The sequence below is a fragment of the Gordonia sp. NPDC058843 genome (genome assembly GCF_042743165.1).
GTDB lineage: Bacteria > Actinomycetota > Actinomycetes > Mycobacteriales > Mycobacteriaceae > Gordonia.
Genome location: NZ_JBHYNC010000027.1, coordinates 1 through 57,671, shown reverse-complemented (window position 1 = coordinate 57,671; position 57,671 = coordinate 1). Strand labels below are relative to the sequence as shown.

The following is a 57,671-nucleotide window of genomic DNA, read 5'->3' as shown; positions in this document are numbered from 1 at the left end:
ACTCCGCCGAGGCGTCGACGCCACCAGATACATTCTCGCCGAACCACTCCGCGAACACCGCGACGAAGCGGTCCATCATCTCCGCGCGGTTCTCGAAGGCGAACCGCTGAGCCCAGGACAGCTCCCGCAGGTACGCCGTCAGCTCCGGCGCCCCTTGCGGCAGGTAGGCGAGGTCGGCGTTCGGCAGCTTGATCCACCACTGGCGGCACAGCCGCTGAGCGATCTTGATGTGCTTCTGCGCGATCTTGTTGCCGACACCCCGCGAACCCGAATGCAGGAAGAGCCACACCACGTCGCGCTCGTCGAGGCACAGCTCGATGAAGTGGTTGCCACCACCGAGCGAGCCCAACTGCTCCCGCCATTTCGGGGAGTGTGACAGGTCCACACCGTCATTCGCGGCCTGTTCGGCGAGCGAGTCGATCCGTGCCCGCGTGAACTCGAAGCTGTCGAGCCCGCGGTTGTAGTTTCCGGGCGACAGCGGGATCGCATTCTCGATCGACGTCCGCAGTCGCCCGAGGCCCATCCCGTCGATGTCCTCGGCGCGCAGTCGCGTCTGCACCGCGATCATTCCGCAACCGATGTCGACGCCGACGGCCGCGGGGATCACCGCGCCGGTCGTCGGGATGACCGTGCCCACCGCAGAGCCCTTCCCGAAGTGTGCGTCGGGCATGAGGGCGATATGCGGGTGCACGAACGGCATCCGGGCGGTTTCGGCCGCTTGGGTCAGGGTGTTGTCGTCCACGTGCGATGCATAGTTCAGCACCTTGGGCGACGCCATGGTCGGCATGGGGGTTCCTTTCGTGAGCGCCCGGGTCACGGGCCCTCACATCACACCGTCGAATGGTCGCGGCGGCAACCGGATTTCCACTCCCACGATGCCACTCGACGCAGCCGGCCGACCCCCGCCGGCATCGATGAAACATCTCTCATGTGCGGCTCACGGACACCTCATCGGCGTCCGTGACAGTGAGAACCGTTCCGCTCGGGACCACCGGCGGATCGATCACGACACACGACGAAAGGTCCTCTCATGGCTCACTCCAACATCCTCTGCGCACTCGCCCCGGCGGTTCCCGGTGCGTGCCGTCCCCACAACACGTCCACGGACAATCGTCGCCGCGCGCCGCGTCGTCCGCGTCGTCGTCCGCCGGTCACCACCACTGATTAGGCGGCGCGGCCCGATCTGCTCCCCCGACGCAGATCGGGCCACCCGCCCCTCGTCGGCAACCACCCACCACCACCCGGATGGACGTCACCCGTCATGGCCTCGCCACCATCGCTCTCCGCTCTGCTGCGCCCCCGCACCGATGACCGACCGCTCGTGGAACACTCCGCGAGGTTGACTGTCCTGCAGATCTTTCGCATCTTCTGGCCGCGGCTCCGCACCCTCCGGTGGTGGCTTCTGCTCAGCCTGACGCTCTCGGTGATCCCCGCGCTGATCGCCGTCGCCGAGATCGCCCTCTTCGAGCGTCTCGTCGACGACGTGCTGGTGCCGGCCGACCTCGGCCCCTTCGCTCACATCGCCGCGATCTACCTCGCGCTCAACCTCCTGGCCGCGGCGATCGACGGGGCCGACGACTACCTGGGCACCTGGATCTCCCAGCGATTCCTCACCGCGTTACGGCGCGACGCGTTCGCGCACGTGCTGGCGCTGCCCGCCCACCGCCTCGACCATCTGCGACTCGGCGACGTGATGAGTCGCCTCACCTCCGACATCGGCACGGTCGAGTCGTTCATGGTCCGCCACCTGACCTGGGGTTTCCGACAGCTGGCGACCCTCATCGTCTATGTCGTCGCCCTGCTGTGGATGGATCTGTGGCTCGCCCTCGCCTCGATGGTCGTCGTACCGCTGTTCTTCTGGGCAGCAACCCGATTCGCCGACTACACCAAGTCCGCGTCGCGCGAACGACGGCGGCGGGCCGGGTCGCTCGGTGCCATCACCGAGGAGCACCTCGCCAATGCCGCCCTCGTTCAGGGATACAACCAGGAGTCCACCGCGATCGAGCGGTACGAACAGCAGAATGCCGCGATCATGGACGCCGAACTGGTCGCCAGCCGGGTCCGCGCGGTGTTCCTGCCGCTGGTGGGCCTGTTCGAACTCGTCGGAGTGCTCGTGGTCATCGGCCTGGGCGTGTGGGCGCTCGCCACGCAGCGCATGTCCCTGGGTGAGGTGCTGGCGTTCCTCGCCCTCCTGGGTAGTTGCTATCGACCGGTGCGCGACCTCGGCAATCTGCTGCCCTCGTTGTTCGCCGCCACCGGAGGCATCGAGCGGGTGCAGGAACTGCTCGACGAACCCACCATGACCGATCCGCCGCATGCGCTCGACATCCCGGCCCAGGCCGGGGGCGCCTCCTTCCGTCACGTCCTCGCGCGCTATCCCGGCCGCGACACCGACGCCCTGCGCGATCTCGACCTGACGATCGCACCCGGCGAACGCGTCGCGGTGATCGGCGGCAGCGGCGCAGGCAAGACGACGCTCACACGTCTGCTGGACGGTTCACTGCAACCGCACTCGGGAACCGTCCTGTTGGGCGACAACGACATTGCTGCGGCCACGCGCCGTTCCATCCGCGCCTCCGTCGCCGTGGTCGCCCAGGAGATGCTGCTGGCCGACGCGACCGTCGCCGAGAACATCGCGTTCGCCAAACCCGACGCCACCGAGGCCGAGATCACCGAGGCCGCCCGACGCGCCGACGCCCACGACTTCATCAGCCGGCTCCCCGACGGCTACGGCACACGGATCGGACAGCGCGGCCGCACCCTGTCCGGAGGACAACGGCAACGGCTCAACGTGGCGCGCGGACTCCTCCACGGTGGCGGGTTCCTTGTCCTCGACGAGCCGACCACGGGCCTCGACCCGGCGGGCGCCGACCGCCTCATGCGCTCGTTGACCGCGCAACGGGATCGCAGTGTCCTGATCCTCACCCACGACCCCGTCGTCCTCGACCACGTCGACCGGGTGATCGAGCTGCCGACCCCGGATCTCGTCGGTATCCGGCCGATGACGTCGGCGGGCGAAATCCGATGAGACGACCACCAGCACTCCTGCGACGCACCGACACCGCTGATCCGACACCGTGTTTCGCGGGTGTCGAACCGCTCGCCCCGCTGGCGTTCGGCAAGCGAACCGTGACGTGGGACGCCTTCGACACCGACCGTCGGACCCGGTGCATCCTCAAGGTCATCCGTCACCATCGACGTCACGACGAGGAGATCGCGGAATCCGTCCGCCGGGAAGGACATACGCTTGCCGACCTCGACCATCCCCATCTCGTTCGCGGGTACGGGATGCTGCCGCGGGACGAGTCGGGTCTGGTGGGCTTCACGATGCAGACGATCCCCGGCGCCACCCTGGACGCCGTGATCGAGAACGACCCGCTGACCGTCGGCGATGCGATGCAGCTCGGTGTCCAGCTGTCGTCTGCACTCCACTACCTGCACTGCCACAACTGGATTCACCTGGATGTGAAACCGTCGAATGTCATCATCCACGGTGGGCAGGCGATCCTCATCGACCTCGGACTGCTCGGCCGTCCCGGCGAGCGACGGGACGGCTCCGGCACGCGCGGATACCTGCCGCCCGAGCAGGCTGCGGATGTCGCTCTCACTCCCGCAGCGGATGTCTTCGCCCTCGGGGTCACGCTCTACGAGGCGTTGACGTCTCGGCGACCGTACGGCGTCATCCCACCATGGTCCGAACGAGGAATCCGACGCGTCCGTCACCGTTTCGGTGCCGCCTCCCGCACGCCACGTCGGCACGGTTTCCCCGCGCACAGTGACCTACCCGGCGACCTGATCACACTGGTCGATCAGATGCTCGACCTCGAGCCCGACCGGCGACCGGACATGGGCAGCGTCTGGCAACGATTGAACTCGATGACCGGCGATCCGATTCAGCCGATGACGCCGAGCGCCTTGTCCCATACTGAGTTCTCGCGTACCTCGCCGGGACCGACCATGTCGGCGAAGACGATCACGCCGTCTCGATCGACGAGGAAGGTGCCGCGATTCGCGTAACCGCGGTCCTCGTTGAACACGCCGTAGGCGCGGGCGGTGTCGCCATGCGGCCAGAAGTCCGACAGCAGCGGGAACAGGAAACCCTGTGCCGCCGACCACACCTTGTGTGTGGGTGAGGGACCGACCGAGACGGTCACCGTCGTCACGTCGTCGTTGTCGAAGCGGGGCTGCTGGTCGCGGATGTAGCCCAGCTCGCCCTGGCAGGTGCCGGTGAACGCGAGCGGAAAGAACACCACCAGCACGTTGCGATCGGTCCGCAGTGCCGAGAGCGACACGAGCTGGTTGTTCTGGTCGCGAAGGGCGAAGTCCGGTGCGCGGTCGCCGACGGTCAGAGGCGCAGTAGGCAGCGCATCGCTCATGCTTTCTTGCCCGCGCGGGCCTTGGGCTGAACGAGTCGGGCCGCCGACCAGTCCCCGAGGCTGATGGCCGAGGTCTGGGTGAGTCCTGCGGTCGGGGCCGCCTCGGCGATCTCACTCGGGTCGACATAGCCCGGCTGACCGGTCTTCGGCGAGAGCACCCACACGAATCCGTCTTCGGCGAGCGGACCGATCGCGTCCATCAGCGCATCGACGAGGTCACCGTCGCCGTCGCGCCACCAGAGGACCACGACGTCGACCACGTCATCGGCATCCTCGTCGACCATCTCGGCGTCGATCGCGTCCTCGATGTCAGCGCGCAGTTCGTCGTCGGTGTCCTCGTCCCAGCCGAGTTCCTGCACGACCAAGCCTGCGGTCAAGCCCAGTTTCTGGGCGTTGTTACCGTCTGTGGCGGCTACCACCGCGCGTGACCTCCTGAAGATTTGTGAATCGTTGTGTGCGTCGTCTGTGCCGAATCCGCGTACGCTTCCGCACGCTGTTCGCCTGTCAGCATAGGCAACAGCCTAAAGCCTCACATTGCAAGCTGAACGCCGTCATGGATTTCGGGCGTTTCGCGATCGGCTGTTCCGTACCGGTACCCCGATCGCGGCAGCGTCAACCGCGCGGTCGGTCCGGCGACGTCGTCGAGGGAACCGACGGGCGCGGGGTGGCCGACGACGCCGCCGGGAGCGGCGTGTAGGCGCCGCACACGTCGAGCAGCCGTTGCTTGTCCCGGGACCACTGGCCCGACACCGGATTGAGGCCGGCGCTCAGTTCGCGACGGATCGCGTTCTCGAGGCGTGCCGTCGAGGCGAGGAACGTCCGCGCCGGTGCCGAGACGTCCGGCGGTGCCGTCTCGGTGATCTTGGGACGGATCTGATCGGCTCCGGCGATCAGGCTGGCCCGTGCCTTTTCGTCGAGATCCCCGACCCCGGGATAGGACTGCGCCGTGTTCAGCCTGGCGACGAAGGCGTTGAACCCACGGACCATCACGACCATCGACGCCATCGACTCGCGGCACAGTTCGACGCCCTCGGCCCGCACCTCGGCGGCCGCCGAGGCCGACAGCTCGGAGCGGTAGATCGCGACGTCGCCCGGTGCCGGCGCACCGGCGCCACCGACCGTCGAGGCGCACGCACCCGACAGCGCGGCACCGAGCGCGATCGTGGCCGCGGTCACCGACCGGACGGCGCGGCCCCGGCGGCCACCGACGGCCGCCGCTCCTCGATCCGGCATCCACTCCCCCTACTGGTCAGTAACAGTTTCTGGACGCTACCGCATCGGAGCGATCGCGACACCCGACACGGATCCACCCGGTGCCAAGCCACCCCACATGGGGCACGATGAAGGGAGGCACCGCACAACATCGGAGCGCGGTGCCCGACGCCATGCAGTCGGACCACCACCCCGAGTCCGGCCTGTCAGAGGGAGTAGGCATCACCGTGACCAACCAGATGGACCATGCGACACAGGACGTCTCGCCGAGCGAACCCGCCGGGAACACCGGCCCCCGCTCGAACGGACGCGCCGCCGGACAGCGAGTCCGTGTCATCCGTGAAGGAGTCGCGTCCTATCTGCCCGACATCGACCCCGACGAGACCGATGAATGGCTCGACTCGTTCGACGCCCTTCTCGAGGCCGCGGGCCCCGGTCGCGCCCGGTACCTGATGCTGCGACTCCTCGAACGCGCCGGCGAGAAGCGCGTGTCGATCCCCGCGCTCACCTCCACCGACTACGTCAACACCATTCCCACCGAGGCCGAGCCCTGGTTCCCCGGTGACGAGGACGTCGAGCGCCGATTCCGCCAGATGATCCGCTGGAACGCCGCGATCATGGTGCACCGGGCGCAGCGCCCGGGCGTCGGCGTCGGCGGTCACATCTCCACCTACGCCTCGTCGGCATCGCTGTACGAGGTCGGTTTCAACCACTTCTTCCGCGGCAAGGATCACTCCGGCGGCGGCGACCACATCTTCATCCAGGGCCACGCCTCCCCGGGCATCTACGCCCGCGCCTACCTCGAAGGCCGGATCGACGAGGCCCGCATGGACGGCTTCCGGCAGGAACACAGCCACGCGGGTGAGGGCGGCGGCCTGCCGTCGTACCCCCACCCGCGCCTGATGCCCGACTTCTGGGAGTTCCCGACTGTCTCCATGGGCCTCGGCCCGATGAACGCGGTCTACCAGGCACGTTTCAACCATTACCTGCATGACCGCGGCATCAAGGACACGTCCGACCAGCACGTGTGGGCATTCCTCGGCGACGGCGAGATGGACGAGCCGGAATCGCGCGGCTTCGCCAGCTTCGCGGCCACCGAGGGCCTCGACAACCTGACCTTCGTCATCAACTGCAACCTGCAGCGTCTCGATGGTCCGGTGCGCGGCAACGGCAAGATCATCCAGGAACTCGAATCCTTCTTCCGCGGTGCCGGATGGAACGTCATCAAGGTCATCTGGGGACGTGAGTGGGACTCGCTGCTACACGCCGACCGCGACGGCGCACTGGTCAATCTGATGAACACCACCCCCGACGGCGACTTCCAGACCTACAAGGCCAACGACGGCGCGTTCGTCCGCGAGCACTTCTTCAACCGCGACCCGCGTACCAAGGAGCTCGTCAAGGACCTCTCCGACGCCGACATCTGGAATCTCAAGCGCGGCGGTCACGACTACCGCAAGATCCACGCCGCCTATGCCTCGGCGATGACCCACAAGGGACAGCCCACGGTCATCCTGGCCCACACCATCAAGGGCTACACGCTGGGCAAGCACTTCGAAGGCCGCAACGCGACGCACCAGATGAAGAAGCTGACCCTCGACGACCTGAAGGCCTTCCGCGACAGCACGCGAATCCCGATCACCGACGAGCAGCTCGAGAAGGACCCGTATCTGCCGCCGTACTACAACCCCGGCAAGGACTCGCCGGAGCTCCAGTACATGCTCGACCGGCGCAAGACCCTCGGCGGCTTCCTGCCGAGCCGGCGGACGAAGGCGAAAGTCCTGAAGGCCGACATGAGTTCGGCCCTGAAGGCCACCGCGAAGGGGTCGGGCAAGCAACAGGTCGCCACGACCATGGCGCTCGTGCGGGTCTTCAAGGATCTGTTGCGCGACAAGGAGATCGGCAAGCGCATCGTCCCGATCATCCCCGACGAAGCGCGTACGTTCGGTATGGACTCGTGGTTCCCGACCCTCAAGATCTACAACCGCAACGGTCAGCTCTACACCTCGGTCGACGCCGAATTGATGCTCGCCTACAAGGAGAGTTCGGAGGGACAGATCCTCCACGAGGGCATCAACGAGGCCGGCTCGGCGGCCAGCTTCGCCGCCGTCGGCACGTCGTACTCGACTCACGACGAGCCGATGATCCCGCTGTACATCTTCTATTCGATGTTCGGCTTCCAGCGCACCGGCGACAGCTTCTGGGCGGCCGCCGATCAGATGGCGCGCGGCTTCGTCATCGGCGCGACCGCGGGCCGCACGACGCTGACCGGCGAGGGACTCCAGCACGCCGACGGGCACTCGCCGCTGCTGGCCGCGACCAACCCCGCGGTCGTCGCCTACGATCCGGCCTTCGCCTACGAGCTCGGCCACATCGTCGAGAGCGGCATCGAGCGGATGTACGGGGACGACCCGGAGAACGTCTTCTACTACCTGACCGTCTACAACGAGCCGATCAGTCAGCCGGCCAAGCCCGAGGGACTCGACCCGACCGGCATCGTCAAGGGCGCCTACCGGTTCCAGAAGGCGCCGGAGGGCAAGGAACACCCGGCCAACATCCTCGTCTCCGGTGTGACCATGCCCGACGCACTGCGCGCCGCCGACTTGCTCGCGGAGGAATGGAACGTCGGCGCCGACGTCTACTCGGTCACCTCGTGGAGCGAGCTGGCCCGAGACGGCATCCGCGCCGATCGCGAGGCACTGCGCGACCCGGCGGCCGAGCCGGCCCCGGCGTATCTGACCGAGTTGCTCGCCGATGCCGCCGGCCCGTTCGTCGGGGTGAGCGACTACATGCGCGGCGTGCAGGAGCAGATCCGGGCGTATCTCCCGGGCTCGTATCTCACGCTGGGCACGGACGGTTTCGGTTTCTCCGACACGCGTCCGGCGGCACGGCGGTTCTTCAACGTCGACGCCGAGTCGATCGTGGTGGCGGTACTCGTCGCGCTCGCCCGGGACGGCAACATCGAGATGTCGGTGGCCAAGCAGGCCGCCGACAAGTACCGGATCGACGACGTCGCGGCCGCACCCGAGCAGACCAGCGATCCGGGCGTCGCCTGAGCGTCGCGCGTCGGACGCGACCTCGTCTCGCCCCACGGTCGGGTACTGCGCCCGGCAGAGGGTCTAGATTGAGGTCGTGTCCGATCCTCGCGTGAACAGGAAGCCACCACCGGCTGACGTGTTCGGTGAGCGGGGTGCCCACGTACCGGCCCCCGCCACCGTCCACGACGCACTCCCGGACACGCTGCTCCGCCGGGTCAAGCAGTACAGCGGTCGGCTCGCCACCGAAGCGGTCCACTCGATGCAGGACCAGTTGCCCTACTTCTCCGATCTCGACGCCGCGCAGCGCGCGAGTGTGCAGCTCGTCGTGCAGACCGCAGTGGTCAACTTCGTCGAGTGGATCCAGGACCCCGAGGGCAACGTGAAATTCACGGTCCAGGCCTTCCAGGTGGTTCCCCAGGACCTCGCCCGACGTATCACCCTCCTGCAGACCGTCGAGATGGTCCGCGTCGCCATGGAGTTCTTCGAGAAGTGGCTCCCGCTCCTGGCCCGCAACGACGCCCAGCTCCGCGCGCTCACCGAGTCGGTGCTGCGGTACGGGCGGGAGATCGGTTTCGCCGCGGCATCGATCTACGCCTCGGCCGCAGAGTCGCGGGGCGCGTGGGATTCCCGGCTCGAGGCCCTCGTCGTCGACGCGGTGGTCCGCGGCGACACCGGCCCCCAGTTGTTGTCTCGCGCAGCGGCACTCAACTGGGACTCGGATGCGACCGCCACCGTCATCGTCGGGACACCGCCACCGGAACAGAACGTGTCGGTACCGCTGGCCATCCACAACACGGCCAAGTCCTTCGACCGGTCGGCCCTGTCGGTGGTGCAGGGCGCGGTACTGGTGGCCATCGTGAGCGGGCCCGCCCGTCCGACCGAGAAGTTCGTCGCGGCCCTGCTCTCCCACTTCGCCGACGGTCCGGTGGTGATCGGCCCGACTATGCCGAACCTCGGTAGTGCGCACTCGAGCGCCACCGAGGCCATGGCCGGGATCGAGGCGGTGGCCGGTTGGCCGAGCGCTCCCCGGCCTGTCCACAGTCTCGAACTGTTGCCCGAGCGCGCCCTCAACGGCGACGAGTCAGCGATGACCGCTTTGATCGAATCCCTCGTCCATCCGCTCGCCGACGGCGGCGCGACGCTCACCATCACGCTCGACGCGTACCTCGACTCGGGCGGCTCGGTCGAATCGTGCGCCCGCGTTCTGTACATACATCCAAATACCGTTCGGTATCGACTGAAGAAAATTTCAGAAATCACAGGACGTGACCCAACTAACCCGCGAGATGCCTACGTTCTGAGGATCGCGTCGACGGTGGGTCGTCTGACACACTTCCGGCACAAATTGCCATCATCCGCCACATGAGTCACACCGGTTTCATGTCCGATTCACCGTTTCCCCTGATAGAAGCCTTAAGAACACGGTTCGATAACAAATCTCAGACTGGTGACGAACCAGGTGACCTCCAGGTCACCTTTGTGGGAACCCCACAAAAGGCGGCAACAAGGTTCATGCTTCTCCACACCCACATCCCCGGGGTAAAGGGTGTTCTCTGGTCACGTGCTTTCGATGCTTGCTCCCGGACAGGGTTCACAGACACCCGGCATGCTCGTGCCATGGCTCGAACTGCCGGGCACGCGTGACCAGATCGCCACGTGGTCCAAACAGACACAACTGGATCTCGAGCGTCTCGGCACCACCGCCACGGCGGAGGAGATCACCGACACCGCGGTGACGCAGCCGCTGGTCGTGGTCGCCGCTCTGCTGGCGTACGACGAGGTGCGCAAGAACGGCGAACTGCCCGCCGACGCCGTGGTCGCAGGTCACTCGGTGGGCGAACTCGCCGCCGCGGCGATCACCGGCGTGATCTCCGCCGACGAGGCAGTCACGCTGGCCGCGATCCGCGGTGCCGAGATGGCCAAGGCCTGCGCCCTGCAGCCCACGACCATGGCCGCAGTCCTCGGTGGCGACGAGGCGGCGGTCCTCGCCCGGCTCGAAGAACTGGAGCTCGTGCCCGCCAACCGCAATGCCGCCGGCCAGATCGTCGCCGCCGGCGCGGTGGAGCAGATCGACGAGCTCATCGCGTCACCGCCGGAGAAAGCACGCATCCGCAAGCTCGCGGTCGCCGGCGCGTTCCACACGCACTTCATGGCGTCGGCCCAGGACGCCGTCGCCGCCGCCGCCGCGCAGATCACGCCCGCCGATCCCGCCCGGACCCTGCTGTCGAACTCCGACGGTCAGCCTGTAACGAACGGCGCCGACGCACTGACAAAACTTGTGGGTCAGGTGACCAAGCCGGTTCGCTGGGATCTCTGCTCGGCGTACCTGCGTGATCACTCCGCCACCGCCGTGGTGGAACTGCCCCCGGCGGGCACGCTCGTGGGTATCGCCAAGCGCGAACTCAAGGGCACCCCGGCGCTGGCGCTCAAGGAGCCCGGCGACATCGCGAAGATCACCGAACTTGGATAGCGGTCGCGACTGGTTCGCGACCCCCGGAACGTCGGCCTGAGGCCGACGTGTCCAAGCGCGCGGACTCTTCGGTCCGTCCTGCGCTCCGGAAACCCACGTCCATGAAGCAAAACCGAAAGGGAACCACACAGTGGCTGCCACCCAGGAACAACTCATTGCCGGCATCGCCGAGATCATCGAGGAAGTCACCGGCATCGAGCCGTCCGAGGTGACTCTCGAGAAGTCGTTCGTCGACGACCTCGACATCGACTCGCTGTCCATGGTCGAGATCGCGGTCCAGACCGAGGACAAGTACGGCGTCAAGATCCCCGATGAGGATCTGGCCGGCCTGCGCACCGTCGGTGACGCCGTCGCCTACATCCAGAAGCTCGAGAACGAGAACCCCGAGGCCGCCGCAGCCATCAAGGCGCAGGTCGAGGCAGACGAGGCCTGATGACCCCCTCTTCCCTCCGCGAGTACAACACGCTGGGTGGGAACTTCCCGAGTGTGGTGGTCACCTCCATGGTGGCCACCACCTCGTTGGGTGGGGATCTCGACTCGACCTGGAAGAACCTGCTGGCCGGCGAATCGGGCATCCGTGAGCTGACCGACGACTTCATCACCAAGTACAACCTGCCGGTACGGATCGGCGGTCGTCTCCTCCAGGATCCTGCCGAGGAGGTCACGCGCGTCGAGTCCCGACGGATGGCCTACGTCGAACGCATCGCCCACGTGATGAGCAAGCGCCTCTGGGCGCAGGCCGGCGAACCCGACGTCGACAAGGACCGCCTCGCCGTCGTCATCGGCACCGGCCAGGGTGGCGCCGACGCGATGATCGACGCGGTCAAGGCCATGGAGGGCACCGGGAACTACCGCAAGGTGTCCCCGCTCGCCGTCTCGATGGCGATGCCCAACGGTCCGGCCGCCGTCGTCGGACTCAACGTCGGCGCACGAGCCGGCGTCATCACTCCGGTCTCGGCCTGTTCCTCTGGTGCCGAGGCCATCGCCCACGCATGGCGTCACATCGTCATGGGTGATGCCGACATGGTGGTCACCGGCGGTGTCGAAGGACACATCGACGCGGTGCCGATCGCAGCCTTCTCGATGATGCGCGCGATGAGCACGCGCAACGAGGATCCCGCCGCGGCTTCGCGTCCGTTCGACAAGGATCGCGACGGCTTCGTCTTCGGTGAGGGCTCGGCCATGCTGATCCTCGAGCGCGAAGATCACGCCAGAGCGCGCGGCGCGCACATCCACGCCCGCCTCCTGGGCTCCGGCATCACCTCCGACGGTTTCCACCTGGTGGCACCTGATCCCAGCGGTCAGGGCAACGCGCGGGCCATGGCACGCGCGCTGCAGACCGCCGGTCTCCAGAAGTCGGACATCAGCCACATCAACGCGCACGCCACGTCGACACCCATCGGCGACACCGCGGAGGCAGCGGGCATCCTCGCCGCCATCGGTCAGCACGCCGCGGTGTACGCGCCGAAGTCCGCGCTCGGACACTCCATCGGTGCCGTGGGGGCGCTCGAGTCGGTCCTGACCATCAAGAGCATCGAGGAAGGCGTCATCCCGCCGACCCTCAACCTCGAGAATCTGGACCCGGAGTGCGCGATCGATGTCGTCCACGGTGAACCCCGCTACGGGCAGATCGACTACGCGATCAACAACTCGTTCGGTTTCGGTGGGCACAACGTGGCGCTCGCCTTCGGTCGCTACTGAGCACTCCCGCCACACCCCCGACACCCAGGAGACATCGATGACGACCTTGGCTCCCGTTGCCGGCCGCGAAGAGGCTGCCGATCCCCGCGACCCCCTGTTGCGGCTGACGAACTTCTTCGACGAAGGCACGATGTCGCTGCTCCATCCGCGCGACAAATCGGGAGTCCAGGCCGCCATCGGTCTCGTCCACGGGGTTCGCACGGTCTCCTACTGCACCGACGGCACCGTCATGGGCGGCGCCATGGGTGTCGTGGGGTGTGCGCACATCGTCAACGCCATCGACACCGCCATCACCGAGCAGGCGCCGGTCATCGGCATCTGGCACTCGGGTGGCGCGCGCCTCGCCGAGGGTGTCGAGGCGTTGCACGCGGTGGGACAGGTCTTCGAGGCGATGGTGCGTGCCTCCGGCTACATCCCACAGATCTCGGTGGTCGTCGGCTTCGCCGCCGGCGGCGCCGCCTACGGCCCGGCGTTGACCGATGTCGTCATCATGGCGCCGGCCGGCCGGGTCTTCGTGACCGGCCCCGACGTCGTCAAGAGCGTCACCGGCGAAGAAGTGGACATGGAGTCGCTGGGCGGCCCCACCACCCACGGCAAGAAGTCCGGCGTCTGCCACATCGTCGCCGACTCCGAGCCCGACGCGCTCTGGCGCGCACGGCGTCTCGTCTCGACGTTCACCCAGCAGGGGCACTTCGACCGCGAACACGCCCGGGCCGGCGACACCGACCTCAAGGCTCTGCTGCCCGAGTCCAATCGCCGTGCCTACGACGTTCACCCCGTCGTCGAGCAGTTGCTCGATTCGGGCGTTGGCGCCGACGGGGAGACACCGATCTCCAGTTTCGAAGAGCTGCAAGCCAAGTGGGCACCGAACATCGTCGTCGGCTTTGGTCGGCTGTCCGGTCGCAGCGTCGGCATCATCGCGAACAACCCGCTGCGGATGGGCGGCTGCCTCAACTCCGAGAGCGCGGAGAAGGCATCACGGTTTGTCCGCCTCTGCGACGCCTTCGGCATCCCGCTCATCGTCATCACCGACGTGCCGGGCTACCTGCCCGGCGTCGGCCAGGAGTGGAACGGCGTCGTCCGACGGGGCGCGAAACTCCTGCACGCCTTCGCCGAGGCCTCGGTCCCCCGTGTCACCCTGGTGACCCGAAAGATATACGGCGGCGCCTACATCGCGATGAACTCGCGTGCCCTGGGCGCCACTGCGGTCTTCGCCTGGCCGGGTTCCGAAGTCGCCGTGATGGGCGCCAAGGCTGCGGTGGGCATCCTGCACAAGAAGGCTCTTGCGGCTGCGCCCGACGACGAGCGCGAGGCTCTGCACGATCGCCTCGCCGCCGAGCACGAGGCGATCGCCGGCGGTGTCGGCCGTGCGCAGTCCATCGGCGTGGTCGACGAGATCATCGACCCGGCACAGACACGCAGCATCATCGCCGAGGCCCTTGCCGCGGCACCCGCACGCCGCGGGCGCCACAAGAACATCCCGCTCTGACTCTTCTGCACAGATGACGAGTGCCCCGGTCCTCGAAGGACCGGGGCACTCTTCGTTGTCGTGTCTGCTTCCTGCTAGCCCACCCGCTGCTGCAACCAGGTGACCTCGGCGCCGGCGCCGCCCATGCGGTACTGCTCGAGCGCGTTGTCCCATGCGGTACCGAGCGCGCCTTCGAGTTCGCCGGCGAGACCGGCGCTGTCGGGCTGTGACTCGATCATCGAGCGCAACTGGTTCTCGCCGATGATGACGTCACCGTTGGCACTGGTGGAGCCGCGCCACAGACCGAGGCCGGGGACGTAGCAGAACCGCTCGCCATCGACCCCCTCGCTCGGGTTCTCGGTCACCTCGAACCGAAGCGCCGACCACTCGCGCAGAGCGGTCACCAGACGCGCGGCAGTGCCGACCGGCCCTGCCCAGTCGACAGTGGCATGCTGCATGCCCGGATCGGCATCCTGTGCCGACCATTTCAGGTTGGCGCGCGCATTCAGGGTCGACGACAGAGCCCACTCCACATGCGGGCACAGCGCCACCGGCGCCGAGTGGATGTAGACCACTCCTGTTGTCATGTCCGCAAACTGGTTCAGGTTGCGCACTTGTTCACCTCCGTTGTCGACGAGGAACGTCTTCCCCAACACACCTCGCGACAGCGGATATCACACTCGTGAGGTCAATTGTGCCCCATGATGCACGTGTTGCGCTAGTTTCTCGTGCGAGAAAAATTCAGTTCTGTGACGAGAGTTCATCAACGACACGATCGTTGAATTCGCTCCACAGCGGCTTCGCCCAGGGTCCGAAGGGTCGGTCGGTGAGCACCACACATGCCGCGTCGAGTTCCGGATCCACCCAGAGGAACGTGCCGGCCTGCCCGAAGTGCCCGAACGTGCGCGGTGAGTTCCTCGTGCCGGTCCAATGCGGGCTCTTCTCCGACCTGATCTCGAAGCCGATCCCCCAGTCGTTGGGGCGATGCTTGCCGTAACCCGGCACAAAGCCGTCGAGCCCGGGAAACTGCACCGACGTCAGCGTTCCGAAGGTCTCCGGCGCCAGGAGGCGAGGGTCCAGCAGCTCCTGCGCGAAGACCGCCAGATCGGCCGCGCTCGATCGCGCGGCGTGGCCGGCCGGCCCATAGAGCGTCGTCGATGACAACCCCAGGGGTGCGCACACGGCTTCGGACAGGTAGCGACCGAACTCGATGCCGGTTGCCTCCGCGACGAACTCAGAGGCCACCTCGAAGCCCGAACTCGAATAGATTCGCTGCTCCCCCGGAGATGCCTCGACCTCGCGACTGTCGTAGGCCAGGCCGGACGCATGTGAGAGCAGATGGGCGAGAGTCGACCCCGACGGTCCGGCCGGGTCGTCGAGCTCCACCGCCCCTTCCTCTACGGCCACGAGGACCGCGTAGGCCACCAACGGCTTCGTGACCGAGGCGAGTTCGTAAACGCGAGCGGGGTCGCCGAACTGCTCGGCGACCCCGTCACGGGTGATGATCGCCGCCGACACCTGGTCGACGGGCCATTCACTCAGAGATTCAAGGACAGACACATCGGGTCACGTTACCCGGGTGCTCACCAGTCCTCTTCGGTGTAGCGGATGACACCACGGATGTTCTTGCCGTCCAACATGTCCTGGTAACCCTCGTTGATCTGGTCCAACCGGTACTGCCGCGTGATCATGTCGGCGATGTTGAGCTTGCCGATCTTGTACATCGACAGCAGCTGCGGGATGTCGAGCTTCGGGTTGGCACCACCGAAGATGGAGCCCTGCAGATTCTTCTGCAGCAGGGTCAGCATGGCGAGGTTGAGGTTGACATCGCTCTCCAGCATGTTGCCCATGCCGGTCAGGACGCAGGTGCCGCCCTTGGCCGTGATTCCCATCCACAGATCGACGTCCTTGCCGTGGACCTCGCCGACCGTCACGATCACCTTCTGGCACATGCCGCCGTGGGTCGTCTCCGCGATCGCCATCGCGGCCTCTTCGACCGAGGCGAACGCCGCAGTGGCCCCGAACTTCAGCGCCTGCTCGCGCTTCCACTCCACCGGGTCGATGGCGAACAGATTGCGGGCGCCGGAGATGACCGCACCCTGCAGGGCCGCGGTTCCCACTCCGCCGACACCGACGATCGCGACGTCCTCGCCCGGACGCACGTCGCCGCTGCGCGTCGACGAACCGTAACCGGTGGGGATGCCGCAGCCACACAGTGCCGCGACCTCGAACGGAATATCCTTGTCGATCTTCACAGCCGACGCCTCGTGCACGACCATGTACGGCGAGAAGGTACCCAGCAGCGTCATCGGATAGACGTTCTCACCGGATGCGGTCTGGATGCGGAAGGTGTTGTCCGACACCGCCTCGCCCTGCAGCAGCATGGCGCCGAAGTCGCACAGGTTGGCCATTCCCGACTGACACGACGGACACTTGCCACATGACGGGATGAACGACAGCACGACGTGGTCGCCGACCTCGAAATCGGTGACACCCTCCCCGACCTCGGCGACGACGCCCGCACCTTCGTGCCCGCCCAGGATGGGGAACCCGGCCATCGGGATGCCACCGGTCATCAGATGATGATCGGAATGGCACATGCCTGCGGCTTCCATCTTGATCTTGATCTCGTGGGCCTTGGGATCGCCGATCTCGATGTCCTCGATCGCCCACGGCTTGTTGTGCTCCCGCAGCAGTGCACCTTTAGTCTTCACTGAACTCCTCCGTTCGAACCCGGCGGCGTCTCACACCGGGAGGATCTACTCACTCCGACGGTTGCCGCCATGACGTGACAGTAGTCACTCAACCACAAAATTGGAACGTGTTCTAGTGCGCGTTTCAGGGCCGGGCCGGGGCCTGGCGCGATCGAGACGGACGAGGACACAACGACCTGGACACGAGTGCTCGCGCCCAGGTCGGAGGGTGTTGATGTAGACGACTACGTCAGTCGGACAGGCCGGCGTCCTTGCTGCCGTAGCTCTGGCGCAGTGTCGGCTTGACGACCTTGCCGCCGGCGTTCCGTGGCAGTTCGTCGACGATGACGATGTCCTTCGGGTGCTTGAACCGCGCGAGGTTCTCGTTGAGGTACGGCTCGAGGTCGGCGAGGGTCAGGTCCTCGACCCCCTCGGCCAGCACCACCACGGCCACCGGCACCTCGCCCCACTTCTCATGCGCACGACCGATGATCGCCGCCTCGGTGATGCTCGGATGACCGAAGAGAGCGTTCTCGACCTCGGCGCAGTAGATGTTCTCGCCACCGGAGATGATCATGTCCTTGGCGCGGTCGACGACGTAGAGAAAGCCTTCCTCGTCCGCGCGGACCAGGTCGCCGGAGTGGAACCAGCCACCGGCGAAGGCGTCGGCGGTGCCCTGCTCGTTCTGCCAGTAGCCCTTCATCATGTTCGGGCCCCGGTAGACGATCTCGCCGACCTCACCCTGTGCGACGTCGTTCCCCTCGGGGTCGACGATGCGCGCGGTCACCGCGGGGACCACCTTGCCGATGGAGCCGATCTTGCGCAGCGCGTCCTTGCCCTCGAGGACACAGGTGATCGGCGACATCTCGCTCTGCCCGAAGACCGCGACGTTCAGCGCTTCCGGGAAGGTCTCGTTCATCGCGTTCAGGACCGAGTCCGACGCCGGTGCGGCACCCCAGCTGATCACCCGGAGCTTGAGGTCGCGCGGCTTGGCCTGCTGCGCGGCACAGACGGCCTGCCACTGCGCGGGCACCAGGAAGATCGAGGTGGTGCCTTCCTTCTCGATGGTGTCGAGCATGTCGTTGGGATCGAACGCACCGAGCGGATGGATGACCGAGAGCGCGCCCATGTAGAACAGCGGCGCCATCGCGCCGAGGCCGGCGATGTGGAACATCGGCGCGACGCAGGACCCGATGTCGTCGGACCGGGTCTGCAGAGCCTGCAGACAGGTGACGGCCTGTGCCTGCATGTTGGTATGGGTGAGCATGGCGCCCTTGGGCTTTCCGGTCGTGCCCGAGGTGTACATGATCAGTGCGACGGTCTCCTCGGGAACGTCGATCTCCTCGAGATCCGACGAGTCCTCGGCGACCAGAGTCTCGTAGTCGAGGTGGTTCTCCTTGTCCGAACCACCGACCACGATGGTGTGCTCGATCGCGCCGGTGGAGGCGGCCGCGGCATCGGCCAGCGGGGCCAACAGGGTCTCGGTGACGATAACCTTGGCACCGCTGTCGTTGACGAGGAAGGCGACCTCGGCCGGGCTCATCCGAATGTTCACCGGCACGGGGATGGCGCCGATCAGGTTGGCGCCGAGGACCGCTTCGACGTACTCCGAGCGGTTGAGCAGGACGATCAGGACTCGATCGCCGAACTGCACACCGCGCCGGCTCAGCGCGGCGGCGAAGGCCCGGCTGCGCTCGTCGAGCTCCTTCCACGTGGTGATGTTGCCCAGGAATTTCAGCGCCGGCTTGTCCGGGGTCATGAAGGCGTGACGGCGGATCTGGTTGTTCCAGTGGTTGCGGCGCGAGCGCAGCGGCTCGGTGGCCAGGTCGCTGAAGGTGTCGACGGTCGCGGTCATACGATCGGTCTCCTCGTTGTCTCTCTGGTGATGGGGTCGGGAACGGTTGTGGTGCAGTGCGTCCGGCGCGACGCAGGAATCACTTGGAGGCGCCGGCGAACGCCGTGATCGCCGCCTGGAACTCCGGGGACTGGAGCAGTTCGGTCTGGCCTTCGAGCTCGCGCTCGATCGCGGCGTCGAAACCGGCCATCGTGTGCGCGTCGAGCGCGGCCTTCGTCAGCCGAAGCGCCGCAGCACTTTTGCCGGCGAGCTTGCGCGCGACCTTGTCGACGGTCTCGTCGAGTGCGGGACGGTCGTCGACGACCCCGTTCACGAGGCCGGCCGCGAGCGCTTCTCCGGCACGCAATTTCTCGCCGAGCAACGCCAGTTCATTGGCACGCACGCGACCGACCGCGGTGGCGAACGACATCGACGCGGCACCGTCGGGCATCAGACCGATGTTGACGAATGCGAGGAGGAAGTACGACCGCGCGGTTGCGTAGATGAGGTCGGCACCGAGCGCGAGTGACGCGCCGATTCCGGCTGCCGCGCCGTCGACGGAGGCGATCACCGGAACCGGGACCGACCGTACGGCGCGCAGGAGATCGGAGCCCCCGGAGATGATTTGTCGGGCCTGCTCGCGGGTGAAGCCGGACGCACCGCCCTCGGTCGATCGCTCGGCGAAGCCCCGGACGTCGGCCCCGGCACTGAAACTGCCGCCCGCGCCGTCGATCACGACCACGCGCACGTCGTCCCGGCTCGACCACTCGGCCAAGGTCTCCTCGATCGCCTGATGGGCGCCGCCGTCGAGGGCGTTCATCCGTTCGGGTCGAGAAATCGTCAGACGCCCGATTCCGGAGTCGTCCACGGACGTCACGACTCCGCCGTGCGTGATCTCGTCGCTCACTACCTCTCCCCACTCATGGCCGGTTCAGATAGACACAGCGCCCCGCATCTGTGCCATCGCCTAGATTACTATCACAGTGCGACGCAGATCACGAGAATACTCGTTAACTTCTCAGAAGTGGATGCGCGCTCTTCCTGGGCTTTTGTCGAGCCGGGCCGAATCCTGTCACGAGAACCTGGCCTCCGGCTACGCTGTGTCGTCATGGCCGCCCGCCCTCAGACGTCGCGCTCCGATACCGGCGCCCGACGTCGACGCCCCGCCGATCGGCGACGTCTCATCGTCGACGCTGCCGCCAAGGCATTCAGCGACGGCGGATATCACGCGGTGCGGCTCGATGACATCGCCGACGCCGTCGGCATATCCGCACCCGCGCTGTACCGGCACTTCCCGAACAAGTACGCACTGTTCGCCGAGACCACCGCGGAGCTCGCGACCGGTTTACGCAGCGCTCTCGACACCGTCCCCGAGGGCGGGCAGGACGAGTTGCGCGCGCTCCTCGAAGCGATCACGGCCACCTCGTTCGACAACCGACGCCGTGGCGGGTTGTACCGGTGGGAGTCTCGGTATCTCGAGCCCGACGACGCCGCGATCGTCCGCGACGTCGTCGTCCATCAGCACCGTCGCGTGCGAGCGGCCGCCCGGCGGTTGCGACCGTCGTTGGATGATCCCGACGCCAACCTCGTCGCCGCCGCGATGATCAGCGTCGCGGCGAGTCCGACGACGCACCGGGCTTCGTTGCCCGCCCGCGACGCGGCGGTTCTGATGTCCGACGCCGCCGCCGGCCTGCTCGACGTCGAGCTGCCCGCCGACACCGGACCGGACGTGCCGACGGCGCCCGGCCTGGCCCCGGCCGCCAAGCGGGAGGTGATCCTGACCGAGGCGATCGATCTCTTCGCGGCCCGCGGGTTCCGGGATGTGACGATCGAGGACATCGCACAGGCGGCCGACCTCCCCGCCTCGGGCGTATACCGCCATTTTCCCAGCAAGGTCGCGATCCTCGAGGCGTCGTTCTGGCGTGCCACCGATCGGGTCACGTCGGGCATCTCCGACGCCCTCGCCGCATCGACCACGCCCCGGGAGGGGATCGTCGCCATGCTCGCCCACTACATCCGGTTGTCCTCCAGCACAACGGAACTGATCACGACATATGAGACCGAGATCGGCCACACGACACCGCAGGCCCGCGAGGCGCTGCGCAACCAGCAACGCATCACCGTCGACGAGTTCGCCACCTGGGTCACTCGCGACCGCGACGACCTGTCCCTCGCCCAGGCACGGTTCCTGGTACACGCAGCCCTGAATGTGGTCACCGACCTGTCGCGTCAGTCCCCCCAGCCTTCCCCGGAGCGGATCAAAGCTCTCACGACGCGGATACTGCTGCGCCCACACCGACCTTCCGCTGAGTGAGCGTCCCCGCTGGTTGGGCTTGCCGACACCACCACCCCACGACCGACAAGTGACCTCGACTGGCGCGGCGTGCTCGCCATGCTCAGTCGGCGCTGCTCGGCCGGCAGGACCTGCTCCCTACAGCACGGCGAAGTCGTCCATCAGCCAGCGACCGTCCTGCTCGACGAGGGTGACCTTGACCCGCGACTGGTACGGGAATCCCTCGGGAAACTCCTGAGCGGTCTGCGGCGACTTCAGCGTCTGGTCCAGCGTCACCAAGACGACGGCCTTGCCATCGTCGATCGACATGATGCCTGCATTGTCGGCCTGTGCCGTCGAGACCGATTCGGCCGCAGCGGATCCGCGACGCGCGTCCTGCGAGGACGCGATGTAGGTCTGCGTGAACGCGGGCGTCGCGATCTCCCGGATGCGCCGATCGAGATCACCGTAGTCGGCGGAGTTGTAGGTGGAGATCTCGGCCGCGTACCTCCGGGCGGTCTCGAGCAGTGACGTCGTCTCGCCGGCCGACGAGCTCGTGCCGGCTCGTTCGTCGGCGTCGACATAGGCCACGGCGAGCACGACCGTCGATGCCGCGAGCGCGATGACCGCGACCATCAGCGCGATCACGGCCCAGGGGCGGGTGCCGACGGCCGTTGTCCATCCGGTCCACCCCGAACCGCTCCGGCGGGCCGCGGGGGCGTCCAGCTTGCGCGGCGTCCGGTCGGTGGTGGCAGTGGACGGTGCGGCATCTGAATCGTCTGCGGAACCCGACGCCGCGGCATCGGCGTCCGATCTGTCAGGGTCCGATCTGTCAGGGTCCGATCTGTCAGGGTCCGCGGAGTCGGACGCAGAACCCGTTGCCCCGCGTGCGCGCTCGGCCTTACGGGCCGCCTTCGCTGCCTTGGCCTCGGCCTCGGCGCGGTACTTGTCACGGTTGCTGCGGTTGGCCTGTAAGAACTCGTTGCCGTCCAGAGGGGTCACACCCATGCTGCCGCCCGGAGTACCACCCGCGTGGGCCGGTGCGGCGTCGACAGAGCGATCGGACTCATCAGCGGAGCCGGCGGCCCCGGAGTCGGGCTGGTCGGACGTGGAACGCGACTTCGGCATGCGTTCAATGTAGCGAGACGTTCCCTGGCGGTTCGTCTCGCTGCCGGATCAACACCCGCCCGATCAGAGACTGCCGAGGTCCAATGACACCCACTGCTGCGGCTCGAGGAACAGTTTCGTCTGCGGACCGTGGTCCTTCTCGGCCATCTCGACGTACGGTTCGACCGCCTGGGGCGGGAGATAGCGTGCCGCCATCTCCTGCAGATCGCTGCGGGTGCCGGCGACCATGTCGACCGCATCCCCCGACACGGCGACGTACATCAGCCGCGGCGACACCTCGTCGACCATCAGCGTGAACCGCCCGGCCGCCCGGATGAGCTGCAGCTTGCGCGATTCGGTTCCGGTCAGCAGCCAGGGACGTCCGCCCGGCTCGTAGTGGTACCAGATCGGGACCGTCAGCGGCGCCCGGCCGGGCTCGGCCTCCACCGACAGCGCCGCGACGTGGGGTTCGGACAAGAACGCTTCTCGCTCGGATTTCGTGAGTGCCATGGGCCGACGGTAGACCGCATCACCGACATTCCGTCCGGGTTCGACTACCCGGGTTCGACGACCCGTGTTCGACGACCCGGACGGAACGCTCTGGCTACTTCCAGGGTTCGAGAACCTCGGCGGCGCGTTCGGCGAGCACCATCTGGAAGATCGGTCCGAAACTGACCCGGGCGACGCCTAGTTCGGCGAATGCCGACTTCGAGTTCTTGGTCGGATGGCCGATCGCGTTGACCGGCAACGGCAGCTCCTCGGTGAGTCGCTTCTGCGTGGCGTCGTCGTGGAAACCGACCGGGTACAGCACGTCCGCGCCTGCTTCGGCGGCCAGCTTCAGTCGCTCGATGGCGCGAGCGACGCGGTCGGATTCGTCTCCGACCTGCTTCACGAACAGGTCGGTGCGCGCGTTGATCACCACGTGGACGTCGGTGGCGTCGGACGCCGCCCGCAGGGCGCCCACGAAGTCGGCGTGCTCTTGGGCCTCGCGGAGGCGACCGCCCTCGCTGTGCACGGTGTCCTCGATGTTCAGACCGACGGCGCCCGCCGCGATCAGTCCGTCGATGAGTGTCTTCGGGTCCTCGCCGTAACCTGATTCGATGTCGACGGAGATCGGGACGTCGACGGCCGCGGTGATCTGCCGGATGCGGGTGGTCAGTTCCTCGAACGTGATGCCCTCGTTGTCAGGCTTGCCGATGGAGTCCGACACCGGGTGACTGCCGACGGTGAGCGCGGCGAATCCCGCAGACACCGCGAGATTCGCCGACCAGGCATCCCACACGGTGGGCAGGATGACCGGGTTTCCGGGCTTATGGAGTTCGAGCAGAGTGGTGGCCTTGCTGGAGAGTTCCGTCATGGTCCCTACAACTACGCCGATGGGCGGGTGCATTCCACCATCGCCGCGATCCGGTTGTGTTTTCTCCCGGATGCCGGGACAGCACACAACCGGATCGCAGTGTGGTCGACTGGCCGGTGCTACTCACGCCAGAACAGGTGATGCGTGACCCCGCTGGAGCTGGGGACCGACTCATGGTGGTATCGGTCCTCGAGCTCCTCGGGCGACTCCCAGAGCTTCAGCCCGGTTCCGATCGTGACGGGCGCGACGGCGATGTGCAGGGTGTCGACGAGGCCGGCATCGAGGAACTCCCGCACGGTACCCACGCCGCCGCCGATACGTACGTCCTTGCCGTCGGCCGCCGCTCTGGCCTGTTCCGCGGCCTCGGCCGGCGTCGTATCGATGAAGTGGAAAGTGGTGTCGCTCAGCGTGAACGACGGGCGCACATGGTGCGTCAGCACGAAGACGGGTGTGTGGAAGGGCGGCTCGTCGCCCCACCAGCCCTGCCACTCATGGTCGGTCCACTGGCCGCGCTGATAACCGAATTTGTTGCGGCCCATGATCTCCGCGCCGATGTTGTGGGTGAAGTCGCGAGTGAAGTAGTCGTCGAGGCCGCGGGTGCCACCCGGGTCGGTCCGGTTGGGCCAGCTCGCGGTGGCACCCGCCCACGACATCAGCTCCCACGGTTCGACACGGTCCCCGAAGGGACGCTCGAACGTCTGGTTCTCCCCCGCCCCGACCCCGTCCTGCGAGATGGAGAAGTTCTGGACTCTGAGTAGTTGTGGCATGGCTTGGCGTTCCTGTCGTCGTCGGCACGAGCAATCTACGCGGACAGACCCGATGGCGCCGGAAAACTCATCGTTGCGACTCAGGTGGAACACGCCGGGACGGAGTCGTGTGACGGAGGTTCAGCCGAGCGCCTGTGCGATGACGTCGGCGAGGGGGGTCGACGACCGGCCGATGAGCGACTGGAGATCACCTGAGGTGGTGTCCAGTTCACCGCGACCGATACCCGCGTCGGAGCTCGCCAGCATCGCGGCCACCGGCTCGGGCAGGCCCGCGCTGACCAGGGTCGCCTGGTATTCGTCTTCGGATAGGTCGCGGTACTCGACGGTCGAACCGGACGCCTCACCGATCGCGCGGGCGAACTCGCCGTAGGTCAGCCGCTCGTCGCCGCCCAGCTCGTAGACCTTCCCGGCCTGATCGGTATCGGCGGTGAGCACAGCCGCAGCCGCGGCTGCGTAGTCGGCGCGGGCAGCGGCCGCGAGCCTCCCCTGGCCGGCGGCACCGAACAGCGTCCCCGTCGACGCCGCCTGCGAGATGGTCGACAGGTAGTTCTCCCAGTACCAGCCGTTCCGCAGGATCACGGCGGCAATCGGCGACTCGCGTAGCCGGGCTTCGGTGGCGACGTGCTCGGGAGCCAGACTCAGACCGCTCGTGTCCGCGTGCAGCAGGCTGGTGTACGCGACGAGCGCGACACCGTTGACCTCAGCGGCCTCGATGACGTTCGTGTGTTGAGCGAGACGTTGCCCGACGTCCGACCCCGAGATCAGCAGCAACCTGTCGACTCCCGCGAGCGCGTTCCGCAACGAGTCCGGGTCGTCGTAGTCGGCGACACGGACCGAAACGCCCTGCGACAGAAGCGTCGACGCTTTCGACTCGTCTCGGACGATCGCGACGACGTCGGCAGCGACGACGCCCCGAGCGAGTAGTTCCTCGATCACGAGTCCGCCGAGATGCCCTGTTGCGCCGGTCACTGCTGTGGTCATCGTTTCCTCTTCTCTTCGGGGTGGATGGTCACAGTATGCACTAACTTTTAGTAAGTACAACACACATTGTTAGCTAGATCTCGGTGCTTCGGTTACCGTTGATGGCGTGACCGAGATCAGCGACGAGTCCATCGAGGCGGATGTCTTCGCCCGGGACTGCTCGTCCCGGACGACACTGCAGACCGTCACCGGACGGTGGGGCAGCCTCGTGCTGATCGCGTTGGGCGAGAGCAACTATCGGTTCAGCGCGCTGCGTCGCCGCGTCGACGGTGTGAGCGAACGGATGCTGTCGCAGACGCTGCAGAACCTCGAGCGCGACGGCATGATCGTGCGCACCGTCCTCGAGGCCATCCCGCCGAAGGTCGAGTACCACCTCACCCCACTGGGCCGCCAGGTCGCCGACCAGTTGAGCGGGCTGATCGAACTCGTACAGGACAACATGCCCGTGGTCCGGGACGCGCAGGCGCACTACGACGAGCGGCGCAGCGGACAGGACTGACTCGAGCGTCTCGTGGGTACGCAGCGTCGGGTACACGTGGATACGTACCCATCCGACGACCCGAGGAGCGACCCGATGACATCACCGGATGCCGACCTGCCGATCGAGGCCGATGAGGCCGATGCGATCGAGCAAGCCCAGTCGGCGGGACCCGACGAGGCCGCTGCGCCGGAGCCCACCGTGCCGTTCGACGCCGATGCAGCCGACGTCGCCGAGCAGGCCGCGGAGGTCGAGACCGACCCCGAGGACTACCCCCGCGAGTAGGGTTCGCGGCGTCGGTACGACCATCACATGCGGCTGACCGCGCGTTTTGTCGTCCGGCGCGACCATGCGCTAAAGTCTGTCCTCGGTCCTGGTGACGCACTCGACGAGCGCCGAACAGGGCCGAGGCAGTCCCCCATAGCTCAATTGGCAGAGCATTCGACTGTTAATCGAACGGTTACTGGTTCGAGTCCAGTTGGGGGAGCAGACAAGCCCGTCACCCGCGAGAGCAGGTGACGGGCTTTCTCGTGTCCGGCAGTCCCGTCGGTCCGCATTCATCCGGGAGTCAACGGTGCGGTAATGTCCAGCAGCGGGCTTTCGGGCCCACGGGGCGGTAGCTCAGTCGGTTAGAGCCGCGGACTCATAATCCGTAGGTCGCGGGTTCGAGCCCCGCCCGCCCCACCGAGTTCAGTTGCGACACAACCTGATCCACTTGGACAGGCTCGTGCACTCCGGACGCCGACCGTCGGGTCACCCACCCAGCGCCGGCGGCACCTCACCCGAATCCGCCATCACCGCGGACCCGCTGAGTGCTTGGTTGGCACGACGTTCGACCAGCAACGGCACGAAGTCGCGTACGTCGATCCCGTCGAAGTGTCGGTACGCGGCTTCGACCGCCTCGGCGACATCTTCGGGCTTCTTGTCGGTGTACATCCCGATCAGGCGGTGCTGCACTTCGGTGACCTGCCGGCGCTCGTCATTCGCGTCCACGCTCCCACGTTAGGCAGCATTCGGTGCACCCGCTGCCGGGAACACCAACCGTCGCCGACTGTTCAACTCCGGTTCGCTGACGACCGCGCGAGCTCAGTGCTCGACGCGACACCATAATTCGGTCTCCCCGGGGATGGGCGCGAGGCGGACCTCGCCGCCGTCGGGCCGGTCGAACAGCCGCACGCCCGCACCGAGGAACACCGGGACGAAGAACACGAGCACCTCGTCGAGCAACCCGTGATCGATCATCTGTCGCGCGACATCGGCGCCGATGACGGCGACGTAGGCGTCGCCGGCGATCCCCGTGGCGGTCTCGACCGCCTCGTGCAGATCGGACACGAACGTGACGCCGTCGACGGTGTCCGCGGGTGGGTTGTGGGTGAGAACCACGGCAGGCCCGTCGTATTCACCGGCGAATGCTCCTTCGCGGTCGGTGCCCCGGTTGGGATCATCGCCGCGGAACGACCGATTGCCGACCAGCAGCGCGCCGGTACCCCGCATCAACCGCGAGGCGGCGTCGTCGGCGGCGTCCTGGGCCCGGCCCTCACCCGGGGCGTCGAAGAATCGGGTGAGCCACGACATGTCGCCGCCGGGCCCGGCGATGAACCCGTCGAGTGATGCCGTTGCCGAATAGATGGTGGTTGCCATGCTTTCTGCCCTTCGTCGGGGTGACGCCGGGGTAGACCGGCGCGACCACGCGAACTCATCGGTCTCCGGGGGGGGCTTCGACTCGACTCCTCGCTGCGCTCGTCGCCGGCTCAACCCACAGGGGTGACGACCTCGACGGGCGCGTCAGCCCGCGCCGACGATGGGGTCGACCGCCTGTTCCAGCAGGCTGCGACGGTAGGCCTCGAGCGCGACCAGATCTCCGAAGACCGCGTTGTAGCCGTCCGGATCGTCGCTGGGCGCCATCCGACGCAGGCGCGACTTGATGTCGGCGATCTGCGTGCCGACCCACACCTCCTGCAGCCGGGCGAGCACGCTCGAGATGTAGCGGGGGATGTTGTCCTCGTCGACCGGCATCGACTCGACGGCGAGTTCGGTCACCAGCGGATCGATGATCGGGTCGTCGACGGCGTTGCGCACGGCATCGACCCATGCGGCGCCACCCAGACCGGCCGAGGTTCCTCCGAGCCCGGTCATCGCCTGGCGGACGATCGCGTAGGCCGGTTCGTTGAAGCACTCGACGGGTAGCGAGTCGAAGACCGTGCCGGCGATCGCCGGATACTGCAGCGCCGCCTTGAGCGCTTCCCGCTGCGGCCACAGGCGCGGATCGTTGGGCTGGGGTCGAGCCGAGGTCGGCGCCGACTCCGCCTCCGGCCGGTTGCGGCCACCGCGACTGTTGCCGCGCCCGCTCACCGCCGGGACACCCTGTGCCTTACGGATTCTGGCGCCCTCCTCGCGCACCCGACCGAGCACCTGGGCGACCTCTTCCCAGCCGACCCAACCGGCGAGCTGTCGCGCGTACTCGTCGCGCAGGGCGATGTCCTTGATCCGGGCGACCACCGGCACGGTATCGCGCAGAGCATGCACGCGACCCTCCGCGGTATCGAGGTCGTGTCCGGCGAGCAGGGCCTTGATGGCGAACTCGAACATCGGCACCCGGCGCGCGATCAGATCGCGGACGGCGGCGTCACCCTTCTCCTGACGCAGTTCGCAGGGGTCCATGCCGTCGGGTGCGATCGCCACGAACGTCTGCCCGGAGATGGACTGCTCCCCCTCGAAAGCCTTGAGTGCGGCCGCTTTTCCCGCGTCATCGCCGTCGAAGGTGTAGATCACCTCGCCTCGGAAGTACGAGTCGTCCATCATCAGACGGCGGATCAGTGCCAGGTGATCCTCACCGAATGCGGTGCCACACGATGCGACCGCGGTGGTGACGCCGGCCAGATGCATCGCCATGACGTCGGTGTAACCCTCGACGACCACCACCTGATGCCCCTTGGCGATGCTCTTCTTCGCGTGGTCGAGTCCGAACAGCACCTGAGACTTCTTGTACAGCATGGTTTCCGGCGTGTTCATGTACTTGCCGAGGTTGTCGTCGTCGAAGAGCTTGCGGGCGCCGAAACCGATGATGTCGCCGGCCAGGTTGCGGATCGGCCACAGCAGACGGCGGTGGAACCGATCGATCGGCCCCTTGCGTCCCTGCTTCGACAGACCGGCCGCCTCGAGCTCGCTGAACTCGAAACCCTGCGACAACAGCGCCTTGGTCATCGTGTCCCATCCGGCAGGCGCATAACCGCAACCGAATTGGACGGCCGCCACCGCATCGAAGTCGCGTTCCTTCAGGTAGTCGCGGGCCGGCTGGGCCTCCGGTGACTGCAGCGCGGCGGCGTAGAACTTCGCGGCGGCCGCGTTGGCCGCCACCAGGCGGGCGCGTGTACCGCGGTCGCGCTTGATGGCGGTGCCGCCGCCCTCGTAGTTGATCTGGTAACCGATCCGGTCGGCGAGCTGCTCGACTGCCTCTACGAAGCTGACGTGCTCCTGCTTCTGCAGGAAGCTGTAGACGTCGCCACCCTCGCCGCAGCCGAAACAGTGGAAGTGGCCGTGGTTGGGTCGGACGTGGAAGGACGGCGACTTCTCGTCGTGGAACGGGCACAGACCCTTGAGGCTGTCGGCACCGGCTCGACGCAGGGCGACGTAATCGCCGACGATGTCCTCGATCCTCGTCTGCTCACGGATCGCCGTGATGTCGCGATCGGGAATTCGGCCTGCCACGCACCCAGTGTAGTGACGTCGGTGAGGGCACCCGGCCGGGTAGTCAACACCGGCAGTCCAACGACCGGAGCCGACGCCCCGGCAGGTCCCCGACCGCAAAACCGCCCCGGAAAACAGCCCCTGAGCGCCACACCGCGGACGATATGTCGCCCGCGGCGCTGTGGAGGGTGGTTTCCTGGGGCGGATTTCGGTGCGCGCTGCACGGAACCCAGCGAGGGTCTACCCGAGGTGCGCCTGCGCCCCCGAATTGTGCTTGTCGGTGCGCTCGAGCCGGCCTTCGGTCATGGACGCGATCTGATCGACGATGACGCGCATGCGGGCGGCATCGTCGGACGCCGCGTTCCACCACGGCACGAAGACGGGATCCAGACCCCCGGGCGCCGCCTCGACGAACCAGTTCGCGACCCGGTGAATGCGTTCCCGCTGACGACGCTGCGTCGCCTTGTGGCGTTCGTTGCTGAAGATGAAGCGCAGCGCCAGGGTCTTGAGCATCGAGACTTCGGCGGCGATGAGTTCCGGCACTTCCAGGTCGGCGTCGTACCGCGACACCGGTCGGTCCCCGACGACCTCGCGGGTACCGGTGATCGCGGCCGACGCGAACCGGCCGATGAACTCACTGGTCAGTCGTTTGAGTGCGACGTATGAGTCGAGCGTTCCGTCGAAGACGCCCACCGACCGCACGATGTCCATGCGATGCAGGCGCGCGGCGGCATCGACGAGGGCCTCTGGGTCGAGACCGGGGAATTCCTTGGCGCCGATGTCGGCGAGTGCCCGCTGGTCTTGCGGGTCACCGAGCGTCCGCAGGTCGATCCGGCCGCCGATGACCCCGTCCTCGAGGTCGTGCACGGAGTACGCGACGTCGTCGGACCAGTCCATGATCTGGGCCTCGACGCACTGTCGGTTCGCGGGCGCGTCCCGACGGATCCACGCCAGCATGCCGGCGTCGTCGTCATAGGCCCCGAACTTCCCGCCGGGCGTGCGCCGGGTCCACGGATACTTCAGGGTCGCGTCCAGGGACGCGCGGGTGAGGTTGAGGCCGACGCTCTGCCCGTCGGCGTCGAGCAGCTTGGGTTCGAGCCTCGTCAGGATTCGCAGGTTCTGGGCGTTGCCCTCGAAGCCGCCGTGATCCGCGGCCACCTCGTCGAGTGCGCGTTCGCCGTTGTGCCCATACGGCGGGTGCCCGATGTCGTGGGCGAGGCCGGCGAGTTCGACGAGGTCGGGTTCGGCGCCGAGGCCGATGGCGATGCCGCGTCCGATCTGCCCGACCTCGAGGGAGTGCGTGAGCCGAGTGCGGGGCGTATCACCCTCACGCGGTCCGACGACCTGTGTCTTGTCCGCCAGTCGACGGAGTGCGGCGGAGTGCAGGACCCGTGCGCGGTCGCGCGCGAAGTCGCTCCGATGATCGGTGCGGGTGCCCGGCAGGCTCGCGACCTTGGCACCTTCGGGGACGAAGCGCTCGACGGCCTCGTCGCCGTAGGCGGCCACCGCCGGGACAACATGGCCTACGCTCTCGGGACCCTGTCGGGTGCTAGTCAAGCACCCAACCCCGGGCGACGGCGAAGTCGGTGACCCGCTGCCGGATCGCCACGATCTGGCGCGCTGTGAGTGCACCGTCGGCGTCGAGCAGGAGTTCGGTCAGCTCTTCGGTGAACGCGGCGGCATCCAGCGAACCGGCAGCACGCGGCTTCCGGCTACCACGGTCATCGTGGCGCCCGCGATCCCCACGGTCACCACGGTCACCTCGATCGCCCCGGTCCCGGCCGTGATGATCGTCGCGGCGGTGTGCCCGTGCGCCCGCGGTCTCATCGGCGGGTGCGGCCTCGGTGACCGCGACGTTGATCGCCTTGGAACCGCGGTCGGTCTCCTCGACGTCGAAGGACACCTTCGCGCCCGGTTTCAACGAACTCTCGTCGATGTCGATGTCGTTGATGTGGAGGAACACATCGGCACCGCCCGATTCCGGTGCCAAGAAACCGAATCCCCGATTTGCGTCGTAGTGAACGACTTTCCCGCTGACAGACACGACTCCACTCACTCTCTCGCCGCGCGCACGACGGACCCCATGCCCTACTCCGCGCGACAACTCGCCATCAAGTGTGACAGACATCCGCAGGTCAGGCTGAATCGCGAGTACGCGCCTCGTGGCGACGCGGACGAGCTCAGGCGCCGAGCAGCTTGCCGCCCAAGTACTCGGCGACCTTGTCGAGCGCGACCCGCTCCTGACTCATCGTGTCGCGTTCACGCACCGTGACGGCCTGATCGTCGAGGGTGTCGAAGTCGACGGTCACGCAGAACGGCGTGCCGATCTCGTCCTGGCGGCGGTACCGCTTGCCGATGCCCTGCGCATCGTCGAACTCGACGTTCCAGTGCTTACGGAGTTCGGCGGCGAGGTCGCGGGCCTTCGGCGACAGCTTCTCGTTCCGCGAGAGCGGCAGCACGGCGACCTTGATCGGCGCCAGCCGCCGGTCGAGCCGGAGCACCGTACGAGTGTCGGTGCCGCCCTTGGCGTTCGGCACCTCCTCCTCGGTGTAGGCGTCGCACAGGAACGCCATCAGCGAACGTGTCAGGCCGGCAGCCGGTTCGATGACGAACGGGGTGTAGCGCTCCCCTGACGCCTGATCGAAGAACGACAGGTCCTCACCTGAATGCTTGCTGTGCGTGGACAGGTCGTAGTCGGTCCGATTGGCGACACCCTCGAGCTCGCCCCACGGATTACCGGCGAAGCCGAACTTGTATTCGACGTCCACGGTCCGCTTGGAGTAGTGCGACAGCTTCTCTTTGGGGTGGTCGTAGAGCCGCAGGTTCTCCGGGTCGATGCCCAGATTGACGTACCAGTCGAAGCGCTGGTCGATCCAGTATTGGTGCCATTCCTCGTCGTCGCCCGGCTTGACGAAGAACTCCATCTCCATCTGTTCGAATTCGCGGGTACGGAAGATGAAGTTGCCCGGTGTGATCTCGTTGCGGAAGCTCTTGCCGATCTGCGCGATGCCGAACGGTGGCTTCTTGCGCGCGGTGGTCATCACGTTCTTGAAGTTCACGAAGATGCCCTGCGCGGTCTCGGGCCGCAGGTAGTGCAGCCCCTCCTCGTCGTCGACCGGGCCGAGGAACGTCTTCATCAGACCGCTGAACGCCCTGGGCTCGGTCCAGTTGCCCGGCTGCCCGGTCTCCGGGTCGTTGATGTCGGCCAGACCGTTCTCCGGCGGATGCCCGTGCTTGGCCTCATACGCCTCGATGAGGTGGTCGGCGCGATAGCGCTTGTGGGTGTGCAGCGACTCCACGAGCGGGTCGGAGAAGACCTCGACATGTCCGGAGGCCTCCCACACCTGGCGCGGCAGGATGACCGACGAATCGAGACCGACGACGTCCTCACGACCGATGACCATCGTGCGCCACCACTGTCGCTTGATGTTCTCCTTGAGTTCGACGCCGAGCGGGCCGTAATCCCACGCCGACTTGGTACCGCCGTAGATCTCACCGCACTGGTAGACCAGGCCTCGACGCTTGGCGAGGTTGACGACGGATTCCACATTGGACTGGGCGGCCACGGTTAACTGCTCTCCACGGGTTCGGTATTCGGCTGGGACGGTCCTGCTGACGCGCGTTGTGCTCGGCATGCATCGACGAGATGCGGGCGGCAACCCGTACAGACTACCGAGCAGACGCCCCGTTCCCCGAAAGCACCGGCAAGCGATGCCCGTCGCCGCGAACCATCGGGCACACACGAGCGGGCCGGAACTGCCACAGTGGCATGGTGATCGTTCGAGTACGACGACGCGTCGGCGTCGAGGAACCGGCTGCTGGTCGCCGCTCCGTCTACGGGGTGACCGGCCTCATGCTGGCATTGGCGCTGGTCGCAGGATGCACGGGTGAGCAGACGTCCTCACCCGAGGGACCCTCATCGGCACCGGTCTCCACACCCTCGCCCGCACCCCCGATCGACGAGGTCACCCCGAACGCCCTGGGTGAGGCCGTGACCATCGAGAACGTGATGGCCCACGTTCGCGCCTTCGCGCAGATCGCCGACAACAACGACGGCAACCGCGCAGCAGGCACACCCGGGTACGACGCCTCTCTGGACTATGTCGCCGGACTGCTCCGCACGGCGGGTTTCGACGTGACCACGCCGTCCGTCGACTACGAACGCTTCGACGCCGGGCCGGTCAGTCTCACCGCAGACGACCTGAAGGTGGCGACGCGCATTGTCGAGTACTCGGCCGGGACCGGCGACACCCCGGTCACCGCCGCCCCCGTCACCGTCACCGGGCTCGGATGCACGAGCGCCGACTTCCCGCGTTCGGTGCGCGGCGCCGTCGCCGTGATCTCTCGGGGCACATGCACCTTCGCCGACAAAGCGCGCAACGCGGAATCGGCCGGCGCAGTGGGGGCGATCATGGTCAACAACGAGCCCGGCCCTCTCACCGCTGCCACGCTCGGGCCGAACGACCGCCCGGCGATCCCCGTGCTCGGCATCTCCTCCGACGACGCCGAACGGGTGCGGTCGGCCCGATCGGTCACGCTCGCGGTCGAGGCGGACACCACACGCATCACTACGCGCAGCCTGATCGCCGAGACCCGGACGGGCACCCCCGACGACGTCGTCATGGCCGGCGCACACCTCGACAGCGTTGTCGAAGGCCCCGGCATCAACGACAACGCGAGCGGCAGCGCGGCCGTACTCGAGACCGCGCTCAGGCTCGGTTCGTCGCCTCGGGTCCCTCACCGGGTGCGATTCGCGTTCTGGGGCGCGGAGGAGGACGGACTGGTGGGTTCCACGGAGTACGTCCGGGGACTCGACGCGGCCGGTCGTGCCGCGGTCGCCCTGTATCTGAACTTCGACATGCTCGCCTCTCCCAACGGCGGCTATTTCACCTACGACGGCGACGACTCCGAACGCAACGGCGCCGGCGCCGGTCCGAGCGGCTCCGCGGGCATCGAGCGGACCTTCGAGAAATTCTATGCCGATCGCGGGATCCCTCTCGCCCCAGACGACTTCGACGGCCGCTCCGACTACGGTCCGTTCATCGCGGTGGGCATCCCCTCCGGCGGTGTGTTCACCGGGGCGGAGAGCGAGAAGAGCGAGGCACAGGCCGAGATGTGGGGCGGCCGGGCGGGAGAACCCTTCGACCCCGACTATCACACCGCGCGCGACACCCTCGACAACATCGACACCGATCTGTTGGCCGTCAACTCGTCCGCGGTCGCCTCGGCGGTGGCGACCTACGCGCTGTCGACCGCGGGAGCCGACGGTGTGCCGCCGGTGGGCGAGCGGCGCCGCACGAACGACGGTTGACCAGCGACGACACCCGCTCAAGGATTGAAAACCATTTCCGTTAGAATGGGCGGGATCAGTGGCGCGAGCCAGGCGAGAGGAGCGCGATGTCGACCCAACCGTTGGACGGGCCCGACCCGGTCGAGGCGGCCGATGCCGCTGCACGGGAAGCCGCCGCCGACCTCCTGCGCGCCCTCGCCTCCCCCACCCGCGTCGCGATCGTGCTGTCCCTGCGTGAACGGGTGCAGTGCGTGCACGAGCTCGTCGGGCACCTGGGTCTGAGCCAGCCGCTGGTCAGCCAGCATCTGCGCGTCCTCAAGGACGCCGGAGTGGTCCGCGGCCAGCGCAACGGTCGTGAGATCACCTACGAACTCCTCGACGACCACGTGGCACACATCGTCGGCGATGCCCTCATCCACGCGAACGAGACCACCGACGGCCGCGCGGTGACGGCCGTCGAGCGCTCCCGGGCGGTGAACGAATGAGCGGGGTTGCCTCGGGACCGCAGCCGGTCACCGGCATCCGGTCGACGCGCCAGCGCGCCGCGATCGCCGACGCCCTGGCCGGCACCGACGACTTCTGCTCCGCCCAGGAACTCCACGAGATCCTCAAGGCCCGAGGCGAATCGATCGGCCTGACGACGGTCTACCGCAATCTGCAGGCGCTCAGTCAGGCCGGGCAGATCGATGTCCTGTGGGACGGCTCCGGCGAGACCCGATACCGTCACTGTTCGTCGGGACATCATCATCACCTGGTGTGCCGTGAGTGCGGAACCACCGTCGAGGTCCAGGCGGAGCCGGTCGAGCGCTGGGCCGCGAAGATCGCTGCCCAACACGGCTTCTCCGACATCAACCACACCGTCGAGGTCTTCGGCCGCTGCGGCGAGTGCCGGGCCTCCGGGAACGACTGAGCGAGAACCCTTCTCGCCCCCAGGCGCGCGAGCCCCTTCTGCTCCCTGAGGTGCGCGAGCCCCTTCCGCTCCTCAGGGAGCAGAGGTGGGTCGCTTCTTTCGGATTGGGGAGCAGAACACGCGGCCGCTGCGACCAGAACCCGCGACCGAAAGCGCGTCATCCCTTGGCGACAGAACGGCGGTCGGCCACGCCTCACACCTCAGGTCGCCGAAGCCGGACCCACCAGTCGCTCGGCGGCGTCGACACCCGCGGCGAGCACGATGTGCAACACCGTCAGCAGCGGCACGTCGTCGAGTTGTCCGGCCGGAAAAGTGTAGTACTGCAACACATCTGTGGTGACCCCGGCGCGATCGGAGCGTCGTAGGCTGCCGAAGCTGAGTTGCGCGGCGCACGCCTCGACATCATCCCGCAGGCTGGGCGTGTTGGGCAGGTCCATCGCGACCATCTGCGTCAGAGCGAGCACATCGAGCCCGTCGGCCAGCGTGAGTACCCGGATCGACGCACGAGTCGGGCCGACCCGCACCACCAGCGAGTCGGCGTCGGGACGGTCGACGGGGCCGAGTTCGGCGACGATGTCGGCAGCCCGGTCGAGGAGCGTGGCGGCATCGGTCACGACGGCTTCACCCCGCCGAAACGCCGGTCGCGCGAAGCGTATTCGAGGCAGGCGGCCCACAGGTCGCGGCGGTCGAAGTCCGGGAAGAGCTTCTCCTGGTAGACCATCTCCGCGTACGCCGACTGCCACAGCAGGAAATTCGAGATCCGCTGCTCGCCGGACGGACGCAGGAAGAGGTCGACGTCCGGCATGTCCGGCTCGTCGAGATACCGTGCGAACGTCGACTCGGAGATCCGCTCGGGATCGATCTCGCCACGCGCCGCGCGCCGCGCTATCTCACGAGCGGCGTCGGCGATCTCGGCGCGGCCGCCGTAGTTGACGCACATCGTCAGCGTCATCGCGGTGTTGTCCCGGGTCATCTCCTCGGCGATCTCCAATTCGCGGATCACGCTGCGCCACAATCGCGGACGGCGGCCGGCCCAGCGCACGCGGACACCCATCTCGTGCATCTCGTCGCGCCGGCGCCGGATGACGTCACGGTTGAAGCCCATGAGGAACCGCACCTCGTCGGGGCTGCGAGACCAGTTCTCCGTGGAGAACGCGTAGGCCGACAACCAGCCGACCCCCAATTCGATACAGCCGCACACGGTGTCCATCAGCACGGCCTCACCGCGCTTGTGACCCTCGGTGCGCGGAAGCCCCCGGTCGGTGGCCCAGCGACCGTTGCCGTCCATCACCAGCGCCACGTGCTTGGGCACGAACTCGGCGGGAATGGCAGGTGGCCGCGCACCACTCGGATGCGGATCGGGTGGACGGACCTCGGTGCGTTGGCTCGCGGCCTTGCGTGCCTTCGCCGAACTACCCGGCCGCAACGCCATCGTCGACCCTCCTCACACCCGTGTCCACACCCGTTTCCATCAGCCTATGAGGGGCGGTGCGTTCGATCAGCGGCAGGGTTCGGAGCTGACGTTCCAGATGCCATTGCAGATGCGCGGCGGTGAGTCCGCTGGCCTGGCGACGCAGCGACGGGGTGGCCTCGATCACGTCGTCCCACCGCCCGCGAAACAGGGCTTCCATGAGGTCGAGCACGCCCGGCGACGGCGTCGCCGATCCAGGTGGCCGACACGGCAGACACACGGCTCCGCCCGCGGCGACGTGGAAGGCGCGGTGCGGACCGGGCGTCGCGCAGCGCGCGCACTCCTCCAGCGCCGGCATCCACCCCGCGCTGTACATGGCGCGCAGCAGGTAGGCGTCGAGGATCAGCTCTCGTGGCCGACGGTCCTCGGCCAGCGCCGCCAGCGCCCCCACCGTCAACCGGTGTAGCTGGCGGGTGGGCGCTCGCTCCTCGCCCGCGAGCCGTTCCGCGGTCTCGAGGACCGCACACGCCGTGGTGTAGCGCCCGTAGTCGGCGACGATGGCGTCGGCGAAGGCGTGCAGGCTGTGCACCTGGGTGACCACGTCGAGGCTGCGGCCGGGATACAGATGGACGTCGATGTGAGCGAAGGGCTCGAGCCGGGCGCCGAACTTCGACCGCGTCCGCCGCACGCCCTTGGCGACCGCACGGACGAGACCGTGTTCGGCGGTGAGCAGCGTGATGATGCGATCGGCTTCGCCCAGCTTGTGCTGGCGCAGCACGACGGCCTCATCCCGGTAGAACCTCACCGGCACATTCTCCCACCGTGCACCGACACGACCGTCCCCGACATGCCCGCCGGCCTACCCCGGATCGATGTCGAACGAGTTCAGCGGTCGCAGCAGCGAACGCTTCTTCTCCACATGGCCGCCCATCCGGTCCAGGATGGAGGTCAGCGCCTCGATCGCCTCGACAATGTAGGGCCCCTTGTTGAGCATCACGCCCTCTGCACGTCGGCTCATCGCGGCGTCGGTGACCTCGGCGCGCGACGGTACGCCCTTCTTCGCCAGCCCGTCGAGCACCTGCGTCGCCCAGATGACCGGCACATGTGCGGCCTCACACAGCCACAAGATCTCCTCCTGCACCTCGGCGAGCCGGCCGAACCCGACCTCGACGGCGAGGTCGCCGCGGGCGATCATCACGCCGACCGCGTCCCAGCGCATCGCCTCGAGCAGCATCTGCGGCAGCGACTCGAAGGCCGCCCGGGTCTCGATCTTCAGCACGATGCCCACGTCCGGCGCACGCAGACGGCCCAATTCGTCGATCAGGTCGGCCACGTCCTCCGGCGACCGGACGAACGAGCAGTTCACTATGTCGGCGTGCGCCGCGACGAATTCGAGATCGCGCCGGTCGGCCGCCGTGAGCGCGGGGATGTGCAGGGTCGTGTCCGGCAGATTGATGCCCTTCTCGGCGCGGAGTTTCGTCCCGCCCGGGGCGGCGCGCTCGACATCGACGACGATCTCGTCGTCGAGCTTCTCCCGGACACGCCCGGCGATCTTGCCGTCGTCGAACAGCACCCGGTGGCCCGTCTCCACGTCGTCGAAGGCCTCCCCGAGTTCGCATCCGATCCGATGCGGTCCGGTCCGGGTCGCCGGGGTCGGCGCGAGGTCGCGTTGGAGCCGGATCTCGTCGCCCGTGCGCACGAGCAGGTGCTGGCGCTTCTCGGGCAGTTCGTCGACGACGATGCGGCGTCGGGAGCGCAGCGAGCGGGCCGCATTCCGGAGGGTGTGATCGCTGCCGGAACCAGGTACATCGATCGTCATGCCCGACTCGTAGTAGACGGTGCGATCGCTGTCGGCGTCGATCCCCGCCTCGGATACCGAGACCACTTCGAGGTGGCGTCGGCGACCGCGGGCGTCACGCAGTCTCAGCCGGGCCGGCTGCATGGCGTGGTCGAGTGCGCGCACCGGGATGACCGCGTCGATACCGTCGGGCAGGCGTGCGCCGGGATCGAAGGGCGTCGCGCTGAACCTCACCCGCGACCGTCGTTCGACGGTGCCGTCGTCGGCGCGGACCGGTTTCACCTTGACCACCTGCGGCCCCGGTTCCAGCGGCCCCGTGCGCAACTTCGGCCCGGCGAGATCCATGGCCACCCGCACCCGACCGGGCAGGGCACGCACCGACTCGATCATCCGCGACCACTCGGCCGGTCCATCGTGTGCGCAGTTCACGCGCGCGAGGTCCATGCCGGCGGCACCCATGGCGCGGACGAGCTCGGGATCGTCGGCCGCCTCGGTCGGCATCGTGACCATCACCCGGGTGGCCCGCCCGCCGCGCTCGGCGCCGGACCCGTCGGCAGCGGCATCGTCGCCACCACCGGGATGCACAGGCCCGAGGAGCCCGTCGCGGTTGCGGGTCAGGGTCCGCACCCCGCCGGCGAGGTCACCCCAGATCGGGTGCCGGGTGCGACCTTCGGCCAAGGCGTCCACGGTCTCGATGACCGTCTCGATCCACGAATAGACGATCGACTCCATCCGGCCGAGACTCGACAGTCCGTGCGCGCACATCGACTCCTGCAACGGACGCAGGTCGCGGCGTCGAACCGTCACGTAGTGCACGAGGTTGCGCGCACTGTGCCGATGCCGGTCGGCCACGGCGGCAATGAGCGACGCTGCCTGCAGCTCGGCGCGGTCGAGGTCGTCGCGCAGTTCGTGCAGGGCCGAGGACAGTTCGGGGATCGACATGACACCGGGGTTACCCATCGCGCCACCGTGTCAGACCCGGGTGAACGGTCGGGACGCGGCCGCGTTTCAGCCGGCGTTGACGATCTTGTCCAGCTTCGGCGGCAGCGTCATCCCACCCGGATACCGGTGCCAGCCCTTCCGGTCGTAGAACTTGGTGCCGAGCAGGCCGAGGAGTACGCCGACGAGCAAACCGATGAAGCACTGGATGATCGACCGGCCCAGGCCGGCCGACAGATCGGCGTCGAAGTACAGAACCGCCCGCACGCCGAGATAGATCACGTGCATCGGCTCGATCGCGGCGATCCACTCGAAGAAGCGCGGACTCGCCTCGAGCGGGAGCGTCCCGCCCGACGACGGCAGACCGAACACGACGAAGAACAGCAAGTTGAACAGCAGCCCGGCGTTGCCGAACACGGCCATCATCGCGCTGGCACTCACGCCGACGGCGAAGATGCCGAGCACCGACAGCATCCAGAGCACGAAGCCGTTCGGTATCGATGTCCCGACCATCGCGCCGACGGCGATGAACAGGGTCGAGAGCACCAGCGCGACCAGGAACATGATCGTCCACTTCGCCGCGAGGGTCGCCCACCGGCTGATCGCGAGCCGTTCGCGCAGTTGGTAGAACGGCCCGTACTCGATGGGCGTCTGGCCGAGCATGCCGTCGACGACGATGCTGACCATCATCGCCCCGGTGAAGCCGGCGAGCACCAGCAGCAGCGTCAGATAGAACGCCGACAGCCCGTTGCCCGCACCGTTGGGGAGCGGCGTCGGTTCGGACACCTGGACGGCGACCGGCGTCGCGAGGGCGAGCTGCGCCGCCCCCGTGAAGGTGATGTCGTTGCGGTCGAGCTGGGTGCGGACCTGATCGGTCAGCTGAGCGCCGACCTGGGCGTTGACCCGTTCACGGACCTGGTCGGCCAGGGTGGTGGTGATCGACGAGGCGAACGCACCCGAACCCCGGTTGATGAAGATGTCCACGTTCGGCCTCGTCGGCTCCGCCGTGAGCACAGTCGACCGCCCAAGTGCGACAGCCCTGTTCGTGAAATTGGACCCGACGACGATGACGCCGTACACCTTGCCGCTGTTGAGTTCGGACAGTGCGGTCGACCGGTCGGTGCGGGTCACGACGATCCCGTTCTCCGCCGCGGAGGAAATGATGCCCTCGGCGACCTGGTCGCCGAAATTCTGCCGCGTGGACTGTCCCTCGGCGTTCTCGACCTCACCGCCGGCGTCCTCCTGCACGAGCGCGATCGGGAAGTCGTGCAGGTGCCGTTGCGGATCCACGACCGCCGCCATGTACAGCCCGGCCATCAGTGAGAACATCACGGCGACGAGGGCCAGTGGCGCCAGCCAGAAGCGCGGCGATCCGAGGACACCCGCGATCGTGCGCCCGGTCGGCTGATTGGAGTCGGGCGTCTCGTGGGCGCCCTTTCCGAGCGCATCTCCCGGCTGTTCCGGCAATTCGTGCGTACCCATCGGCGTACCTCCCCCGCAGGCGGCGTCCGTCGGCGTGGAGGCCGGCAGTCTGCGCTGCTAGAAACCCAATCGACGCAACTGCTTGGGGTCGCGTTGCCAGTCCTTGGCGACCTTCACATGCAGATCCAGGTACACCTTGGTCCCCAGCAGCCGCTCGATCTGTGCGCGGGCAACTGTACCGACCTCTTTCAGGCGCGCACCTTTGTGCCCGATGATGATGCCCTTCTGGCTGTCGCGCTCGACGAACAGCACAGCGTGGACGTCGACCATCGGCGGCAGCTTCGGATCGCGGTCCTCGCGGTCGATGACCTCTTCGATGACGACGGCCAGCGAGTGCGGCAGTTCGTCATGCACGCCTTCGAGCGCGGCCTCGCGGATGAACTCGGCCATGAGGACCTGTTCGGGTTCGTCGGTGAGCTCGCCGTCCGGGTAGAACGCGGGTCCCTCCTCCATCAGGCCCACGAGCACATCGGACAGCACGTCGAGCTGCTTGCCCGACTTCGCCGACACCGGGACGACCTCGGACTGCGGTCCGAGCACCTGCGACAGCGCGAGTAGCTGCTTGGCGACCTGCTCGGGGCCGACCCGGTCGATCTTGGTGACCACGCCGACGATCGTCGTGCGCGGTGCCATCTCGCGAACCTGCGAGATGATCCAGCGATCACCCGGACCGATCGCCTCGTCGGCGGGTATACAGACGCCGATCACGTCGACCTCGGAGTAGGTGTCGCGGACGAGATCGTTGAGCCGCTGGCCGAGGAGGGTGCGCGGGCGGTGCAGACCCGGGGTGTCCACGAGGATCAGCTGCGCATCGGGACGGTTGACGATCCCGCGGATGGTGTGGCGGGTGGTCTGCGGCCGGTTCGAGGTGATCGCGATCTTCTCGCCGACGAGGGCATTGGTGAGCGTGGACTTGCCGGTGTTCGGTCGGCCCACGAAACACACGAAACCCGAACGGAACTCAGACATCCGCGCGCCCCAGCCGCTGCCGGGGGTGACCCGCTGTGTCGGTGAGGACCGCGTACGCCTCGGGACTCAGCTCGCGCAGGGTGTCCAGGCCCGGGTCGTCCGGGTCGCCGTTGACGACGACCGCGGCCTCGAAGGAGCGGGCCCCGCTCGAGATCGCCGACGCCACCGCGACCTGCAGCCCGGTGAGGGTCAGGGTGCGGGTCGCCACGTCGGCACCGGCATATGTGCGACCGTCGCCGTCCCGAACCGCCGCACCCGTGGGTGTCTCGGCGCGCGCCAGTGCACCCCGGGCGAGCACCACGAGCTTGCGATCCTCGTCGGTGAGGGTCTCGGTCACTGGTTCATCCTTGCTCTCGACTCGTCTGTGCTGCCGTGACCGGCGGTGTCCGCGTCCGGGTCGGGGCCCTGCTCGTTCCCCGGCCGCTCGTCCCCGGCCCGCCGCTCGTCGTCGTGGTCGCGTCCCGAGCGTCCCTGCGATCGGCTCGGGTATCCGCGGTGTTCGTCGCGTCGGGAATTCTCCTGAGCGTCGGGGACTCGGGTTACCAGCACCGTGATGATGCGTTGCCGCCCTTGGCGATTGGGCCCGCCCTCGGCAACCAGCTGCAACCCGTGGGATTCGACCCGGGCGCCGGGCAGCGGCACACGGCCCAGTTCCAGACCGACGAGCCCGCCGACCGTCTCGACCTCTTCGTCGTCGATCTCGACGTCGAACAGTTCGCCGAGATCCTCCACCGGGAGCCGCGCCGACACCCGATACGACCCGTCGCCGAGGTCTTCGACCGGTGCGAGTTCGTCGGTGTCGTACTCGTCGGTGATCTCGCCGACGATCTCCTCCAGTACGTCCTCGATGGTGACCAGTCCGGCGATGCCGCCGTACTCGTCGACGAGCATGGCCATGTGGTTGCGCTCGCGCTGCATGTCGGCGAGGACCCGGTCGAGCGGTTTGGAGTCGGGGATGAATTCGGCGTCACGCATCACGTCGACAACACGCAGGGTGGCGGGGTCGATGCGCTGGGCGACCGTGCGGGCCACCAGGTCTTTGAGGTACACGATGCCGAGGACGTCGTCGGTGTTCTCCCCGATGACCGGGATCCGCGAATGCCCGGACCGCGTCGCGAGACTCGTGGCCTGAAGGGCTGTTTTGTCGGCCTCGATCCAGACCATCTCCGGGCGCGGGACCATCACCTCGCGGGCGCTGGTGTCGCCGAGATCGAACACCGACTGGATCATGCGGCGCTCGTCGGCCGCGACGACGCCGGAGGCCTCCGCGAGGTCGACGACCTCGCGGAGCTCGATCTCGGTGGCGAACGGGCCGTTGCGGAATCCGCGACCCGGCGTGATGGCGTTTCCGATCAGGATCAGCAGACGGGTCAGCGGCTTGAGCAGCACGCCGAGCGCGAAGAGCAGGTACGACGATGCGAGCGCGATGGTGTACGCGTGCTGCCGGCCCAGGGTGCGCGGGCCGACGCCCACGGCGACGTAGGAGACGACTGCCATGGCGGCGATGGCCACGGCCAGTCCCCCGCCGATGCCGATCAGCTGCGTCGCGGAAACGGCGACGAGCGCGACGGCCGCGGTCTCGCACACCACGCGGAGCAGCACGACGAGCCCGACGTAGGTGGCACGTGCGTCGAGGATGCCCGCCAGGCGGCGCGCGCCCGCACGCCCCTCGCGGACCATGTCGTCGACGCGGGCGTTCGACACCGTCGACACCGCGGTGTCGACGGCCGCGAAGACACCGCCGACCCCGATCAACACGACTGCGGCCACGATGAACCAGTAGTCAGAGGTCACCCTCGGTCCTCCTCGGACCGCGTCGGGGCACCGGGGGCCGGTGACCCGCCCTCGACGCCGGTGAAACCGATGTTGGACAGCAACCGCGAATCACGGTCGGTCTGTCGTTGCTCCTGGGCACGGCGGTGGCGCTCGGCGTAGAACGCGTCGAGGATGCGGTTCTGCAGCCCGAACATCTCGCGCTCCTCCTCCGGTTCGGCGTGGTCATAGCCGAGAAGGTGCAGCACTCCGTGGATGGTCAGCATCGCCAGCTCGTGCTCGAAGGAACGTTTGGCCTCCCGCGCCTGCTTGCGGGCGAAGTCGGGGCACAGCACGATGTCGCCGAGGATCGCCGGGCCCGGGTCGGTCGCGTCCGGTCGTCCGCCGGGCACCAACTCGTCCATCGGGAAACTCATCACGTCGGTCGGACCGGGCAGGTCCATCCACTGCACGTGCATGTCGGCCATGGTGTCCTCGTCGACGCACAGCACCGAGAGCAACGCGGCCGGGTTGACGTCCATCGCGTTCACCGCGAAGCGTGCGGCGTCGATGATCAGCTCGGCCGGTACGTCGACCCCCGATTCGTTGGCCAGTTCGATGCTCATGAGCGACGACCCTGGGCCGCCCGACGCGTGGCGCGGTTGCCGCCGATCGCCGTGTTGGGCAGTCCGCGCTGCGCTTCCTCGGCACGCCCGTAGGCGTCGACGATGTCGGCGACCAATCGGTGCCGGACCACGTCCTGGCTGGTGAGCCGGGCGAAGTGGATGTCGTCGATGCCTTCCAGGATCTCCGAGGCGGCGAGGAGTCCGCTCCGCGCACCGCCCGGCAGATCCACCTGGGTGACGTCGCCGGTCACGACGACCTTGGACCCGAAGCCGAGACGGGTCAGGAACATCTTCATCTGTTCGCTCGTCGTGTTCTGCGCCTCGTCGAGGATGATGAACGCGTCGTTGAGGGTGCGGCCGCGCATGTACGCCAGCGGTGCGACCTCGATGACCCCGGCCGCCATGAGCTTCGGGATCGCCTCGGGGTCCATCATGTCGTGCAGCGCGTCGTACAACGGGCGCAGGTAGGGGTCGATCTTCTCGCTCAGCGTGCCGGGCAGGAAGCCGAGGCGTTCGCCGGCCTCGACCGCCGGCCGCGTCAGGATGATGCGGTTGACCGACTTGGACTGGAGCGCCTGCACGGCCTTGGCCATCGCCAGATAGGTCTTGCCGGTACCGGCCGGACCCAGACCGAACACGATGGTGTGGTTGTCGATGGCGTCGACGTAGTGCTTCTGGTTGAGCGTCTTGGGCCGGATCGTCTTGCCGCGTCGAGACAGGATGTCGAGCGACAGGACGTCGGCAGGCGACTCCTCGGTGCCGTCGGAGAGCATCGACACGCTGTGCCGGACGAGGTCCGGTGTCAGCGGCGTGCCCCGGCCGACGAGGTCGACGAGTTCGGCGATGACACGTTCGGAGGCGGCGACCTCGGGGGGTTCGCCGGTCAGCGTCACCTGATTGCCGCGGACGTGGATGTCGGCGGGCAGGAGCTGTTCGAGGGTTCGCAGGTTGACGTCACTGGCGCCGAGCAGCCCGAATACGACTCCGGGAGAGACTTCGACAGTGGATGTGACCCCAGACCGGCGCGGCTGCGTACGGCTGGATTGCCCGCTCGGGTCGGGGTTGTCGTCACTCACGTATGAAATCACTCCTGGTGTTCTGTTCTGGATGCGGTGACCACGCGCGCCGGGTCCCGGCGCGCAGGGATGTGGTCAGTGTATCGCGGTGCAACAGCCGATCAGCAGGCAATATTTCCGTCAGATCCCCAGCACCCGGATCGTCTGCCGCGTGCACACGCTGCGCGGGTCGACGAAGGCGTCGTGTCCCTCGCCGGGTACGACGATCAGTTCGGCGGACTGTCCGCGCGCGATCGCGGCGTCGACGTACCTGCGGCTGGACTCGACCGGGATGAGGTCGTCGGTCTCGCCGTGCACCGCCACGACGTGGGCGTCCACGACGGGCGCCAGCAGGGGCGAGGCGTCGGAGTACCGGCGCGGCGACTCGCTGAACGGCCGACCCATGAACGCGCGCACCGACTCTCGATCTGCCGCACCGACGGTGTCGAGCACCGCCGCCTGGGCGACGACAGTGGTGATGGTGGCCGTGGCGGTGCGTGCGCCGATCTGCCCGACCGCCCAGACCGCGAGCTGGCCACCCGCCGAGTGCCCGACGACCGCAGTCGAGGCGAAGTCGACGCTGTCGGGCGGGAGCAGGTCACGTACCGGACCGTCCAGGGCAGCGAGCGCGTCGATGACGTCCCGGCCGGTGTTCGGCCACCCGCCGCCCTCTTCACCGACCCGGCGGTACTCGATGTTCCACACCGCCGCCCCGCGCTCGGCGAGCATGCGCGCGATCGCGGTCTGGGTCGTCGAACCGAACTCGACAGACCAGGACCCGCCGTGCACGAGGACCACGAGTCGCGCGGGCGACGCGACCCCGAGACCTTCGGAGGGCACGTAGAGATGACCGAATTGTGAAGGTGCCGAACCATATTCGACCTTCGTACGACGCACCGCACGGCGTCCGAGGACACTCATCGCGTCCACCGGCGGGTGAGCACCCCGATCGCGCCGAGGGCCACCGCGGCGGCCGTCGACGTGCGCAACACCTCCGGACCGAGCACCACCGACTGAGCACCGAGCGCGGTCAGGTCCGCGATCTCGCCGCCGTCGAGACCGCCCTCGGGCCCGACCACGAGCAGGATCTCGGTGGCGTCGGCGAGGGGCAGCTGCGCGAGGGGCTGCGCGGACTCCTCGTGCAGGACGGCGACGACCCCACCCCCGGCCACGACATCTGCGCAGCGGGCACGGACGTCGATGGTGGTCGCGAGGTCGGTGACCTCCGGAATCCACGGGCGCCGACTCTGTTTGGCGGCGGCCGACGCCGCGGCCCGCCATTTGCCGACACCTTTGTCGGCCTTGCCCGTCCAGCGCGAGACGCATCGCAGCGCCTGCCAGGGCACGATGACGTCGACGCCGGCCTCGGTCGCGAGGTCGACCGCGAGCTCGGATCGTTCGGATTTCGGCAGCGCCTGCACCAAGGTCACCTGCGGAGTCGGGCGTGCCTCGAACGACAGGTCGTGAACGGTCGCCACCAGCGTGTCCTTCGCGGTGATCTCCCGGATCTCGCAACCACCCACCGAACCGGCACCGTCACCGACGAGAATTCGTTCGCCGACGGCGAGTCGGGCGACGGTGACCGCGTGGCGACCCTCGGGTCCGCTCAGGATCAGATCGGCGCCCGGCGCGGGCACGGACTCCGCCCAGAACAGCGGTGGGCTCACTGCGCACCCGCCGTTCGAGACGAGTACACCCGCCGGGACCTCACCGCCGCGGACACGCCGCGTCTACTTCCCGGCGAACGCGTTGCGCAGCCGCGAAAACAGGCCACCCGGGGCCGCGGCCGCCGAGGTGTTCACGATCTCGATCTCGTCGGCGGCGACCTTACGGTACTTCTTCAGCGCTTCGGTCTGTGCCGCATCGAGCCTGGTCGGGACGACGACGTCGAGATGGACGTGCATGGTTCCGCGCACACCGGAACTGACGTGCGGCATGCCCTGGCCGCGCAGCTTCACGACCTGCCCCGGCTGGGTGCCGGGAGCGACCGTCACGGTGACCGGGTCACCGAGAATGGTCTCCACCTCGAACTCGGCACCGAGCGCCGCGTCGGCCATCGGGACCTTGACCGTGCAGTGCAGGTCGTCCTTGTCGCGCAGGAACACCTCGTGCGGCCGCTCGGAGACCTCGACGTACAGATCGCCCGCGGGACCGCCGCCCAGGCCCACCTCGCCCTGACCGGTGAGACGCACGCGCATGCCGTTCTCGATCCCGGCGGGGATGCGCACGGTCATGGTGCGCCGCGAGCGGTAGCGTCCGTCGCCGCCGCACTTGTGACAGGGATCGGGGATCACCTCGCCGACACCGTGACAGGTCGGGCACTCGCGCACCGTCATGACCTGGCCGAGGAACGAGCGCTGGACGGACTGGATCTCCCCGGCGCCCTTACAGATGTCACAGGTCACCGGCTTGCTGTCGCCGTTGGTTCCGGAGCCGGTGCACACGTCGCACAGGATCGCGGTGTCGACGGTGATCTCCTTGGCGACCCCCTTCGCGCACTCCGCGAGATCCAGGGTCAGTGTCACCAGGGCCGGCTCGCCCGGCTGCACACGTGACTTGGGTCCGCGACCGGAGCCGAAGCCCCCGCCACCGCCGAAGCCGCCACCGTTGCCGAAGAACGCCTCGAAGACGTCGCCGAATCCCCCGCCGCCGCCACCGAAACCGCCGAAGCCACCCGCACCCGCACCGGCCAGCGGGTCGCCACCGGCATCGACGATGCGGCGCTTCTCCGGATCGGTCAGCACCTCGTAGGCGGTGCTGACCTCCTTGAATTCGTCTTCTTTGCCCGGATTGACATCGGGGTGCAGTTCGCGGGCCTTCTTGCGGTAGGCGCGCTTGAGCTCCTGATCAGTAGCGCCCTTCGCCACACCCAGGATTGCGTAATAGTCACGTGCCACGGTTGTAGTGATCCTTCGGTCTCAGTGGTGCCTGGCGGCGTGTGCTCTCACGATCGCGCGGGACGTGTGCGGGGAACCGTCCCACGCGGTCCCCGACTCCGGGTCGTGCGCGGCCGCCGCCGTCGACGCGGCGGCATGCCGAGCAGCGGTCATGGGAAATATGCGGTCATCGCTCGGCGAGCACCTCGCCGATGTACTTGGCAACGGCCGCGACCGAGGCAATGGTTCCCGGGTAGTCCATTCGTGTGGGGCCGAGCACACCGACGCCGCCGAACACGTTTCCCGATGCACCGTACCCTGTCGATACGACCGACGTACCACGCAGGTTCTCGGTCTGGGTCTCCTCACCGATCTGCACCGTGACCTGCCCCATGTCCTGCGTCGTCGCGAGGATCTTGAGAACCACCACCTGCTCTTCGAGTGCCTCGAGCACGGTGTCCATCCCGCCGACGACGGGTGTGAAGTCGGCCGCCGAACGGGCGAGGTTCGACGTGCCGCCGAGCACCAGTCGATCGTCGCCGCGTTCGACGAGGGTTTCCACCAGCACGGTCGCGATGTTGAGGGCCGCACCGCGCAGATCCTCGGGCGCGGAGTTGGCGAGCTCGGCCACCGCGGCCGACGCGGCCTCGAGTCGTCTGCCGTGCAGCGCGGCCGAGAACAGATCACGCAGCCGGGCGATCTCGTCCTCGTCGTGGTCTTCGTTCAGTGCCACCATGCGCTGTTCGACGCGGCCGTTGTCGACGATGACGACCATCAGCAGACGCGACGGCGAGAGGGTGACGACCTCGAGGTGACGCACGGTCGCCGCCGACAGCACGGGATACTGGATCACCGCGACCTGCCGCGTCAGCTGGGCGAGGAGCCGCACCGAACGCCGGAGTACGTCGTCGAGGTCGACGCCGGAGTCGAGCACCGAGAGGATCGCTCGACGCTCGGCCGCCGAGAGCGGCTTGATCTCGCTGATCCGGTCGACGAACATCCGGTAACCCTTGTCGGTGGGCACCCGACCGGAGCTGGTGTGTGGCTGGGTGATGTACCCCTCCGCCTCCAGGACCGCCATGTCGTTGCGGACGGTGGCACTCGACACGCCCAGCTGGTGGCGCTCCACGAGAGCTTTCGAGCCGATCGGTTCCTGCGTGCCGACGTAGTCGGTCACGATCGCACGCAGGATCTCGAAGCGACGATCATCGGTGGTAGACACGCGGTACACCTCCTGACTCGGATCCCTGCCATACAGTTGGGTGCGTTCCATAGTACGAAACGCCGATCGCGATCACGGTGCCACGGCGTGGTGTCGCGCACCGACCGTCGACGCATCGTCGACGAGCGGCAGTCGCCGAGGCAGAGCGTCGGAGGAGTTCGGATGATCTTCAAGGGGGTTCGGGAGGGCAAGCCCTACCCCGACCACGGGTTGTCGACGCGTGGCTGGGCCAAGATCCCGCCGCGACAACTCCGCCTCGACCAGCTGACCCCGATCACCAAGGTCCTCGCCCTGGACAAGCTGCTCAGCGAGGACTCCACCTTCTACGGCGACCTGTTCGCGCACGTCGTTCGATGGGAGGGCGAGCTCTATCTGGAGGACGGGCTGCATCGCGCCGTCCGGTCGGCCCTGCGCAACCGCCACATCATCCACGCGCGAACCCTGGATCTCGACGCCCTGGACCTGACCGACGCGGCCAAACCCCTGGACGAGCAACTCGAGGACACCGCCGAGATCCCCGCGCGCCGGCCCCCGACCGCGCCCGAGAGCGCAGGCGCACACCGTCGGGGCGCCCGGTCGACGGGATGGACGAGTCCGCCGCCTCGCCCCGATCAGGGTTGGTAGGCCGACACCGGTCCCGAACTCAGCCCCAGAGCACGCGGCGGATCACGCCGTCGGCCAGCAACCTGCCGGCGTCGGTGAGCACATAGGCGTCCTCGGTCGCGCTCAGCAGACCGTCGGCGCAGAGCTGTTCGGCATTCGCGGTCTCGGACTCGTCCAGGAGACCGCGTGGCAGTCCGCTGCGGCACCGAGTGGTCAGCATGACGGCCTCGAGGTGTTGATCCTCGAGACTCAGCTGCTCCGCCGACGCGATCGGCAGTACGCCGTCCGACAACGACTTCGCGTAGCGCGCAGGGTGTTTCGCGTTCAGCCAGCGAACGCCGGCGACGTGGGAATGCGCACCCGGGCCGACGCCCCACCAGTCGTGGCTGTGCCAGTAGGCGATGTTGTGGCGGCACACCGACTCGTCGCTGCGCGCCCAGTTCGACACCTCGTACCAGTCGAGGCCATCGGCCCGGAGGCGACGGTCGAGGATCTGGTAACGGTCGGCGAGCACGTCGTCGTCCGGGGCAGGCATCTCCCCGCGGCGGATTCGGCGCGCCAATGCGGTGCCGTCTTCGACGATCAGCGCGTAGGCCGACACGTGGTCGATCCCGGCGTCCAACACTGCGTCGACGGTGGCGTGCAGGTCGGCGTCGGTCTCGCCGGGCGTGCCGTAGATCAGGTCGAGGTTGACGTGGTCGAACCCGGCCGCCCGCGCCTCTCTCGCAGCCGCGACCGCCCGGCCCGGTGTGTGCGTGCGGTCGAGGAGTCTGAGCACATGCTCGGCGGCCGACTGCATGCCGAGCGAGATCCGGGTGAAGCCCGCCGACCGGAGTCCGTCGAAGAACTCGGGCGAGGTCGACTCCGGATTCGACTCGGTGGTGATCTCGACGTCGTCGGAGAGATCGATGTTCGCCCGCACAGCATCGAGAAGCCGGGTGAGACCGGCCGCACCGAGGAGCGACGGCGTGCCGCCGCCGACGAAGATCGTCGAGACCGGCCGTGCGGGCGACAGCAGCTGCGACGCGGTCTCGAGTTCGCGGGCGACGGCGTCCTGCCACGACTCCGGCGACGACGACGAACCGAGCTCCCCCGCCGTGTAGGTGTTGAAGTCGCAATACCCGCACCGGGTCGCGCAGAACGGGACATGCAGGTACAGCGCGAGGGGCACACCCGGGTCGACATCGCTGCACGCGGCCGCGACGAGCTCGTCCGCGGGCACCGCAGCCGGATCGGCGTCGCGACCCGCGGCAGGGGCCGGATCGGCCGCGGGGATCACGTCGACATTCACCCTTCCATCATGCCGATCACCCCGACATGGGAGGAAATCGACGACCGCGACGGGAACAGCGTCGACCTCGTCGGCGTTGTGCGGCTCAGGTAGGGACCGGCCCCGCCCGGTTTCCATCATCGTGATGGAAAATAACCCCAAGTAGACGAGCCGATGCGGAGCGTGGCACTATGGAGCGCGTGATTTTCCCCGGGGTGTGGCTCGCAGCTCGACGCCACATTGATCTCAAGCGCGTCAACAGCGCTTTCTGTCGCATCTAGCGACGTCTCGGCCCCGATTTGTCCCCGTTTCTCGGGGGATGCCGGCACGTTTCAGCCCGTAATTCGTGCAACGAACGCCGGCCCTGTGTGCCGGCACAGGAGAGTTCATGACGTCCACCACCGACGCCCCCGCCGCTTCCGGCCCGGGTTCACCGAACGACGCTGCTGCCGCACCGGCCGCCGACAAGCCCGCGCGTCCGGCCCGCAAGGCCCGTCCGACCAAGCGCCGCGCCGAAGGCCAGTGGAAGCTCGGATACCGCGAGCCGTTGAACCCGAATGAGCAGGTCAAGAAGGACGACAACCCGCTCAACGTGCGGGCGCGCATCGAGAACATCTACTCGAAGCAGGGCTTCGACTCGATCGACAAGCAGGACCTCCGCGGCCGTATGCGCTGGTGGGGTCTCTACACCCAGCGCGCCGAAGGCTACGACGGCACCTGGACCGGCGACGAGAACATCGACATCCTCGAAGACAGCCACTTCATGATGCGCGTGCGCTGCGACGGTGGCGCGCTCAATGTCGAGCAGCTGAGGACGTTGGGCGAGATCTCCACCGAGTTCGCCCGTGACACCGCCGACCTCTCCGACCGCGAGAACGTCCAGTACCACTGGATCCGGATCGAGGACGTCCCGACGATCTGGGAACGCCTCGAAGGCGTCGGACTCAAGACCACCGAGGCCTGTGGCGACTGCCCCCGCGTCGTGCTGGGCTCACCGCTCGCCGGTGAGTCCCTCGACGAGATCCTCGACCCGACCCCGGCCATCGACGAGATCGTCCGCCGCTACATCGGCGACCCGAAGTACTCGAACCTGCCGCGAAAGTTCAAGACCGCGATCTCGGGCCAGCAGGACGTGGTGCACGAGATCAACGACGTCGCCTTCGTCGGCGTGGTCCATCCCGAGCACGGCCCCGGCCTCGACCTCTGGGTCGGCGGCGGGCTGTCCACCAACCCGATGCTCGCCCAGCGCGTCGGCGCATGGGTGCCCCTCGACGAGGTGCCCGATGTCTGGGAGGCCGTGGTCTCGATCTTCCGCGACTACGGATACCGACGTCTCCGCGCCAAGGCCCGCCTGAAGTTCCTCATCAAGGACTGGGGCATCGAGAAGTTCCGTCAGGTCCTCGAAGACGAGTACCTGGGCCGCAAGCTGATCGACGGTCCGGCCCCGGAGCAGCCCGAACGCCCCATCGACCACATCGGTGTACAGAAGTTGAGCAACGGGCTCAACGCGATCGGTTTCTCCCCCATCGCCGGACGCGTCTCGGGCACGATCCTGACCAAGGCCGCCGAGGCGGTCGCCGCGGCCGGTTCCGACCGCGTCCGCTTCACCCCGTACCAGAAGCTGATCGTCCTCGACGTCCCCGACGACAAGGTGGACTGGCTGATCGACGAGCTCAAGCCGCTCGGCCTGCACGGCCGGCCGACTCGATGGCGCCGGAACCTCCTGGCGTGCAGCGGTATCGAGTTCTGCAAGCTCTCGTTCACCGAGACCCGCAAGCGCTCGCAGGTCCTCGCCCCGGAGCTCGACGAGCGGCTCGCCGACATCAACTCGAAGCTCGACGTGCCGATCACGGTGAACATCAACGGCTGCCCCAATTCCTGCGGGCGATCGCAGATCGCCGACATCGGTTTCAAGGGGCAGCTCGTCGAGGACGCCGACGGCAATCAGACCGACGGATTCCAGGTTCACCTCGGCGGCAGCCTCGGCCTGGATTCGGGTTTCGGGCGCAAGCTTCGCCAGCACAAGGTGCTCGGCACCGAGCTGGGCGACTACATCGAGCGCGTGGTCCGCAACTTCGTCGACCAGCGTGAAGAAGGTGAACGGTTCGCACAGTGGGCCGTTCGTGCCGACGAGGAGGCACTGCGATGACCATCGAGACGACTGCCCGTGCAGGGCGGCGGTTCAGCGAGGACCAGCTGCGCGACATCGCGCAGAAGGGTGCTGCGGACCTCGGTTCCGACGCCACTCCCGAGGAACTGATCCGCTGGACCGCGCAGACCTTCGGCACCAACTTCGTGGTCGCGTCGAACATGCAGGACGCGGCCCTCGTCGATCTCGCCGTCAAGCACATCGACCGTGATCTCCTCGACGGGGACCCGGTCAAGGTGCTCTTCCTCGACACCGGCTACCACTTCGCCGAGACCATCGGCACCCGGGACGCCGTCGAGCAGGTGTACGGCGTGGACATGGTGAATCTGACCCCCGAGCACAGCGTCGCCGAACAGGACGAACTCCTGGGGCGCAACCTCTTCGCACGGGACCCGGGCGAATGCTGCCGTATGCGCAAGGTCCTGCCGCTCAAGGCCGGCCTCGCCGGATACGACGCGTGGATCACCGGCATCCGGCGCGTGGAGGCACCTACCCGGGCCAACGCACCGCTCATCTCCTTCGACGAGGGCTTCGGACTGGTGAAGATCAATCCGATCGCGGCCTGGTCCGACGAGACGATGCAGGACTACATCGACACCAACGGGGTGTTGGTGAATCCGCTTGTCGACGAGGGATACCCCTCCATCGGGTGCGCACCGTGCACCGTCAAACCCGAACCCGGATCCGATCCGCGCAGCGGCCGCTGGGCCGGCCGCGCCAAGACAGAATGTGGGCTGCACGCATGACCGTGACCGAAACACCGTCCGTTCGCCAGACGAGCGGCGCCGCCGCGGAGGCCGACGAGTTCACCACGCTCGACGCCCTGGAGTCCGAGGCGATCCACATCTTCCGGGAGGTCGCGGGCGAATTCGAGCGGCCGGTCATCCTGTTCTCCGGCGGCAAGGACTCCACCGTGCTGCTGCACGTTGCGCTGAAGGCGTTCTGGCCCGCGCCGCTGCCCTTCTCGCTGCTGCACGTCGACACCGGGCACAATCTGCCCGAGGTGCTCGAGTTCCGGGATCAGGTCGTGGAGCGGCACAACCTGCGGTTGCACGTCGCCAAGGTCGAGGACTACCTCGCCGACGGCCGCCTCACCGAGCGTCCCGACGGTGTCCGCAACCCGCTGCAGACCATTCCCCTGCTCGACGCGATCACCGAGAACCGCTTCGATGCGGTGTTCGGCGGTGGTCGCCGCGACGAGGAGCGTTCACGCGCCAAGGAGCGGATCTTCTCGTTGCGCAACGCCTTCGGTCAGTGGGACCCGAAGCGCCAGCGTCCGGAGCTGTGGAACCTGTACAACGGCCGTCACGCACCGGGTGAGCACGTGCGGGTGTTCCCGCTGTCGAATTGGACCGAGCTCGACATCTGGCGCTACATCGCCCGCGAGCAGGTGCTCCTCCCGTCGATCTACTACGCGCACGAGCGCGACGTGTACCAGCGCGACGGCATGTGGATGACCTCGGGCGTCTGGGGCGGACCTCGCGAGGGCGAAGAGACGCAACGACTCTCGGTGCGCTACCGCACCGTCGGCGACGGCTCGTCGACCGGAGCGGTGCTCTCCGACGCCGCCGACAACGAAGCCGTTCTCGCCGAGGTCGCCGCATCGCGGTTGACCGAACGTGGCGCCACCCGTGGCGACGACCGGGTCTCCGAGGCCGCCATGGAAGACCGTAAGCGCGAAGGATATTTCTGATGAAGCACGCCCCCGATCTCCTCCGCATCGCCACCGCGGGCAGCGTCGACGACGGTAAGTCGACGCTCGTCGGCCGACTGCTGTACGACACGAAATCCGTTCTGGCCGATCAGATCGATGCAGTCACCAAGGCCTCGGTGGACCGCGGCCTCGACACCCCCGACCTGTCACTGCTGGTCGACGGGTTGCGCGCCGAGCGCGAACAGGGCATCACAATCGACGTCGCGTACCGCTACTTCGCAACGCCCGCTCGGTCGTTCGTACTGGCCGACACCCCCGGCCACGTGCAGTACACCCGGAACACCGTCTCCGGCGCGTCCACCGCTCAGCTGGTGATCCTCCTCGTCGACGCCCGGACCGGCGTCGTCGCCCAGACCCGCCGCCACGCCGCGGTGATGGCGCTCCTCGGCGTGCCGCAACTGGTGCTGGCGGTCAACAAGATCGACCTCGTCGCCGACCAGGCGTCGGTGTTCGCCGACATCTCTGCCGAGTTCGCCGAACTCACCCGATCGCTGGGCTGGTCCGACGAGCAGGTCACCGCGATCCCGGTGTCGGCGTTGCACGGTGACAACGTCGCGAACCGATCGGAGACCACCGCGTTCTACGAGGGGCCGACGCTCATCGAGCATCTCGAGACCGTGCCCAATCTGGTAGAGCGTAGCGAGGTCGGTCTGCGCTTCCCCGTGCAGTACGTCATCCGCCCCCGCACGCCCGAGTACCCCGACTACCGCGGCTACGCGGGTCAGATCGCCGCCGGCCGGGTCTCCGTCGGCGACGAGGTGGTCATCCTGCCGTCGGGGCAGCGCACCACCGTCAGCCAGATCGACACCGCCGACGGCCAGTTGGCCACCGCCCACACCGGACGCAGTGTGACGATCCTGCTGGCGGACGACGTCGACATCTCCCGCGGTGACCTGATCGCCACCGCGGCCGACGCCCCGGAACCGCTGCAACAGTTCACCGCGACCGTGTGCTGGCTCGCCGAGAAGCCGTTGCGTCCCGGCGCGCGCCTGCTGCTCAAGCACGGAACCAAGACCACCCAGGCCATCGTCGGCGCCCTCGATGCGCTGTTCGACGAGCAGAACCTCGCCCTGGTGGAGGCACCGGAGTCGGTGGAGCTCAACCAGATCGTGCGGATCTCGGTGCAGACCGCCGAGGCGATCCCGGCCGACGACTACCAGGTCAACCGGGAGTCGGGCAGCTTCCTGCTCATCGACCCGCAGGGCGGCAACACACTGGCCGCGGGGCTCGTCGGCGACGCGCTGGCGCCGCTGCATCTCAAAGAGCTGGTGTGACACCGACTCTCGTTCTCGTCGCACACGGCAGTCGCGATCCGCGCTTCGGCGCGACCGCGCGCCGCGTGCGCGACGCCGTCGCCTCGAGCCTCTCCGGGGTCGAGGTGGTGCTGTCGTACCTCGACCTCGACGAGCCGCTTGTCGGCGACGTCCTCGGCGGGCTCGGCGGGCCTGAGGCATCGGATGCCGGCCCGGTGGTCGTACCGATGCTGTTGTCGGCGGGGTACCACCACAAGATCGACCTGCCGTCGATCATCGCCTCGCGTCGGCCGACGGCCCGACAGACCGATGTCATGGGTGCCCGGTCGTTGACCGGCGCCCTGGCGGACCGTCTTCTCGAGGCCGGTCTGGGACCGGGTGACGGCGTGATCCTGTCCGCGGTCGGGTCCTCGGACCCCGCCGCCGATCGTTCGGTGCGCCTACGCGCGATCGAACTCTCGACACGACTGCACCGACCGGTGGAAGTGGTCTTCGCGACCAAACTCGGCCCGGGGAAGCGCGCGGTGGCCACGGCTGTGCGCCGGTTGCGTGCCGGCGGCGCACATCGGATCGCCCTCAGTCCGTACTTCCTGTCGGCCGGACTCCTCACCGAGCGGGTCGAGTCGGCACTCGACGCCCTGGTCGACGACACGCTCGTGGCAGGACCCCTCGGCACACACCCCGACGTCGTGAACGCGATCGGCTCGCTCTACCGTTCCGCCGTCGGGTACCGCGCTATGCCCGCCGGTCACGCGGCTTCCTGACTCGGCGATCACCGCTCTGCCCCCTGATCCGAAAGAACCGCATAACCCCTGGTCCCTAATCCGAAAGAACCGCATAACCCCTGCTCCCTAATCCGAAAGAACCGCATAACCCCTGCTCCCTGAGGTGCGAGGAGCGCAAGCGACGAG

At 67.7% G+C, this 57,671-nt stretch carries 54 protein-coding genes, 2 tRNA genes and 1 pseudogene (1 of these 57 running past the window's edge); 22 read left to right on the top strand and 35 right to left on the bottom strand.

Annotated features, from left to right (window positions below; all coding sequences use genetic code 11):
- A protein-coding gene (locus ACFW3F_RS17210) for an RtcB family protein (RefSeq protein ID WP_388059439.1) crosses the window boundary here: on the bottom strand, positions 1–787 show its 5' portion. 419 nt of this gene lie to the left of the window's left edge; only the first 787 of its 1,206 coding nucleotides appear in the window; it begins with the start codon at positions 785–787; its stop codon lies beyond the left edge, outside the window.
- 474 nt (positions 788–1,261) lie between these two features.
- On the opposite strand from ACFW3F_RS17210, the gene ACFW3F_RS17205 reads away from it, so the two are divergent.
- Together ACFW3F_RS17205 and ACFW3F_RS17200 are read left to right on the top strand one after the other, a co-directional pair.
- The gene (locus ACFW3F_RS17205) at positions 1,262–3,028 is read left to right on the top strand and encodes an ABC transporter ATP-binding protein (RefSeq protein ID WP_388059437.1); all 1,767 of its coding nucleotides are present in this window, start codon (positions 1,262–1,264) and stop codon (positions 3,026–3,028) included.
- Positions 3,025–3,855, top strand: a pseudogene (locus ACFW3F_RS17200) (serine/threonine-protein kinase); the annotation flags it as partial. The gene ACFW3F_RS17205 and the pseudogene ACFW3F_RS17200, both read left to right, overlap by 4 nt.
- A 38-nt stretch (positions 3,856–3,893) precedes the next feature.
- Here ACFW3F_RS17200 and ACFW3F_RS17195 read toward each other — a convergent pair.
- The 3 genes from ACFW3F_RS17195 to ACFW3F_RS17185 form a co-directional block, all read right to left on the bottom strand.
- Positions 3,894–4,376, bottom strand: coding sequence for a peroxiredoxin (locus ACFW3F_RS17195; RefSeq protein WP_388059435.1), 483 nt, complete (start codon positions 4,374–4,376; stop codon positions 3,894–3,896).
- The gene (locus tag ACFW3F_RS17190) at positions 4,373–4,795 is read right to left on the bottom strand and encodes a DUF3052 domain-containing protein (RefSeq protein ID WP_064570596.1); all 423 of its coding nucleotides are present in this window, start codon (positions 4,793–4,795) and stop codon (positions 4,373–4,375) included. The genes ACFW3F_RS17195 and ACFW3F_RS17190 overlap by 4 nt, the downstream gene beginning before the upstream one ends.
- 193 nt (positions 4,796–4,988) lie before the next feature.
- Positions 4,989–5,609 carry a hypothetical protein gene (locus ACFW3F_RS17185; protein WP_388059433.1) on the bottom strand — a complete coding sequence of 207 codons (621 nt, stop codon included), beginning with the start codon at positions 5,607–5,609 and terminating at the stop codon, positions 4,989–4,991.
- A 152-nt stretch (positions 5,610–5,761) separates the two neighbouring features.
- Here ACFW3F_RS17185 and aceE point away from each other — a divergent pair, with 152 nt between their 5' ends.
- The 6 genes from aceE to ACFW3F_RS17155 all read left to right on the top strand — a co-directional run bounded on the left by aceE (position 5,762) and on the right by ACFW3F_RS17155 (position 14,286).
- Positions 5,762–8,644, top strand: a complete 2,883-nt coding sequence (gene aceE, locus ACFW3F_RS17180) for a pyruvate dehydrogenase (acetyl-transferring), homodimeric type (protein ID WP_388059469.1) — start codon at positions 5,762–5,764, stop codon at positions 8,642–8,644.
- Positions 8,645–8,720: 76 nt separating this feature from the next.
- Positions 8,721–9,992 carry a PucR family transcriptional regulator gene (locus tag ACFW3F_RS17175; RefSeq protein WP_388059431.1) on the top strand — a complete coding sequence of 424 codons (1,272 nt, stop codon included), beginning with the start codon at positions 8,721–8,723 and terminating at the stop codon, positions 9,990–9,992.
- 195 nt (positions 9,993–10,187) lie between these two features.
- Positions 10,188–11,096, top strand: a complete 909-nt coding sequence (locus ACFW3F_RS17170; RefSeq protein ID WP_388059429.1) for an ACP S-malonyltransferase — start codon at positions 10,188–10,190, stop codon at positions 11,094–11,096.
- A gap of 130 nt (positions 11,097–11,226) precedes the next feature.
- Complete coding sequence (acpM, locus tag ACFW3F_RS17165; RefSeq protein ID WP_004022984.1) at positions 11,227–11,529, top strand: meromycolate extension acyl carrier protein AcpM; 303 nt, start codon at positions 11,227–11,229, stop codon at positions 11,527–11,529.
- A complete protein-coding gene (locus ACFW3F_RS17160; RefSeq protein WP_388059427.1) occupies positions 11,529–12,797 on the top strand; it encodes a KasA/KasB family beta-ketoacyl-ACP synthase in 1,269 nt (422 codons plus the stop codon). The genes acpM and ACFW3F_RS17160 overlap by 1 nt, the downstream gene beginning before the upstream one ends.
- A gap of 37 nt (positions 12,798–12,834) precedes the next feature.
- Positions 12,835–14,286 carry an acyl-CoA carboxylase subunit beta gene (locus tag ACFW3F_RS17155; RefSeq protein WP_388059425.1) on the top strand — a complete coding sequence of 484 codons (1,452 nt, stop codon included), beginning with the start codon at positions 12,835–12,837 and terminating at the stop codon, positions 14,284–14,286.
- Between the two features lie 74 nt (positions 14,287–14,360).
- On the opposite strand, the gene ACFW3F_RS17150 is transcribed toward ACFW3F_RS17155, so the two are convergent.
- From ACFW3F_RS17150 to ACFW3F_RS17130, 5 genes are all read right to left on the bottom strand, one after another.
- A complete protein-coding gene (locus ACFW3F_RS17150) occupies positions 14,361–14,879 on the bottom strand; it encodes a DUF3145 domain-containing protein (RefSeq protein WP_388059423.1) in 519 nt (172 codons plus the stop codon).
- 127 nt (positions 14,880–15,006) lie between these two features.
- Positions 15,007–15,825 (bottom strand): serine hydrolase domain-containing protein, encoded by an 819-nt coding sequence (locus tag ACFW3F_RS17145; RefSeq protein ID WP_388059421.1) that lies wholly within the window; start codon positions 15,823–15,825, stop codon positions 15,007–15,009.
- Between the two features lie 23 nt (positions 15,826–15,848).
- The gene (locus ACFW3F_RS17140) at positions 15,849–16,979 is read right to left on the bottom strand and encodes an NDMA-dependent alcohol dehydrogenase (RefSeq protein WP_388059419.1); all 1,131 of its coding nucleotides are present in this window, start codon (positions 16,977–16,979) and stop codon (positions 15,849–15,851) included.
- A gap of 229 nt (positions 16,980–17,208) precedes the next feature.
- Positions 17,209–18,813 carry a fatty-acid--CoA ligase FadD5 gene (gene fadD5 / locus ACFW3F_RS17135; protein WP_388059417.1) on the bottom strand — a complete coding sequence of 535 codons (1,605 nt, stop codon included), beginning with the start codon at positions 18,811–18,813 and terminating at the stop codon, positions 17,209–17,211.
- 79 nt (positions 18,814–18,892) lie between these two features.
- Complete coding sequence (locus ACFW3F_RS17130) at positions 18,893–19,699, bottom strand: enoyl-CoA hydratase-related protein (RefSeq protein ID WP_388059415.1); 807 nt, start codon at positions 19,697–19,699, stop codon at positions 18,893–18,895.
- A gap of 201 nt (positions 19,700–19,900) precedes the next feature.
- Here ACFW3F_RS17130 and ACFW3F_RS17125 point away from each other — a divergent pair, with 201 nt between their 5' ends.
- On the top strand, positions 19,901–21,106 hold the full coding sequence (locus ACFW3F_RS17125; protein ID WP_388059414.1) for a TetR/AcrR family transcriptional regulator: 1,206 nt from the start codon (positions 19,901–19,903) through the stop codon (positions 21,104–21,106).
- 117 nt (positions 21,107–21,223) lie between these two features.
- Here the strand turns inward: ACFW3F_RS17125 and ACFW3F_RS17120 are convergent, their stop codons facing one another.
- The 5 genes from ACFW3F_RS17120 to ACFW3F_RS17100 form a co-directional block, all read right to left on the bottom strand.
- Positions 21,224–22,192, bottom strand: a complete 969-nt coding sequence (locus ACFW3F_RS17120; RefSeq protein ID WP_388059412.1) for a hypothetical protein — start codon at positions 22,190–22,192, stop codon at positions 21,224–21,226.
- Positions 22,193–22,255: 63 nt separating this feature from the next.
- Positions 22,256–22,681 carry a pyridoxamine 5'-phosphate oxidase family protein gene (locus ACFW3F_RS17115; RefSeq protein ID WP_388059411.1) on the bottom strand — a complete coding sequence of 142 codons (426 nt, stop codon included), beginning with the start codon at positions 22,679–22,681 and terminating at the stop codon, positions 22,256–22,258.
- Positions 22,682–22,775: 94 nt separating this feature from the next.
- Complete coding sequence (locus tag ACFW3F_RS17110; RefSeq protein ID WP_388059409.1) at positions 22,776–23,528, bottom strand: isocitrate lyase/phosphoenolpyruvate mutase family protein; 753 nt, start codon at positions 23,526–23,528, stop codon at positions 22,776–22,778.
- Between the two features lie 119 nt (positions 23,529–23,647).
- Positions 23,648–24,295: a dihydrofolate reductase family protein gene (locus ACFW3F_RS17105; RefSeq protein ID WP_388059407.1), complete on the bottom strand. Its 648-nt coding sequence runs from the start codon at positions 24,293–24,295 to the stop codon at positions 23,648–23,650.
- A gap of 120 nt (positions 24,296–24,415) precedes the next feature.
- Positions 24,416–25,276: an SDR family oxidoreductase gene (locus ACFW3F_RS17100; RefSeq protein ID WP_388059405.1), complete on the bottom strand. Its 861-nt coding sequence runs from the start codon at positions 25,274–25,276 to the stop codon at positions 24,416–24,418.
- A 106-nt stretch (positions 25,277–25,382) separates the two neighbouring features.
- On the opposite strand from ACFW3F_RS17100, the gene ACFW3F_RS17095 reads away from it, so the two are divergent.
- From ACFW3F_RS17095 to ACFW3F_RS17080, 4 genes are all read left to right on the top strand, one after another.
- Positions 25,383–25,775, top strand: coding sequence for a winged helix-turn-helix transcriptional regulator (locus tag ACFW3F_RS17095; RefSeq protein WP_388059403.1), 393 nt, complete (start codon positions 25,383–25,385; stop codon positions 25,773–25,775).
- A 75-nt stretch (positions 25,776–25,850) separates the two neighbouring features.
- On the top strand, positions 25,851–26,039 hold the full coding sequence (locus tag ACFW3F_RS17090; RefSeq protein WP_388059401.1) for a hypothetical protein: 189 nt from the start codon (positions 25,851–25,853) through the stop codon (positions 26,037–26,039).
- Positions 26,040–26,168: 129 nt separating this feature from the next.
- A tRNA-Asn gene (locus ACFW3F_RS17085) sits at positions 26,169–26,241 on the top strand.
- Positions 26,242–26,364: 123 nt separating this feature from the next.
- Positions 26,365–26,438 (top strand) — tRNA-Ile (locus ACFW3F_RS17080).
- A gap of 69 nt (positions 26,439–26,507) precedes the next feature.
- Here the strand turns inward: ACFW3F_RS17080 and ACFW3F_RS17075 are convergent.
- The 6 genes from ACFW3F_RS17075 to ACFW3F_RS17050 all read right to left on the bottom strand — a co-directional run bounded on the left by ACFW3F_RS17075 (position 26,508) and on the right by ACFW3F_RS17050 (position 33,007).
- Positions 26,508–26,747: a three-helix bundle dimerization domain-containing protein gene (locus tag ACFW3F_RS17075; protein ID WP_388059400.1), complete on the bottom strand. Its 240-nt coding sequence runs from the start codon at positions 26,745–26,747 to the stop codon at positions 26,508–26,510.
- A gap of 93 nt (positions 26,748–26,840) precedes the next feature.
- On the bottom strand, positions 26,841–27,395 hold the full coding sequence (locus tag ACFW3F_RS17070) for a dihydrofolate reductase family protein (protein WP_388059398.1): 555 nt from the start codon (positions 27,393–27,395) through the stop codon (positions 26,841–26,843).
- 144 nt (positions 27,396–27,539) lie between these two features.
- Entirely contained in the window at positions 27,540–29,462 is a 1,923-nt protein-coding gene (gene dnaG, locus ACFW3F_RS17065) for a DNA primase (RefSeq protein WP_388059396.1), read from the bottom strand.
- Between the two features lie 219 nt (positions 29,463–29,681).
- Entirely contained in the window at positions 29,682–30,998 is a 1,317-nt protein-coding gene (locus ACFW3F_RS17060; protein ID WP_388059395.1) for a deoxyguanosinetriphosphate triphosphohydrolase, read from the bottom strand.
- Complete coding sequence (locus ACFW3F_RS17055; RefSeq protein ID WP_388059393.1) at positions 30,991–31,485, bottom strand: cold-shock protein; 495 nt, start codon at positions 31,483–31,485, stop codon at positions 30,991–30,993. Before ACFW3F_RS17055 ends, ACFW3F_RS17060 begins: the two co-directional genes overlap by 8 nt.
- Before the next feature lie 136 nt (positions 31,486–31,621).
- Positions 31,622–33,007, bottom strand: a complete 1,386-nt coding sequence (locus ACFW3F_RS17050; protein WP_388059391.1) for a glycine--tRNA ligase — start codon at positions 33,005–33,007, stop codon at positions 31,622–31,624.
- Between the two features lie 206 nt (positions 33,008–33,213).
- Here ACFW3F_RS17050 and ACFW3F_RS17045 point away from each other — a divergent pair, with 206 nt between their 5' ends.
- From ACFW3F_RS17045 to ACFW3F_RS17035, 3 genes are all read left to right on the top strand, one after another.
- Positions 33,214–34,752, top strand: a complete 1,539-nt coding sequence (locus ACFW3F_RS17045; RefSeq protein ID WP_388059467.1) for a M28 family metallopeptidase — start codon at positions 33,214–33,216, stop codon at positions 34,750–34,752.
- A gap of 86 nt (positions 34,753–34,838) precedes the next feature.
- Positions 34,839–35,216 carry an ArsR/SmtB family transcription factor gene (locus ACFW3F_RS17040; protein WP_388059389.1) on the top strand — a complete coding sequence of 126 codons (378 nt, stop codon included), beginning with the start codon at positions 34,839–34,841 and terminating at the stop codon, positions 35,214–35,216.
- Entirely contained in the window at positions 35,213–35,641 is a 429-nt protein-coding gene (locus tag ACFW3F_RS17035; RefSeq protein WP_388059387.1) for a Fur family transcriptional regulator, read from the top strand. Before ACFW3F_RS17040 ends, ACFW3F_RS17035 begins: the two co-directional genes overlap by 4 nt.
- A 200-nt stretch (positions 35,642–35,841) precedes the next feature.
- On the opposite strand, the gene ACFW3F_RS17030 is transcribed toward ACFW3F_RS17035, so the two are convergent.
- The 14 genes from ACFW3F_RS17030 to hrcA form a co-directional block, all read right to left on the bottom strand.
- On the bottom strand, positions 35,842–36,255 hold the full coding sequence (locus tag ACFW3F_RS17030) for a hypothetical protein (RefSeq protein ID WP_388059385.1): 414 nt from the start codon (positions 36,253–36,255) through the stop codon (positions 35,842–35,844).
- Positions 36,252–37,073 (bottom strand): isoprenyl transferase, encoded by an 822-nt coding sequence (locus ACFW3F_RS17025; protein WP_388059383.1) that lies wholly within the window; start codon positions 37,071–37,073, stop codon positions 36,252–36,254. Before ACFW3F_RS17025 ends, ACFW3F_RS17030 begins: the two co-directional genes overlap by 4 nt.
- The gene (gene recO / locus ACFW3F_RS17020; protein ID WP_388059381.1) at positions 37,054–37,857 is read right to left on the bottom strand and encodes a DNA repair protein RecO; all 804 of its coding nucleotides are present in this window, start codon (positions 37,855–37,857) and stop codon (positions 37,054–37,056) included. Before recO ends, ACFW3F_RS17025 begins: the two co-directional genes overlap by 20 nt.
- Before the next feature lie 54 nt (positions 37,858–37,911).
- A complete protein-coding gene (locus tag ACFW3F_RS17015; RefSeq protein WP_388059379.1) occupies positions 37,912–39,810 on the bottom strand; it encodes a pyruvate kinase in 1,899 nt (632 codons plus the stop codon).
- Positions 39,811–39,858: 48 nt separating this feature from the next.
- A complete protein-coding gene (locus tag ACFW3F_RS17010) occupies positions 39,859–41,271 on the bottom strand; it encodes a YhgE/Pip domain-containing protein (protein ID WP_388059378.1) in 1,413 nt (470 codons plus the stop codon).
- A 57-nt stretch (positions 41,272–41,328) separates the two neighbouring features.
- Entirely contained in the window at positions 41,329–42,240 is a 912-nt protein-coding gene (gene era / locus ACFW3F_RS17005; RefSeq protein ID WP_388059376.1) for a GTPase Era, read from the bottom strand.
- Positions 42,233–42,577, bottom strand: coding sequence for a cytidine deaminase (locus tag ACFW3F_RS17000; RefSeq protein ID WP_388059374.1), 345 nt, complete (start codon positions 42,575–42,577; stop codon positions 42,233–42,235). The genes era and ACFW3F_RS17000 overlap by 8 nt, the downstream gene beginning before the upstream one ends.
- Entirely contained in the window at positions 42,574–44,034 is a 1,461-nt protein-coding gene (locus ACFW3F_RS16995; RefSeq protein WP_388059372.1) for a hemolysin family protein, read from the bottom strand. The genes ACFW3F_RS17000 and ACFW3F_RS16995 overlap by 4 nt, the downstream gene beginning before the upstream one ends.
- Positions 44,031–44,618 carry an rRNA maturation RNase YbeY gene (gene ybeY / locus ACFW3F_RS16990; protein ID WP_388059370.1) on the bottom strand — a complete coding sequence of 196 codons (588 nt, stop codon included), beginning with the start codon at positions 44,616–44,618 and terminating at the stop codon, positions 44,031–44,033. The genes ACFW3F_RS16995 and ybeY overlap by 4 nt, the downstream gene beginning before the upstream one ends.
- Complete coding sequence (locus ACFW3F_RS16985) at positions 44,615–45,694, bottom strand: PhoH family protein (RefSeq protein WP_388059368.1); 1,080 nt, start codon at positions 45,692–45,694, stop codon at positions 44,615–44,617. The genes ybeY and ACFW3F_RS16985 overlap by 4 nt, the downstream gene beginning before the upstream one ends.
- Positions 45,695–45,814: 120 nt before the next feature.
- Positions 45,815–46,594, bottom strand: coding sequence for an alpha/beta hydrolase family protein (locus ACFW3F_RS16980; protein WP_388059367.1), 780 nt, complete (start codon positions 46,592–46,594; stop codon positions 45,815–45,817).
- Positions 46,591–47,340, bottom strand: coding sequence for a 16S rRNA (uracil(1498)-N(3))-methyltransferase (locus ACFW3F_RS16975; protein WP_388059365.1), 750 nt, complete (start codon positions 47,338–47,340; stop codon positions 46,591–46,593). The genes ACFW3F_RS16980 and ACFW3F_RS16975 overlap by 4 nt, the downstream gene beginning before the upstream one ends.
- Positions 47,341–47,403: 63 nt before the next feature.
- Positions 47,404–48,570, bottom strand: a complete 1,167-nt coding sequence (gene dnaJ, locus ACFW3F_RS16970; RefSeq protein ID WP_388059363.1) for a molecular chaperone DnaJ — start codon at positions 48,568–48,570, stop codon at positions 47,404–47,406.
- 166 nt (positions 48,571–48,736) lie between these two features.
- Entirely contained in the window at positions 48,737–49,771 is a 1,035-nt protein-coding gene (hrcA, locus tag ACFW3F_RS16965; protein ID WP_388059361.1) for a heat-inducible transcriptional repressor HrcA, read from the bottom strand.
- 162 nt (positions 49,772–49,933) lie between these two features.
- On the opposite strand from hrcA, the gene ACFW3F_RS16960 reads away from it, so the two are divergent.
- Positions 49,934–50,395, top strand: a complete 462-nt coding sequence (locus ACFW3F_RS16960) for a type II toxin-antitoxin system VapB family antitoxin (protein WP_388059359.1) — start codon at positions 49,934–49,936, stop codon at positions 50,393–50,395.
- Between the two features lie 19 nt (positions 50,396–50,414).
- Here ACFW3F_RS16960 and hemW read toward each other — a convergent pair whose 3' ends face one another.
- The gene (gene hemW, locus ACFW3F_RS16955; protein WP_388059465.1) at positions 50,415–51,596 is read right to left on the bottom strand and encodes a radical SAM family heme chaperone HemW; all 1,182 of its coding nucleotides are present in this window, start codon (positions 51,594–51,596) and stop codon (positions 50,415–50,417) included.
- A 436-nt stretch (positions 51,597–52,032) separates the two neighbouring features.
- On the opposite strand from hemW, the gene ACFW3F_RS16950 reads away from it, so the two are divergent.
- The 5 genes from ACFW3F_RS16950 to ACFW3F_RS16930 are packed head-to-tail and all read left to right on the top strand — an operon-like array spanning position 52,033 to position 57,524.
- Positions 52,033–53,793, top strand: a complete 1,761-nt coding sequence (locus ACFW3F_RS16950) for a nitrite/sulfite reductase (protein WP_388059357.1) — start codon at positions 52,033–52,035, stop codon at positions 53,791–53,793.
- Positions 53,790–54,539 carry a phosphoadenylyl-sulfate reductase gene (locus ACFW3F_RS16945; protein ID WP_388059355.1) on the top strand — a complete coding sequence of 250 codons (750 nt, stop codon included), beginning with the start codon at positions 53,790–53,792 and terminating at the stop codon, positions 54,537–54,539. Before ACFW3F_RS16950 ends, ACFW3F_RS16945 begins: the two co-directional genes overlap by 4 nt.
- Positions 54,536–55,486, top strand: coding sequence for a sulfate adenylyltransferase subunit CysD (gene cysD, locus ACFW3F_RS16940; protein WP_388059353.1), 951 nt, complete (start codon positions 54,536–54,538; stop codon positions 55,484–55,486). The genes ACFW3F_RS16945 and cysD overlap by 4 nt, the downstream gene beginning before the upstream one ends.
- The gene (locus ACFW3F_RS16935; RefSeq protein WP_388059351.1) at positions 55,486–56,781 is read left to right on the top strand and encodes a sulfate adenylyltransferase subunit 1; all 1,296 of its coding nucleotides are present in this window, start codon (positions 55,486–55,488) and stop codon (positions 56,779–56,781) included. The genes cysD and ACFW3F_RS16935 overlap by 1 nt, the downstream gene beginning before the upstream one ends.
- Positions 56,778–57,524, top strand: a complete 747-nt coding sequence (locus ACFW3F_RS16930) for a sirohydrochlorin chelatase (protein WP_388059349.1) — start codon at positions 56,778–56,780, stop codon at positions 57,522–57,524. Before ACFW3F_RS16935 ends, ACFW3F_RS16930 begins: the two co-directional genes overlap by 4 nt.
- Positions 57,525–57,671: the final 147 nt, after the last annotated feature.

Coding starts and splice junctions, on each gene's coding strand:
- ACFW3F_RS17205 (WP_388059437.1), top strand. CDS start 1,262: ATGGCCTCGCCACCATCGCTCTCCGCTCTGCTGCGCCCCCGCACCGAT.
- ACFW3F_RS17195 (WP_388059435.1), bottom strand. CDS start 4,376: ATGAGCGATGCGCTGCCTACTGCGCCTCTGACCGTCGGCGACCGCGCA.
- ACFW3F_RS17185 (WP_388059433.1), bottom strand. CDS start 5,609: ATGCCGGATCGAGGAGCGGCGGCCGTCGGTGGCCGCCGGGGCCGCGCC.
- aceE (WP_388059469.1), top strand. CDS start 5,762: ATGCAGTCGGACCACCACCCCGAGTCCGGCCTGTCAGAGGGAGTAGGC.
- ACFW3F_RS17160 (WP_388059427.1), top strand. CDS start 11,529: ATGACCCCCTCTTCCCTCCGCGAGTACAACACGCTGGGTGGGAACTTC.
- ACFW3F_RS17155 (WP_388059425.1), top strand. CDS start 12,835: ATGACGACCTTGGCTCCCGTTGCCGGCCGCGAAGAGGCTGCCGATCCC.
- fadD5 (WP_388059417.1), bottom strand. CDS start 18,813: ATGACCGCGACCGTCGACACCTTCAGCGACCTGGCCACCGAGCCGCTG.
- ACFW3F_RS17125 (WP_388059414.1), top strand. CDS start 19,901: ATGGCCGCCCGCCCTCAGACGTCGCGCTCCGATACCGGCGCCCGACGT.
- ACFW3F_RS17120 (WP_388059412.1), bottom strand. CDS start 22,192: ATGCCGAAGTCGCGTTCCACGTCCGACCAGCCCGACTCCGGGGCCGCC.
- ACFW3F_RS17115 (WP_388059411.1), bottom strand. CDS start 22,681: ATGGCACTCACGAAATCCGAGCGAGAAGCGTTCTTGTCCGAACCCCAC.
- ACFW3F_RS17110 (WP_388059409.1), bottom strand. CDS start 23,528: ATGACGGAACTCTCCAGCAAGGCCACCACTCTGCTCGAACTCCATAAG.
- ACFW3F_RS17105 (WP_388059407.1), bottom strand. CDS start 24,295: ATGCCACAACTACTCAGAGTCCAGAACTTCTCCATCTCGCAGGACGGG.
- ACFW3F_RS17100 (WP_388059405.1), bottom strand. CDS start 25,276: ATGACCACAGCAGTGACCGGCGCAACAGGGCATCTCGGCGGACTCGTG.
- ACFW3F_RS17090 (WP_388059401.1), top strand. CDS start 25,851: ATGACATCACCGGATGCCGACCTGCCGATCGAGGCCGATGAGGCCGAT.
- ACFW3F_RS17070 (WP_388059398.1), bottom strand. CDS start 27,395: ATGGCAACCACCATCTATTCGGCAACGGCATCACTCGACGGGTTCATC.
- ACFW3F_RS17040 (WP_388059389.1), top strand. CDS start 34,839: ATGTCGACCCAACCGTTGGACGGGCCCGACCCGGTCGAGGCGGCCGAT.
- ACFW3F_RS17035 (WP_388059387.1), top strand. CDS start 35,213: ATGAGCGGGGTTGCCTCGGGACCGCAGCCGGTCACCGGCATCCGGTCG.
- ACFW3F_RS17025 (WP_388059383.1), bottom strand. CDS start 37,073: ATGGCGTTGCGGCCGGGTAGTTCGGCGAAGGCACGCAAGGCCGCGAGC.
- ACFW3F_RS17015 (WP_388059379.1), bottom strand. CDS start 39,810: ATGGGTAACCCCGGTGTCATGTCGATCCCCGAACTGTCCTCGGCCCTG.
- ACFW3F_RS17010 (WP_388059378.1), bottom strand. CDS start 41,271: ATGGGTACGCACGAATTGCCGGAACAGCCGGGAGATGCGCTCGGAAAG.
- era (WP_388059376.1), bottom strand. CDS start 42,240: ATGTCTGAGTTCCGTTCGGGTTTCGTGTGTTTCGTGGGCCGACCGAAC.
- ybeY (WP_388059370.1), bottom strand. CDS start 44,618: ATGAGCATCGAACTGGCCAACGAATCGGGGGTCGACGTACCGGCCGAG.
- ACFW3F_RS16980 (WP_388059367.1), bottom strand. CDS start 46,594: ATGAGTGTCCTCGGACGCCGTGCGGTGCGTCGTACGAAGGTCGAATAT.
- ACFW3F_RS16960 (WP_388059359.1), top strand. CDS start 49,934: ATGATCTTCAAGGGGGTTCGGGAGGGCAAGCCCTACCCCGACCACGGG.
- ACFW3F_RS16950 (WP_388059357.1), top strand. CDS start 52,033: ATGACGTCCACCACCGACGCCCCCGCCGCTTCCGGCCCGGGTTCACCG.
- ACFW3F_RS16945 (WP_388059355.1), top strand. CDS start 53,790: ATGACCATCGAGACGACTGCCCGTGCAGGGCGGCGGTTCAGCGAGGAC.
- cysD (WP_388059353.1), top strand. CDS start 54,536: ATGACCGTGACCGAAACACCGTCCGTTCGCCAGACGAGCGGCGCCGCC.
- ACFW3F_RS16935 (WP_388059351.1), top strand. CDS start 55,486: ATGAAGCACGCCCCCGATCTCCTCCGCATCGCCACCGCGGGCAGCGTC.